General features: G+C 68.7%; 54 protein-coding genes and 2 tRNA genes (2 of these 56 cut by a window edge). 15 read left to right on the plus strand and 41 right to left on the minus strand.

From position 1 onward, the window contains the following. The 4 genes in view from E3O57_RS06280 to E3O57_RS06295 are tightly spaced (at most 52 nt apart) and all read left to right on the plus strand, a layout consistent with a single transcriptional unit that may run on beyond the window. On the plus strand, positions 1–173 hold the 3' portion of the coding sequence (locus tag E3O57_RS06280; RefSeq protein WP_088458066.1) for an exodeoxyribonuclease VII small subunit. 76 nt of this gene lie to the left of the window's left edge; only the last 173 of its 249 coding nucleotides appear in the window; the start codon falls outside the window, past its left edge; the stop codon is at positions 171–173. Beyond that, a complete protein-coding gene (locus E3O57_RS06285; protein WP_103461568.1) occupies positions 170–832 on the plus strand; it encodes a DUF4245 domain-containing protein in 663 nt (220 codons plus the stop codon). The genes E3O57_RS06280 and E3O57_RS06285 overlap by 4 nt, the downstream gene beginning before the upstream one ends. After that, entirely contained in the window at positions 829–1,479 is a 651-nt protein-coding gene (locus E3O57_RS06290) for a carbonic anhydrase (protein WP_103461569.1), read from the plus strand. The genes E3O57_RS06285 and E3O57_RS06290 overlap by 4 nt, the downstream gene beginning before the upstream one ends. 52 nt (positions 1,480–1,531) lie before the next feature. Next, positions 1,532–2,947: an aspartate ammonia-lyase gene (locus E3O57_RS06295; protein ID WP_174776212.1), complete on the plus strand. Its 1,416-nt coding sequence runs from the start codon at positions 1,532–1,534 to the stop codon at positions 2,945–2,947. Between the two features lie 71 nt (positions 2,948–3,018). Here E3O57_RS06295 and E3O57_RS06300 read toward each other — a convergent pair whose 3' ends face one another. From E3O57_RS06300 to E3O57_RS06310, 3 genes are all read right to left on the minus strand, one after another. Continuing rightward, complete coding sequence (locus tag E3O57_RS06300) at positions 3,019–4,368, minus strand: PhoH family protein (RefSeq protein WP_370289865.1); 1,350 nt, start codon at positions 4,366–4,368, stop codon at positions 3,019–3,021. A 199-nt stretch (positions 4,369–4,567) separates the two neighbouring features. Continuing rightward, positions 4,568–5,716: an aminotransferase class V-fold PLP-dependent enzyme gene (locus E3O57_RS06305; protein WP_241990328.1), complete on the minus strand. Its 1,149-nt coding sequence runs from the start codon at positions 5,714–5,716 to the stop codon at positions 4,568–4,570. After that, entirely contained in the window at positions 5,713–6,492 is a 780-nt protein-coding gene (locus E3O57_RS06310; RefSeq protein ID WP_103429803.1) for an isoprenyl transferase, read from the minus strand. Before E3O57_RS06310 ends, E3O57_RS06305 begins: the two co-directional genes overlap by 4 nt. Positions 6,493–6,568: 76 nt before the next feature. On the opposite strand from E3O57_RS06310, the gene E3O57_RS06315 reads away from it, so the two are divergent. Further along, the gene (locus tag E3O57_RS06315) at positions 6,569–7,270 is read left to right on the plus strand and encodes a hemolysin III family protein (protein WP_088456701.1); all 702 of its coding nucleotides are present in this window, start codon (positions 6,569–6,571) and stop codon (positions 7,268–7,270) included. Between the two features lie 16 nt (positions 7,271–7,286). Here the strand turns inward: E3O57_RS06315 and E3O57_RS06320 are convergent, their stop codons facing one another. Then, the gene (locus E3O57_RS06320; protein ID WP_165787941.1) at positions 7,287–7,529 is read right to left on the minus strand and encodes a hypothetical protein; all 243 of its coding nucleotides are present in this window, start codon (positions 7,527–7,529) and stop codon (positions 7,287–7,289) included. Between the two features lie 17 nt (positions 7,530–7,546). Further along, entirely contained in the window at positions 7,547–8,410 is an 864-nt protein-coding gene (gene mca / locus E3O57_RS06325; RefSeq protein WP_174776312.1) for a mycothiol conjugate amidase Mca, read from the minus strand. A gap of 76 nt (positions 8,411–8,486) precedes the next feature. On the opposite strand from mca, the gene E3O57_RS06330 reads away from it, so the two are divergent. After that, a complete protein-coding gene (locus E3O57_RS06330; protein ID WP_165787942.1) occupies positions 8,487–8,882 on the plus strand; it encodes a DUF4307 domain-containing protein in 396 nt (131 codons plus the stop codon). Between the two features lie 184 nt (positions 8,883–9,066). Then, positions 9,067–9,555, plus strand: coding sequence for a transcription elongation factor GreA (gene greA / locus E3O57_RS06335; RefSeq protein WP_088456704.1), 489 nt, complete (start codon positions 9,067–9,069; stop codon positions 9,553–9,555). Positions 9,556–9,616: 61 nt separating this feature from the next. Here greA and ilvA read toward each other — a convergent pair whose 3' ends face one another. From ilvA to E3O57_RS06365, 6 genes are read right to left on the minus strand one after another with little or no spacing between them, the layout of a single operon-like run. Further along, positions 9,617–10,888, minus strand: a complete 1,272-nt coding sequence (gene ilvA / locus E3O57_RS06340; RefSeq protein ID WP_088456705.1) for a threonine ammonia-lyase — start codon at positions 10,886–10,888, stop codon at positions 9,617–9,619. Next, positions 10,885–12,174, minus strand: coding sequence for an AI-2E family transporter (locus E3O57_RS06345; RefSeq protein ID WP_240632225.1), 1,290 nt, complete (start codon positions 12,172–12,174; stop codon positions 10,885–10,887). The genes ilvA and E3O57_RS06345 overlap by 4 nt, the downstream gene beginning before the upstream one ends. Beyond that, on the minus strand, positions 12,171–13,301 hold the full coding sequence (locus E3O57_RS06350; protein WP_103479402.1) for an ABC transporter ATP-binding protein: 1,131 nt from the start codon (positions 13,299–13,301) through the stop codon (positions 12,171–12,173). The genes E3O57_RS06345 and E3O57_RS06350 overlap by 4 nt, the downstream gene beginning before the upstream one ends. Continuing rightward, a complete protein-coding gene (locus tag E3O57_RS06355) occupies positions 13,298–14,173 on the minus strand; it encodes an ABC transporter permease (protein ID WP_103479403.1) in 876 nt (291 codons plus the stop codon). The genes E3O57_RS06350 and E3O57_RS06355 overlap by 4 nt, the downstream gene beginning before the upstream one ends. After that, positions 14,170–15,012 (minus strand): ABC transporter permease subunit, encoded by an 843-nt coding sequence (locus E3O57_RS06360; RefSeq protein ID WP_103479404.1) that lies wholly within the window; start codon positions 15,010–15,012, stop codon positions 14,170–14,172. The genes E3O57_RS06355 and E3O57_RS06360 overlap by 4 nt, the downstream gene beginning before the upstream one ends. A gap of 7 nt (positions 15,013–15,019) precedes the next feature. After that, positions 15,020–16,159, minus strand: coding sequence for an ABC transporter substrate-binding protein (locus tag E3O57_RS06365; RefSeq protein ID WP_088456709.1), 1,140 nt, complete (start codon positions 16,157–16,159; stop codon positions 15,020–15,022). 141 nt (positions 16,160–16,300) lie between these two features. Between E3O57_RS06365 and E3O57_RS06370 the strand changes: the two genes are divergently transcribed. Then, the gene (locus tag E3O57_RS06370; protein ID WP_103479405.1) at positions 16,301–17,503 is read left to right on the plus strand and encodes a winged helix-turn-helix domain-containing protein; all 1,203 of its coding nucleotides are present in this window, start codon (positions 16,301–16,303) and stop codon (positions 17,501–17,503) included. A 31-nt stretch (positions 17,504–17,534) separates the two neighbouring features. Here E3O57_RS06370 and E3O57_RS06375 read toward each other — a convergent pair whose 3' ends face one another. The 6 genes from E3O57_RS06375 to E3O57_RS06400 form a co-directional block, all read right to left on the minus strand. After that, positions 17,535–18,419: a M48 family metalloprotease gene (locus E3O57_RS06375; RefSeq protein WP_103429758.1), complete on the minus strand. Its 885-nt coding sequence runs from the start codon at positions 18,417–18,419 to the stop codon at positions 17,535–17,537. Positions 18,420–18,455: 36 nt separating this feature from the next. Further along, positions 18,456–19,022, minus strand: coding sequence for a LemA family protein (locus tag E3O57_RS06380; RefSeq protein WP_103429759.1), 567 nt, complete (start codon positions 19,020–19,022; stop codon positions 18,456–18,458). A gap of 182 nt (positions 19,023–19,204) precedes the next feature. Next, positions 19,205–20,659 carry a glycoside hydrolase family 1 protein gene (locus tag E3O57_RS06385; protein WP_103461575.1) on the minus strand — a complete coding sequence of 485 codons (1,455 nt, stop codon included), beginning with the start codon at positions 20,657–20,659 and terminating at the stop codon, positions 19,205–19,207. Next, positions 20,656–21,966: a D-arabinono-1,4-lactone oxidase gene (locus E3O57_RS06390; RefSeq protein WP_103479406.1), complete on the minus strand. Its 1,311-nt coding sequence runs from the start codon at positions 21,964–21,966 to the stop codon at positions 20,656–20,658. Before E3O57_RS06390 ends, E3O57_RS06385 begins: the two co-directional genes overlap by 4 nt. Further along, positions 21,963–23,207: an alanine racemase gene (locus E3O57_RS06395; RefSeq protein ID WP_103461577.1), complete on the minus strand. Its 1,245-nt coding sequence runs from the start codon at positions 23,205–23,207 to the stop codon at positions 21,963–21,965. Before E3O57_RS06395 ends, E3O57_RS06390 begins: the two co-directional genes overlap by 4 nt. Continuing rightward, complete coding sequence (locus tag E3O57_RS06400) at positions 23,204–23,824, minus strand: TetR/AcrR family transcriptional regulator (protein WP_165787943.1); 621 nt, start codon at positions 23,822–23,824, stop codon at positions 23,204–23,206. Before E3O57_RS06400 ends, E3O57_RS06395 begins: the two co-directional genes overlap by 4 nt. A 263-nt stretch (positions 23,825–24,087) precedes the next feature. Here E3O57_RS06400 and E3O57_RS06405 point away from each other — a divergent pair, with 263 nt between their 5' ends. Then, positions 24,088–26,235, plus strand: a complete 2,148-nt coding sequence (locus E3O57_RS06405; protein ID WP_133159782.1) for an Ig-like domain-containing protein — start codon at positions 24,088–24,090, stop codon at positions 26,233–26,235. 23 nt (positions 26,236–26,258) lie between these two features. Here E3O57_RS06405 and E3O57_RS06410 read toward each other — a convergent pair. The 9 genes from E3O57_RS06410 to E3O57_RS06450 form a co-directional block, all read right to left on the minus strand. Beyond that, a tRNA-Leu gene (locus E3O57_RS06410) sits at positions 26,259–26,335 on the minus strand. 64 nt (positions 26,336–26,399) lie between these two features. Next, entirely contained in the window at positions 26,400–27,854 is a 1,455-nt protein-coding gene (locus E3O57_RS06415) for an NAD(P)/FAD-dependent oxidoreductase (protein ID WP_103479408.1), read from the minus strand. A 39-nt stretch (positions 27,855–27,893) separates the two neighbouring features. After that, positions 27,894–29,219, minus strand: a complete 1,326-nt coding sequence (locus E3O57_RS06420; protein WP_370289869.1) for a S8 family serine peptidase — start codon at positions 29,217–29,219, stop codon at positions 27,894–27,896. Then, the gene (locus E3O57_RS06425; RefSeq protein WP_103461581.1) at positions 29,168–29,704 is read right to left on the minus strand and encodes a DUF501 domain-containing protein; all 537 of its coding nucleotides are present in this window, start codon (positions 29,702–29,704) and stop codon (positions 29,168–29,170) included. The genes E3O57_RS06420 and E3O57_RS06425 overlap by 52 nt, the downstream gene beginning before the upstream one ends. Then, positions 29,701–30,123: a septum formation initiator family protein gene (locus tag E3O57_RS06430; protein ID WP_165787944.1), complete on the minus strand. Its 423-nt coding sequence runs from the start codon at positions 30,121–30,123 to the stop codon at positions 29,701–29,703. The genes E3O57_RS06425 and E3O57_RS06430 overlap by 4 nt, the downstream gene beginning before the upstream one ends. A gap of 391 nt (positions 30,124–30,514) precedes the next feature. Continuing rightward, positions 30,515–31,795: a phosphopyruvate hydratase gene (gene eno, locus E3O57_RS06435; protein WP_088456721.1), complete on the minus strand. Its 1,281-nt coding sequence runs from the start codon at positions 31,793–31,795 to the stop codon at positions 30,515–30,517. 176 nt (positions 31,796–31,971) lie between these two features. Then, positions 31,972–33,225: a histidine--tRNA ligase gene (hisS, locus tag E3O57_RS06440; protein WP_103461583.1), complete on the minus strand. Its 1,254-nt coding sequence runs from the start codon at positions 33,223–33,225 to the stop codon at positions 31,972–31,974. Between the two features lie 43 nt (positions 33,226–33,268). Further along, positions 33,269–33,802: a ferritin gene (locus tag E3O57_RS06445; RefSeq protein ID WP_103461584.1), complete on the minus strand. Its 534-nt coding sequence runs from the start codon at positions 33,800–33,802 to the stop codon at positions 33,269–33,271. Between the two features lie 32 nt (positions 33,803–33,834). Next, complete coding sequence (locus E3O57_RS06450; protein WP_088456724.1) at positions 33,835–34,572, minus strand: MazG family protein; 738 nt, start codon at positions 34,570–34,572, stop codon at positions 33,835–33,837. Positions 34,573–34,695: 123 nt separating this feature from the next. On the opposite strand from E3O57_RS06450, the gene E3O57_RS06455 reads away from it, so the two are divergent. Further along, complete coding sequence (locus tag E3O57_RS06455; RefSeq protein ID WP_088456725.1) at positions 34,696–35,904, plus strand: Na+/H+ antiporter NhaA; 1,209 nt, start codon at positions 34,696–34,698, stop codon at positions 35,902–35,904. Here E3O57_RS06455 and mfd read toward each other — a convergent pair. Genes mfd through E3O57_RS06470 form a run of 3 tightly spaced genes read right to left on the minus strand, consistent with a single transcriptional unit; the run spans position 35,831 to position 40,741 of the window. Then, positions 35,831–39,466 carry a transcription-repair coupling factor gene (gene mfd, locus E3O57_RS06460; protein ID WP_103461586.1) on the minus strand — a complete coding sequence of 1,212 codons (3,636 nt, stop codon included), beginning with the start codon at positions 39,464–39,466 and terminating at the stop codon, positions 35,831–35,833. The genes E3O57_RS06455 and mfd overlap by 74 nt on opposite strands. Positions 39,467–39,489: 23 nt before the next feature. Next, on the minus strand, positions 39,490–40,077 hold the full coding sequence (gene pth / locus E3O57_RS06465) for an aminoacyl-tRNA hydrolase (RefSeq protein ID WP_088456727.1): 588 nt from the start codon (positions 40,075–40,077) through the stop codon (positions 39,490–39,492). Between the two features lie 46 nt (positions 40,078–40,123). Next, a complete protein-coding gene (locus E3O57_RS06470; protein WP_103429773.1) occupies positions 40,124–40,741 on the minus strand; it encodes a 50S ribosomal protein L25/general stress protein Ctc in 618 nt (205 codons plus the stop codon). A 219-nt stretch (positions 40,742–40,960) separates the two neighbouring features. On the opposite strand from E3O57_RS06470, the gene E3O57_RS06475 reads away from it, so the two are divergent. Both E3O57_RS06475 and gndA read left to right on the plus strand, forming a co-directional pair. Next, positions 40,961–41,674 carry a FadR/GntR family transcriptional regulator gene (locus tag E3O57_RS06475; protein WP_103479458.1) on the plus strand — a complete coding sequence of 238 codons (714 nt, stop codon included), beginning with the start codon at positions 40,961–40,963 and terminating at the stop codon, positions 41,672–41,674. Positions 41,675–41,794: 120 nt separating this feature from the next. Beyond that, positions 41,795–43,198, plus strand: coding sequence for an NADP-dependent phosphogluconate dehydrogenase (gndA, locus tag E3O57_RS06480; RefSeq protein WP_370289884.1), 1,404 nt, complete (start codon positions 41,795–41,797; stop codon positions 43,196–43,198). 143 nt (positions 43,199–43,341) lie between these two features. On the opposite strand, the gene E3O57_RS06485 is transcribed toward gndA, so the two are convergent. Both E3O57_RS06485 and E3O57_RS06490 read right to left on the minus strand, forming a co-directional pair. Beyond that, positions 43,342–44,298, minus strand: coding sequence for a hypothetical protein (locus E3O57_RS06485; RefSeq protein ID WP_103461589.1), 957 nt, complete (start codon positions 44,296–44,298; stop codon positions 43,342–43,344). Positions 44,299–44,481: 183 nt separating this feature from the next. Continuing rightward, the gene (locus E3O57_RS06490) at positions 44,482–45,765 is read right to left on the minus strand and encodes an APC family permease (RefSeq protein WP_103479411.1); all 1,284 of its coding nucleotides are present in this window, start codon (positions 45,763–45,765) and stop codon (positions 44,482–44,484) included. A gap of 89 nt (positions 45,766–45,854) precedes the next feature. On the opposite strand from E3O57_RS06490, the gene E3O57_RS06495 reads away from it, so the two are divergent. Further along, complete coding sequence (locus E3O57_RS06495) at positions 45,855–46,220, plus strand: hypothetical protein (protein WP_103479412.1); 366 nt, start codon at positions 45,855–45,857, stop codon at positions 46,218–46,220. 18 nt (positions 46,221–46,238) lie between these two features. Then, positions 46,239–46,538 carry a DUF1905 domain-containing protein gene (locus E3O57_RS06500; protein WP_103461592.1) on the plus strand — a complete coding sequence of 100 codons (300 nt, stop codon included), beginning with the start codon at positions 46,239–46,241 and terminating at the stop codon, positions 46,536–46,538. A 61-nt stretch (positions 46,539–46,599) separates the two neighbouring features. Here the strand turns inward: E3O57_RS06500 and E3O57_RS18875 are convergent, their stop codons facing one another. The 3 genes from E3O57_RS18875 to E3O57_RS06510 all read right to left on the minus strand — a co-directional run bounded on the left by E3O57_RS18875 (position 46,600) and on the right by E3O57_RS06510 (position 49,110). Continuing rightward, a complete protein-coding gene (locus E3O57_RS18875; RefSeq protein ID WP_134479672.1) occupies positions 46,600–47,577 on the minus strand; it encodes a ribose-phosphate diphosphokinase in 978 nt (325 codons plus the stop codon). Beyond that, a complete protein-coding gene (glmU, locus tag E3O57_RS18880) occupies positions 47,578–49,035 on the minus strand; it encodes a bifunctional UDP-N-acetylglucosamine diphosphorylase/glucosamine-1-phosphate N-acetyltransferase GlmU (RefSeq protein WP_198416806.1) in 1,458 nt (485 codons plus the stop codon). Between the two features lie 3 nt (positions 49,036–49,038). Further along, a tRNA-Gln gene (locus E3O57_RS06510) sits at positions 49,039–49,110 on the minus strand. Positions 49,111–49,214: 104 nt separating this feature from the next. Between E3O57_RS06510 and E3O57_RS06515 the strand changes: the two genes are divergently transcribed. Next, a complete protein-coding gene (locus tag E3O57_RS06515) occupies positions 49,215–49,706 on the plus strand; it encodes a MarR family winged helix-turn-helix transcriptional regulator (RefSeq protein ID WP_103461593.1) in 492 nt (163 codons plus the stop codon). Positions 49,707–49,717: 11 nt separating this feature from the next. Here the strand turns inward: E3O57_RS06515 and E3O57_RS06520 are convergent, their stop codons facing one another. The 7 genes from E3O57_RS06520 to E3O57_RS06550 form a co-directional block, all read right to left on the minus strand. Then, positions 49,718–50,686 carry a phosphate ABC transporter ATP-binding protein gene (locus tag E3O57_RS06520; RefSeq protein ID WP_241980308.1) on the minus strand — a complete coding sequence of 323 codons (969 nt, stop codon included), beginning with the start codon at positions 50,684–50,686 and terminating at the stop codon, positions 49,718–49,720. 18 nt (positions 50,687–50,704) lie between these two features. Continuing rightward, the gene (locus E3O57_RS06525) at positions 50,705–51,580 is read right to left on the minus strand and encodes a sortase (protein ID WP_103479413.1); all 876 of its coding nucleotides are present in this window, start codon (positions 51,578–51,580) and stop codon (positions 50,705–50,707) included. 140 nt (positions 51,581–51,720) lie between these two features. Continuing rightward, entirely contained in the window at positions 51,721–52,467 is a 747-nt protein-coding gene (locus E3O57_RS06530; RefSeq protein WP_133160343.1) for a hypothetical protein, read from the minus strand. A gap of 159 nt (positions 52,468–52,626) precedes the next feature. After that, entirely contained in the window at positions 52,627–53,700 is a 1,074-nt protein-coding gene (locus E3O57_RS06535) for a WxL protein peptidoglycan domain-containing protein (RefSeq protein WP_103479414.1), read from the minus strand. Positions 53,701–53,818: 118 nt separating this feature from the next. Next, positions 53,819–54,889 (minus strand): hypothetical protein, encoded by a 1,071-nt coding sequence (locus E3O57_RS06540; RefSeq protein ID WP_103479415.1) that lies wholly within the window; start codon positions 54,887–54,889, stop codon positions 53,819–53,821. Positions 54,890–54,923: 34 nt separating this feature from the next. Further along, positions 54,924–56,027, minus strand: a complete 1,104-nt coding sequence (locus tag E3O57_RS06545; protein ID WP_103479416.1) for a substrate-binding domain-containing protein — start codon at positions 56,025–56,027, stop codon at positions 54,924–54,926. Between the two features lie 110 nt (positions 56,028–56,137). Next, positions 56,138–56,685, minus strand: partial view of a hypothetical protein gene (locus tag E3O57_RS06550; protein ID WP_133159783.1) — the 3' portion only. Its footprint extends 2,056 nt past the window's final position; only the last 548 of its 2,604 coding nucleotides appear in the window; its start codon lies beyond the right edge, outside the window; the stop codon is at positions 56,138–56,140.

A 56,685-nucleotide genomic window follows, 5' to 3' on the forward strand; every position in this document is an offset into this window, starting at 1 on the left:
CCAGGGACGAACTGATCCGTGTCGTCTCAGTGCTCGAGCAGGGTGCGTCCACGCTCGAGGAATCCCTGGCGCTCTGGGAGCGGGGCGAGGCCCTCGCCACCCGCTGTGAGGAATGGCTGATCGGCGCCAAAGCACGCCTGGATGCCGCCCGCGGCGCGGCCACCGCGGAATGAGCCGCAGTCCCCGCCCACCGCGCGTCGTCGCGGAGCTCGGCCGCCCGGAGACCGCCGAGGAACGCGCTAGGCGGCTGGCAACCAACTCCAAGAACTACCGGTCCCGCAAGACCATCAACAACCTCGTCTACTCGCTGTTGGCGACCCTCGGCGCGGTCATCGTGCTGGTGCTGATCGTGCCCCGCAGCGACACCCCGATCAATCGCGAGGTCGACTACACGAGCGTCGCCGAACAGGCGCAGTCCGGCGTCGAGGAACCGCTCGTCGTGCCCGTGCTCCCACCCGGCTGGAGTGCCAACGCCGCCCAGTGGCGCCAGGGCGGCAACGACGGTGTTTCGAGCTGGTACCTCGGCCTGCTCACCCCCGAGAATGAGTTCATCGGGCTCACCCAGGCCGTCGACGCCAACCCCACCTGGCTGGCCGACCAGCTCGAAGACGTCGAGCCGACCGACACCATCACCATCGCCGGTCTGGACTGGGCTGTCTACCGCAATCCCGCGCCGGCCGCCGACCGGGGCAACTTCGAATCCGCCCTCGTCACCGAGGCCGGCGACAGCAGCTATCTCCTGATCGGCACCGCCACCGACGAAGAGCTGACCGTGCTCGCCGCCGCCGTGGCCGAGCAGATCAGCACCGAACAGAACGGCTCCAGCGAATGACCGACACACCGACTCCGACTCCGACACCGGCCCAGGTCTGGAACGACCTCGCCGCGGGCAACGAACGCTTCGTGGCGGGCACACCGCAACATCCCCGGCAGGACGTCGACCGTCGCGCCGAGACCGCGTTCGTGCAGAACCCCATGGCCGCCCTGTTCGGCTGCAGCGACTCCAGGCTCGCCGCCGAGATCATCTTCGACAAGGGCCTGGGAGACCTGTTCGTCGTGCGGAACGCCGGCCAGGTCATCTCCGATTCGGTGCTCGGCTCACTCGAGTACGCCGTTGCGGTGCTCAAGGTGCCTTTGATCCTGGTGCTCGGCCACGACAGGTGCGGCGCGGTACGAGCCGCCATCGACTCGCAAGCCGAAGACGCCGAGGCCCTGCCGCCGCACATCAACAGCATCATCGAGAAGATCGTGCCGGCGGTGCGCCGCGTCAATGGACCCGAAACCGGTCCGCTCGACCCCGACGATGTGGACGCATCCGCCGTGGGCCGGGAACACCTGCGCGACACCGTGGCGGAGCTCGTGCAGCGCTCCGAGATGATCAGCGCCGCGATCGCAGAAGGTACATTGGCTATCGTCGGTGCGAACTACAGGCTCCTCGAGGGCCGCGCAGATCCTGACCTCGTCGTCGGCGTCGTCTAGGAACTCTCGACACCGACCGGCAACCCGCATGAATCGAAAGGTATGACACACCGTGGTGGACATTTCAGCTGAAACAGAATTCCGGATCGAACACGACACGATGGGCGAGGTCCGGGTTCCCGCCGACGCGCTCTACGGTGCGCAGACGCAGCGGGCGGTCGAGAACTTCCCGATCTCCGGATCCGTGCTCGAGTCCGCCCAGATCGCGGCCCTGGCCCGCATCAAGAAGTCGGCGGCCCTCGCCAATGCCCGTCTCGGCGTGCTCGACTCGAACATCGCCGACGCCATCGCGGCAGCCGCCGACGAGGTCATCACCGGTCGATACGACGCCCAGTTCCCCATCGACGTGTACCAGACCGGCAGCGGAACCTCGTCGAACATGAACATGAACGAGGTGCTCGCCACCCTCGCCACCCGCCGCCTGGGCAGCCCGGTGCACCCCAACGACCACGTGAACGCGTCGCAGTCCTCCAACGACGTCTTCCCCACCTCGGTGCACATCGCCGTGACCAGCGCCCTCATCGACGACCTCATCCCGGCCCTGGATCACCTCGCGGTCGCGTTCGAGGCCAAGGCCGAACTGTGGGCGACCGCGGTCAAGGCCGGCCGCACCCACCTGATGGACGCCACCCCGGTCACCCTCGGCCAGGAATTCGGCGGCTACGCCCGCCAGATGCGCCTGGGCATCGAACGGGTGCGCACCGCGCTCCCCCGCGTCGCCGAGGTGCCGCTGGGCGGCACCGCCGTCGGCACCGGCATCAACACGCCGGCCGGTTTCCCGCAGCTCGTCATCGAGCTGCTCTGCGACGAGACCGAGCTGCCGATCACCGAGGCCATCGACCACTTCGAGGCCCAGGCCAACCGTGACGGCCTGGTCGACGCCTCCGGTGCTCTGCGCACCATCGCGGTTGGCCTCACCAAGATCTGCAACGACCTGCGCTGGATGGGCTCCGGCCCCAACACCGGCATCGGTGAGCTGAGCATCCCCGACCTGCAGCCGGGCTCGTCGATCATGCCCGGCAAGGTCAACCCGGTCATCCCGGAGGCCGTGCTCATGGTCTGCTCCCGCGTGATCGGCAACGACGCCACCATCGCCTGGTCCGGCGCCTCCGGCGCGTTCGAACTCAACGTGGCCATCCCGGTGATGGGCACCGCGCTGCTCGAGTCGATTCGGCTGCTCACCAACGGCGCCCGGGTGCTCGCCGACAAGACCGTCGACGGCCTCGAGGCCAACCTCGACCGTGCCCGCGCTCTGGCCGAATCATCGCCGTCGATCGTCACCCCGCTCAACCGGGTGATCGGCTACGAAGCCGCCGCCAAGGTGGCCAAGCACTCCGTGGCGCAGGGCCTCACGGTGCGCGAGTCGGTCATCGACCTGGGCTTCGTGGAACGCGGCGAGGTCACCCTCGAGCAGCTCGACACGGCCCTGGACGTCCTGAGCATGACCCGGCCGCCCCAGGCGCGCTAACCCGTACCGCGAAAGCGGCGAACCGGTTGCTTCAGCTTCGCTGAGGCAACCGGTTCGCCGCTTTCGTGGCCCTATGCCAGCTCGTTTCCCTCCAGCATCTCGGTGACCAGGGCGGCGATGGCGCTGCGCTCGGACCGGGTGAGGGTCATGTGGGCGAACAAGGGGTGGCCCTTCAGCGTTTCGATCACACTCGCGACACCGTCGAAGCGACCCACGCGCAGGTTGTCGCGCTGGGCCACATCGTGGGTGAGCACCACCCTGGAGTTCTGTCCGATCCGGCTGAGCACCGTCAGGAGCACGTTCCGCTCCAGCGACTGCGCCTCGTCGACGATCACGAAGGCGTCGTGCAGGCTCCGACCACGGATGTGGGTCAGCGGCAGCACCTCAAGGATGCCGCGCTCGACGACCTCCTCCAGTACGTTCTCGCTCACCAGTGCCCCGAGGGTGTCGAACACCGCCTGGCCCCAGGGACCCATCTTCTCCTGCGCGTCACCGGGCAGGTAGCCGAGCTCCTGGCCGCCCACCGCGTACAGCGGCCGGAACACCATGATCTTGCGGTGCTGCTGCCGTTCCAGCACGGCTTCCAGGCCGGCGCAGAGGGCGAGCGCCGACTTCCCCGTCCCCGCTCGACCTCCCAACGACAGGATGCCGATCTCCGGGTCCAGCAACAGGTCGATCGCCAGGCGTTGCTCGGCCGAACGGCCGTGCAGGCCGAACAGGTCGCGGTCCCCGCGCACCAGGCGCAGCTCGCCCCGCCCGGTGACCCGGCCGAGGGCCGAGCCGCGGTCGGAGTGGATCACCAGGCCCGTGTTGACCGGCATGTCCTGCACCAGGCGGGTCTGCAGGGACTCCTTGTCGTAGAGGTCGTTGACCTGCTCGGCGCTCAGGGTGATCTCGTCCATGCCCGTCCAGCCGGAGTCCACAGCCAGCTCGTGCCGGTACTCGTCTGCGGTCAGTCCGATCGAGGCGGCCTTCACCCGCAACGGCAGGTCCTTGGACACCACGGTGACGGCGAGTCCGTCGTTGGCCAGGTTCATGGCCACCGCGAGGATGCGCGAGTCGTTGTCGCCCAGCTGCAACCCGGAGGGCAGCACCGACATGTTCGAGTGGTTCAGCTCGACCCGCAGGCTGCCGCCCTCCCCCACCGGGATGGCGAAGTCGAGTCGTTCGTGCTTGACCCGCAGTTCGTCGAGGTAACGCAGCGCCTGCCGGGCGAAGTAACCGATCTCCGGGTCGTTGCGCTTGGACTCCAGTTCGGTGATCACCACCACCGGCAGTACGACGGAGTGTTCGGCGAACCGGAAGATCGCCTTCGGATCGGACAGGAGAACCGAGGTGTCCAGCACGAAGGTGCGCTCGGTTTGGTCGACCCCTGACGATGTGTGTTCTGCGTTCAGGTAGTCGGTTCGATTAGCGGTCACAACCACTCCCACCCCGCACCCGGGGGTGCGGATTTGTTGGCGAGCGGCCACAAGCTTTTTCTCGAGCCGTACTTATGTGGCCGTCTCGATCAGGTGCCATACCTGATGAGATGAACGTACGTCGAGTGGCTGGGAATTGGAAAAGCGACACGCCCAACGTCACGAGACGTTAACGTTCGTCGGACGGGTGCCGGCTAGGTCAGTATCCGGCGGCGGCGGCGTACGCCGTGAAGGCGCCGCGCAGCATGTCGACGGTCTCGTCGGCGAGGTGCGCGTGCACGCTGAGCCGCACCGTGCCGCCCCGGGTCGTGACCGTCACGCCATGGTTGTGCAGCGCGGCACCGAGCGCGGTGAGACGTTCCGCGGGCGGTACGAGTACCACCAGGCCGGCCCGTTCCCTGGCGTCCCTGGCGGAGAGCACCGGAATGCCGAACTGGTCGGCCAGGTCGATCAGTCGCTCGACGTTGGCGCACACCAGGGCCTCGATGGCGGGCAGGCCCGCGGCCTGGATCTCCTCCAGCGCCGTCGCGAACCGGGCCTGGGCGATGCCGTCCCCGTTAGTCACCCCGAACGCCGACGCCGCGTGTGCCGGCGGCGGCACCTGGTCCCACGGCTCGGTGACCTCGGTGCCGGTGAATCCGGAGACAACCGGGGTGAGCCGTTCCACGGCGCGGTCGCTCAGGGCGAGGAAGCCGGTGCCCCAGCCGGCCCTGACCCACTTCTGGCCGCCGGAGGCGACGACATCGGCCGCCTCGTAGGCGGCATCCACGACCCCGAAGCCCTGGATGGCGTCGACGATGAGCAGCCTGTCACCGATGACCTGCCGGATGCCTTCCAGGTCGGCCCTGAAGCCCGTGCGGGAATCGACGAGGCTGACGGCGACCGCGACGGTGGTCGGTGTCAGCTGGTCCCGCACCTGCCCGGGAGTGACCGCTCCGGCGCTGTTCTCGCCGCCGTCGGTCGTGAGCCACTGCGGCGTCGCCACGTGCAGGGCCTCCGCGGCACGGCTGGCCGCGAACGGCAGGCTCGGAAAGTCCGCCGGTGACAGCAGCACGTCACCGGTCAGGCCGAACATGGCGTGCATGAGGCCCATGCTGGTGTTGGGTTGGGACACGATCTGGTCGGCCCTGAACCCCAAGCCCGCGGCCACGGCGGTGCGCATCCGTTGATCTTGCTCGCCGAAGTGGCCGAGGCTGCCGTGTCGGGCCCTGGCCAGGATCTCGGTCTGGCCGCGCGTTTCGGCGACGACGGCGCTGGACATGGGGCCGATACGGCCGTAGTCCAGGTAGCCGGGGTCTTCGGTGAAGCCGTTCAGGTAGGCGGCGAGGGGCGTCTCGACCGCGCTCACCCGCCGAACCTGCGGTGCCGTTTGGCGAAGTCGCGCAGGGCCCGCAGGAAGTCGACCTGGCGGAGGTCGGGGCCGAGGGCCTCGACGAAATAGAACTCGCTGTGCGCGCTCTGCCAGAGCATGAAGTCGCTGAGTCGCTGCTCGCCCGAGGTGCGGATGACGAGGTCGGGGTCGGGCTGGCCGCCCGTGTACAGGTGCTGGCCGATGAGTTCGGGGGTGAGGGTCTCGGCGAGGTCCTCGAGAGTGCCGCCGTGGGCATGGTGGGTGGCGACAATGCTGCGCATCGCGTCGGTGATCTCGGTGCGGCCGCCGTAGCCGACGGCGAGGTTCACGTGCAGGCCCGTGTTGGCGTGCGTGCGGGCCTCCGCAGCGGACAGGGCGCCCTCCAGGGGCCCGGGCAGGCACTTCTTCGACCCGACCTGCTGCACCTTCCAGTCGCGGTAGTGCGACAGGTCCTCGGCGAGGTCGGCGATGATCTCGAAAAGGGCGTCGAGTTCCTCGGTCGGACGCTGGGTGAGATTGTCGGCCGAGAGCAGGTACAGCGTGACGACGGAGATGCCGAGATCGTCGCACCACTCCAGGAATTCGCGCATCTTCGCGGCCCCGGCCCTGTGGCCGTGGGCGGCGGAGTCGTAGCCGAGCTGTTTGGCCCACCGGCGGTTGCCGTCGATGATCATGGCCACGTGCCGCGGCAGGACCGCCGCGGTCAGCCCGCGACGCAGCCGACGCTGGTAGACCCTGTAGAGGAGTCCGCGTCCGAGGGAGAATTGCCGCATCTGCACACAGTTACGCTAGCTCAATCCGGCCCGCGTTCGCGCCGCGGCGCCGCCGAGGCTGCCGTATCCTGACAGCATGGCCGCTACGGATGACATCCCGAATCTCCCCCTCCTCGAAGACGAGATCGAGCATCCGGTTCCCGAAAAGCCCACCTGGCGGGGCTGGATCCACGCCGGCACGTTCCCGGTCACCATCGTCGCCGGCATCATCCTGCTGCTCGCGGCGGACGGCCCGGCTGCTAAATGGAGTTCGGCGGTCTTCGTGGCCAGTTCGATGCTCCTGTTCGGCAACTCGGCGCTCTACCACCGCTTCAACTGGCAACCGCGCACCCGCATGGTGCTCAAGCGCATCGACCACGCCAACATCTTCCTGCTGATCGCCGGATCGTACACGCCCATCACGGTGCTGGCGCTGCCGCCGGACAAGGCAGTGCTGCTGCTGACCCTGGTCTGGGGCGGCGCGATCCTCGGCATCGCGTTCAGGGTGTTCTGGATCAACGCCCCGCGCTGGCTGTACGTGCCGCTCTACCTCGCGCTGGGCTGGGGCGCGCTGATGTTCATCGTCGACTTCTTCCAGGCCGATGCCCTGATGATGACCCTGATCATGGTCGGCGGACTCTGCTACTCGGTCGGCGCCGTCGTCTACGGTCTCAAGAAGCCCAACCCGATTCCCGGGGTGTTCGGCTTCCACGAGATCTTCCACTCGCTGACCGTGGTGGCGTTCCTCTGCCACTGGTTCGCGATCCTGATCATCGCCACGCATCCGCTGTACCCGTAGGCGGGTACCCACGAACTCAGGCTTCCGGCGTGTCCTTCTTCTGGGCGGCCAGCGCGTCGCGTTCGGCGACCTCGGCCTGCAGCCGTTCCTGCATCTCCGCACGGTACGTGGTGCGGCGGATGCGGCGGGCCAGGTCCATGCCCAGCAGCAGGGTCACGGCCGCGACGAAGAAGATCGCGAAGAAGCCCCACGGACCCGGCGTGACGGTGTCGGGGTTGAACTCGGGCGCCGGGGTGTTGGACAGGATGAAGCTGACCACGGGAGAGTACATCCCGCTCACGCGTCGTCCCTCACACCACTGAAAAGATCGGATTCGGGCATGTTCGTGTCAACTTTCGATTCGACGAGTTGGAAGTCCTCGTAGGGCCAGGCCTTGCGCACCATGTCGTTGGGCCAGAAAAAGAAACTGCTCGTCGGCGACACCTGGCTGGCGTGTGACCGCAAGGCATCATCGCGCACCTCCAGGAAGTCCCCGATCGGCACGTGCGTCGTGGCCAGGTTCGGGTACTCGCTCATCCGTTCCCTGGCGCTGGCCAGCGGTTCGAGCAGATCGGAGTCCGGTTCGGTGATGCTGAGCTCGAGGTACATGGCGTCCATGCGCTCGAGGTTGAAGATGCGGTCGTAGTACAGCTTGTCGATCTGCCACGGCGCGCCGGCATCGGGATACCGGTCGGCGTCGGCCGCGGCGCGGAACGCCTCGACAGAGACCTGGTGGCAGCGAATGTGATCGGGGTGCGGGTAGCCGCCGTTCTCGTCGTAGGTGATGAGCACCTGGGGACGGAAATCGCGGATGATGCGCACCAGTGGTTCGGCCGAGTACTCCAGCGGCACGTCGGCGAAGGAGTTCTTGGGCACCCCGCCGTCGTCGGCCATGCCGGAGTCCTGGTAGCCCAGCCACAGGTGTTGGATGCCCATCGTCTGCTGGGCCGCCGCCATCTCCAGGCGGCGGAGGCCGGCGAGGTCGCGCTCGGCCATGGCCACGTCGGCCAGGTCCTCGTTGAGGATGCTGCCGCGTTCACCGCCCGTGCAGCTCACGATGAGAACCTCGGCGCCGAGGCTTCGGTAGTACGCGTACGTCGCGGCGCCCTTGCTCGACTCGTCGTCGGGATGGGCGTGCACTGCCAAGAGCCGCAGGGTCATGAAACTCCTCAGAAATGCCAGCTAACCTAAGGTACAAGCCTAATCGTTGAACCGTGAGTGTGGAGTCTGAGTGGCCGTGAGCAGCAACCTCGACGAACGCTATGGGCGAACCCCCGGAAGCACCCGCCGCGACCGCCGGGTGCTGTGGGTCGTTGCCGGCCTCTTCGCCCTGATCCTCACCGGATGGGTCGTCTGGGCCGGCCTGGACGGCGCGGGCCCGGAGATCGAAGCCAGGGACACCAGGCACCAGATCATCGACGAGAACAGCATCAGCGTGACCTTCGAGGTGTCGCTGCCCCCGGAGAACGCCGCCAGCTGCGCTGTGCAAGCGCTCAACGAGTCGTTCACCGTGGTGGGCTGGAAGGTCATCGATCTGGCGCCGTCCGCCGACTACACCCGCTCGTTCACCGAGATCGTGAAGACGACCGAGTTGAGCAACACCGGATTGATTTACCGCTGCTGGTTGACCTAGACTGATGTATTCGCCCTGACAGAAGTCGGGGCGTCCGCTGTATGTCGTGACGTACTAGGCCGCGATGTTCTAGGACGTGACGTGTCAGGCCGTGACCTGCCCAGCGACGAACGGCCGCTTCCTGCGGCACCATCGGCGCACTATCTGCCGGCGCACCACCGATCAGCACGAGAAGGAGAGAACCATGACTACCGAAACCTCGGTCACCTGGCTAACCCAGGAGGCCTATGACCGCCTCGCTGCGGAGCTGGACACTCTCAGCACTGTTGCTCGGGTGGACATCGCCAACAAGATCGAGTCCGCGCGGTCGGAGGGCGACCTCAAGGAGAACGCCGGCTACCACGCGGCCAAGGAGGAGCAGGGCAAGATGGAGGCGCGCATCCGCACCCTCACCCTGCTGCTGCGCACCGCAGAGGTGGGCCACGCCCCCGAGAGCAAGGGCGTCGTCGAGCCCGGAACCGTCATCACCGCCACCATCGCCGGTGACGAGAGCCGGTTCCTCATCGGCAGCCGGGAGATCGCCGGCGACAGCGACCTGGACGTGTACAGCGAGAAGAGCCCCCTGGGCGAAGCCATCATCGGGCTCAAGGTCGGCGCGAAGACGAGCTACGAGACCCCCAACGGCAAGCAGATCGCCGTGGAGATCCACCTCGTGGAGACTTTCACCGGCTAACTGCCCCTGTTGACACGAACGGCCGGCTGCTCACGCAGCCGGCCGTTTTTGTGTGCCCGGTCTAGTCGGTGCGGGGATCGTACCCGGCGGCGCGCAGGGTGTCGACGACGTGCTGGCGGTGTTCGGGGCCGCGGGTCTCGACGCTGATGTCCAGCTCGACCTCGCTGATCTGCAGGCCGGCGCCGTGGCGGGTGTGCAGGACCTCGATGACGTTGGCGTGCGCCTCCGCGAGCAGCTCGGAGATCCGGGCGAGCTGGCCGGGACGGTCGGGCAGCATGATCCGCAGCTTGAGGTACCGGCCGGATGCAGCCAGGCCGTGGCTGATCACGCGCTGCATGAGCAACGGGTCGATGTTGCCGCCCGAGAGCACCGCAACGGTGCGGCCGGTGTTCGTGATCTTGCCGGCCAGGATGGCGGCGACCGAGACGGCTCCGGCCGGCTCGACGACGAGCTTGGCCCGCTCGAGGAGCACCAGGATCGCCCTGGCCATGTCGTCCTCGCTGACGGTGACGATCTCGTCGACGGCGTCGCGGATGATGGCGAAGTTCAGCAGGCCCGGCTTGGCCACGGCGATGCCGTCGGCCATGGTCGGGGTGATGTCGATGGCGAGGGCCTCCCCCGCGGCGATGGACGGCGGATACGCCGCCGCGTTCTCTGACTGCACCCCGATGACCCGGATCCGACGGTTGTGCCGTGCCGAGTACTGCTTGAGCACACTGGCCATGCCGGAGGTGAGCCCGCCGCCGCCGATCGGCACGATCACGGTCTCGAGGTCGGGCATCTGGTCGAGGACCTCGAGGCCGAGGGTGCCGGCGCCGGCCACCACATCCGGGTGGTCGAACGGGGGAATCAGGACCGCGCCGGTCTCGCGGGCGTACTCGGCAGCGGCCAGGAGCGGCTCCGCGACCGTGTGCCCGCGCAGGATCACCTGGGCGCCGTAGTCGCGAGTGGCCTGCAGCTTGGGCAGCGCGACGCCGACGGGCATGAAGATGGTCGCCTCGATGCCGAGCTCTCTGGCGGCGAACGCCACCCCCTGGGCGTGGTTGCCGGCGGAGGCGGCGACGACGCCGCGAGCCTTCTCCTCGTCGGTGAGCTTGGACAGCCGGTGGTACGCGCCGCGGATCTTGTACGATCCGGTGCGCTGCAGGTTCTCGCACTTGAGGAAGACCGGTGCACCGAGGATCGCCGAGAGGTAGCGGGAGCTTTCCATCGGCGTGACATCGGCCACCCGCGACACCACGGTGCGGGCGGTCTCGAAGTCGTCGAGGGTGGGGCCGGCCAAGGTTGTGTCGGCACGGGCTGCGCCGGCGAGAACTGCGGGGGTGTCTGTCATGGACGGGTCTCTCTTACTCTGCTCTCGGTGACGGCGACTGTGCGCTGCGGCCGGAAGCCCGGCCGCTGCGGAATCGTCTGCCACAGAATGGAGCCGGGTGCAGCGCCGGCCGGCGGCACTCCCCCGCGCCAGGCACCGCTATGGATGTAGCTGATCATAACGTTCAGCACGGCAGCGACGGGAACCGCGAACAGGGCGCCGGGGATGCCGGCCAGCAGCGCACCGGCCGCCACGACCAGCACCACGCCGAGCGGATGCACCTTGACGGCGGTGCCCATGATCAACGGCTGCAGCACATGGCCTTCGATCTGCTGCACGAGCAGCACCACCCCGAGCATCAGCAGGGCCACGAACCAGTCGTTGAAGATCAGCGCTATCAGCACGGCCACGGCGCCCGTGGCCACGGCGCCGACGATCGGGACGAACGAGCCCAGGAACACCAGCACGCCGATCGGGATGGCCATCGGCACGCCCAGGATCGCGGCTCCGGCGCCGATGCCGATCGCGTCGATCGTGGCGACCAGGATCTGCACCCTGGCGAAGTTGCCCAGGGTCGTCCAGCCGGCCGCGCCGGCTCCGGCGACGGCAGGTCGCGCCCGGCGGGGGAAGATCCGGACGATCCAGTTCCAGATGCCCTTACCGTCGATGAGGATGAACAGCAGACTGAACAGGGTGAGGAGCGCACCCGTGGCCAGGTGCCCCAGCGACGACCCCAGCGACAGGGCGCCGCTGATGAAGATCTGGCTGTCGGCCTGGAGGGCGTCGACGGCCTGGCTGAGATAGCCATTGATCTCTGCGTTGCTCAGCTGCAACGGCGACGCCGCCAGGACCTCCTTGAGGTTCGCGTACGACGCCGCGAACCGGGCGCTCAGCCCCACCGAACCGGCGGCGATCTGCGTGACGGCCAGCGTCACGAGACCGGCGATCACCGCGAGGGTGCCGACCAGAGCCGCCGCGACGGCGAGCCCCTTGGGCCAGTGATGCCGGGTGAGGAAGCCAACCAGCGGTACGAGCAGGGCGGACACCAGCACCGCCACGAGCAGCGGGATCACGATGAAGCGCAGCTGCACGATGAGGTACAGCAGCACGGCGATCACGGCGGCGATCACGAGAAGACGCCACGCCCACGCGCCGGCCAGGCGGATGCCCGCCGGGATGTTCTCGTCCACGCCGTTGGTCTCCGGCTGCACCGGCGTGAGGACCGCCGTGATAGGCGCGGTCGAGGGGGTCGTTCGGAGTTTACGCCGGCGGCCGAACCAGCCGGGACTTCCCGTGGGTGTGCTCACCGAACCAGTCTAGGACGGCGTGGGAGCGCGGCGGCGAGGTCCTGCACAGCTTCCACCGGGACGGGTGCGCCGGCAAAGCGCACCAGCACGCTCTCGCCCACCTGATGGCGGTCGCGGACGTCGTGTTGCACCACGACGGTGCCGCCCTGCTCGAGTTGCACGCTGGTGCGGCGCAACGAGCCGAGGAAGCTGGAGACCAGCACGGTGCCGGCCAGGCTCATGCCTGCCAGAGCATCGCCTGGCGTCCCGGCCGTGACCAGCGTCAGGTCCTCTGGACGCACGAAGACCCGCACCGGCCCATCCGCGTGGGACGGGTCCAGCAGCGGCAGGACCACCCCGTGCACCTCGGCGAAGCCGTGCCGCACCGCTCCGGGCAGCCGGTTGCTCAGCCCCACGAAATCCGCGATGAACGGCGTCGCCGGCCTGGTGTAGAGCTCCTCCGGCGTGCCCACCTGCTCGATCCGGCCGTCCCGCATCACCGCGACCCTGTCGGCGACGGCGAGGGCCTCGTCCTGGTCGTGCGTCACGAAGAGGGTGGTGATGCCCAGTTCGGTCTGGATGCGCCGGATCTCATCGCGCAGCTGCACCCGCACCTTGGCGTCCAGCGCCGAGAGCGGTTCGTCGAGCAGCAGCACCCGGGGCCGGGTGACCAGCGCCCTGGCCAGGGCCACCCGCTGCTGCTGGCCGCCGGAGAGTTCGTGCGCGAACCGGCCGTAGTGGGCGTCCAGGCCGACCAGGGCCAGGGCCGCCGCCGCCCGTTCGCGGCGCTCGGCGGCCGGCACCCGGCGCATTCGCAGTCCGAATTCGACGTTCTCGCCGGCGCTCAGGTGCGGGAACAGCGAGTAGGACTGGAACACCATGCCCATGTCGCGGCGGCTGGTCGGCAGCCCGGAGACGTCGTCGCCGTTGATCAGGATGCGTCCGTCGTCGCAGCTCTCCAGGCCAGCCAGCACCCGCAGCGCCGTGGTCTTGCCGCTGCCGCTGGGGCCGAGCAGGGCCACGAGTTCGCCGGGCTGCAGGGTGAGGTCGAACTCGGTCAGCGCCAGGTGGCTGCCGTAGCGCTTGGCCACGCCGGCGAACTCGACGACGGTCTTCTGCTGAACTGGGGGCGTTTGGATGTGACTCATGACTGGTCTCCGCCGGAGGTCGGGGTGGTCGGGGTGAGGGTGGTCGGGGTGCGGGCCGGCCGGCGACGTTCGGTGCCGAGCCGGCCGATGGCCAGCAACAGCAGGAACGCCGCGAACAGTGCAAGCAGCGAGAGGATCACGGCGCTGTACGGGTCGTTCTTACTGACCACGACGAGCGCGGTCTGCAGGTTGACCCGGCTCAGTAGCGACGCGATGGTGAACTCGCCCAGCACCACGGCCACGGCGATGAACGCGCCGGCCAGGATGCCGCGGCGGAGGTTCGGCACGAGCACCCGCACCAGCACACTGGCCCAGCCGGCACCGAGGGTGCGCGCCGCCTCGCTGAGCGTGCGCACGTCCACACCATCGAGGTTGGCCTGGATCGCCCGGTAGGCGAACGGCAGCACGGTGATACCGTACGCGAATGCCAGCGTCCAGACGCCGCTGCCCGCGAACCGGGCCAGCACGCTGAACACCGGGGCCAGGCCCACCACGAGCACGATCGCGGGGATGGAGATGGGCAGGATGCACACGATCTCCAGCGTGCGGCGCAGCCGGGGGAACCGGATGTGCACGAGCAGCATCGTCGGCACCAGCAGCACCAGCACGATCACGACGGTGCCGACGGCCAGACCCACCGAGTTGCCGAGGGCGACCAGAACCGGGGCGTACTCGCCGGTCAGCCCGTTCTGGAACAGCTCGATCCAGCGCTGGAAGTCGTAGCCGCCGACCAGGCCGCGTCGCAGGGTGAACTCGATCATCGCGAGGATCGGCACCGCGAAGACCAGGCCGACCCCGCCGAGGATCAGCAGCCGGGTGAGCCGACCGGGCGCGTGCGCGACGCCGCGCACCGACCGGAGACCCGCCGTCATCGCTGCCACCTCGCGGCGCGGGACGCCAGCTTGGAGTAGCCGAACATCACGACGGTCATCACCAGGATCATGCCCAGCGCCAGCGCACCGGCGAGGTTCTCCCGGCCGAGCATGGTCTCGCTGGTCAGCGCCGACCGGATCTGCAGCGGCACGATCTGCGCGCCCTGGCTGGTGAGGGTGGCGGCGGTGGCGTACGAGGAGAACGCGTTGGCGAACAGGAGCAGCAGGCCGCCCAGGAATGACGGCGCCAGCACCGGCAGGCCGATGCGCAGCCAGTAGGTGCGCGTGCTGCCGCCGAGGGTGGCGTTGGCTTCCGCCCAGGTCGGCTTGAGCGACGCGAGCGCCGGCATGAAGGTGATGATCATCAGGGGCACTTGAAAGTAGATGTACGGCAGCACAAGGCCGGGCAGTTCGTAGAGCCAGACCCCGTCGGCGAAGATGTCGATGCCCAGACGCTCCTGCAGCAGCAGGGTGACCATGCCCTGGATGCCGATGGTCGCGGTGAACGCGAAGGCGAGCATGGCGCCGCCGAACTGGGCGATGACGCTGCTGAGGGAATCGACGGTGGAGCGCAACGCCCCGTCCGGGCGGGCGCCGAGCAGGGCGTAACAGACCAGGGCGCCCACGACGGCGCCGATGATCGCGGTCAGCGCCGACAACCAGATCGAGCTGCCGAAGGCGGCCAGCACCACGGGGTCGCCGAGCGCGGCGACGGTGTCGAGGGTGAAACCGCCGTCGTTGCCGATGAAGCCGGTGCCGACGGCGATCAGGGTCGGCAGGGCCAGGAAGAGCAGCACATAAACCGCGAACGGCAGCAGCCCGAAGGCTGCTGCCGGCACACGGAACCTACTGGACAGCCGCGGCCCACTTTTCGCCGAGCAGCGTTGCCGCGGCTTCGCTCTGCGCGGCGGTCGGGACCACTGTGGTGTCCGGCACGGCGGGCAGGGCGTCGAACAGATCGGCGTCGATGGTGCCTTCCGCGGCCATGGCGTCGGCGCGCGCCGGGCGGGCGCCTCCTTCGAGCCAGAGGTTCTGCGCTTCGTCGCTGTAGAGGAATTCCTGCCAGAGGCGCGCGGCGGCCGGGTGCGGCGCATCCACGTTGATCGCCTGGTTGTAGTAGCCGGCGTAGCCGGTGCCGGGGAAGACCACGACCTCCCAGTTGCGCTCACCCTCCAGCTGGGCGCCGTAGCCGACGTTGAGGTAGTCCCAGTCGAAGACGACGGGGGTCTCGCCCGAGGCGATGGTGGCGGGGGTCGGGTCGACCTTCACGAAGTTGCCGGCGGCGTTGAGGTCACTGAAGAAGTCGATGCCGGCCTGGAAGTCGTCCACCGAGCCGTCGTTCTGGACGGCGGCCATGCCGACGGCGGCGAAAGCCGCTCCGGCCTGGGTCGGGTCGCCGTTGATGGCGACCTTGCCCTTGTAGTCGGCGCCGAGCAGGTCGGCCAACGACTCGGGTGCGGGAACGGCGTCGGGGTCGTAGCCCACAGCCATGTATCCGCCGTAGTCACCCACGTACAGGCCGCTCTCTTCCTTCAGCGCGTCGGGGATGTCGGACCAGGTGGCCACCTGGTAGGGGGCGAACTGGTCGGTGTTGGCCAGGGCAACGGCCAGGCCCAGGTCGAAGACGTCGGGGGCGGTGTCCTGGCCGGCCAGGTTCTCGGCGGCCTGGATTTCCTCGGCGCTGGAGCCGTCAGGGGCGGCCTCGGTGATGGTGATCTCGGGGTACTTCTCGGCGAAGAGGTCCAGAACAGCGCCGTAGTTGGCCCAGTCCCGCGGGAGGGCGATGACGTTCAGGGCGCCCTCCTCGATGGCGGCGGCCTCGAGGCCGGCCAGGTCGCCGAAGGCGGAGATGCTGGTGGCGGTGGCCGCGTCGACGGAACCGTCGGTGCCGGTCGCCTCGGCGGTGCCGCTCGCGCAGCCCGTGAGGGTGAGAGCGACGATGGCTGTCGCGGCGAGGGAAGCGGCCAGGGTGCGGGTGGTAAGCAAGGGTCCTCCGTATGAGAGAGCAGGGTGATGACCGGCTGTACCGGTCGCTGCGAGACTAGAAGCGGCGGGTTGCGCAGGCACACCGCAGGGTTGAACGCGGCGTGAACGTCGGATGTCGCCGGCCGCCGGTAGGGTCGAGGCGTGCTCCAGACGATCTCGCCCGCCCTCGCCCGCCGTGTCGCCCTCGCCGCGCAGGGCTTCGGCCGCCCGGCCGCGCCCACTCCAGGCATCCGCCAGCTCGGCGCCCTCGTGGAGCGGCTCGGATTGCTGCAAATCGACTCGGTGAACGTCTTCGAACGCAGCCACTACGTGCCGGCGTTCAGCCGTCTCGGCCCCTACGACAAGGCCCAGCTCGACAGGTTGAGCACCGGCGCCAAGCCGCGGCTCACCGAGTACTGGGTGCACGAGGCGTCGCTGATCCCGGTGGATGACTGGCCGCTGTTCCGCTGGCGGATGCAGGCGTACAGGGACAAGGCCGCCGCCGACGACACCCACTGGTCGCAGGAGAACGCCCCCATGCTGGCCTGGCTGCGGGCCGAGCTGGCCGCCAACGGCCCCATGCGCGCCAGCGCGATCGAGCACGACGCCAACAAACGCAGCGGCCCCTGGTGGGGCTGGTCGGATGTGAAGATCGGCCTGGAGACGCTGTTCCGCTGGGGCGACGTGGTCAGCGGCGGCCGCCAACGGTTCGAGAGGGTCTACGCGTTGCCCGAGCAGGTCTTCCCGACCGCGCTGCTCGACCGCGAGGTGCCGGCCGCCGACGCGCACCGTGCGCTCATCGCGCAGGCGGCCCGGGCCCACGGCATCGGCACTGTGAAAGACCTGGCCGACTACTTCCGGTTGCGCACCGAACCCGCCCGCGCCGCCATCGCCGAGCTCGAGGATGCGGGTGAGCTGATTCCGGTCGAGGTTCCCGGTTGGGGCCGGGGCGGGGCCGCCGGCACCGCCTGGTTGCACCGGGACGCCCGGCTGCCCCGCCGGCTGGACGCCGCGGCGGTACTCAGCCCGTTCGACCCTGTGGTCTGGGAACGGGCGCGGGCGCTACGACTGTTCGGCTTCCGCTACCGCATCGAGATCTACACCCCCCAGGAGAAACGGCAATTCGGCTACTACGTGCTGCCGGTGCTGCTCGGCGACACCATCGTGGGCCGTGTCGACCTCAAGAACGACAGGCAGGCCGGGGTGCTGCGGGTGCAGGCCAGCTGGGCCGAGCCCACCGCGCCCGCCGACACCGCCGCACGCCTGGCCGAGGTGCTGCGGAGCACCGCGGCCTGGCAGGGTCTGTCCGACATCGAGGTGGTCCCCCGCGGCAACCTCGCGGCCGCTCTCGCCGCGGAGATCTAGCGCCTGGGATCTAGCGCCTGAGATCTAGGCCTTAGAAGGTGCTGCCCATCGCGTGCAGTCGCTCGATGCGCTCGGTCAGTGGCGGGTGGGTGGCGAAGAGCTTGTCCATCACGCCGGGTTTGAGCGGGTCGGCGATCCACAGGTGCGCCATCGAGGTGTTCTGCTTGCGCATCGGGCGGCCGTACTCGCCCAGCTTGGCCAGGGCGCTGGCCAGGGCATCCGGCTGACGGGTGGTCAGGGCGCCGGTGGCATCCGCCAGGTACTCGCGCTGCCGCGACACGGCCAGTTGCACGACCGAGGCAATCAGCGGGGCCACGATCATGGCGACCAGGCCGAACACCAGCACGATCGGGTTGCCGTTGTTGTTGTTGCCGCGGCCGAAGAACGCCATTCGCAGGAAGATGTCGGAGATGAAACCGACGGCCACGACCAGGCCGAACACGATCATCGAGACGCGGATGTCGTAGTTGCGCACGTGCCCGATCTCGTGGGCCATGACGCCCTCCAGTTCGGCGTCGTCCATGATGTCGAGCAGACCGGTGGTGGCGGCCACGATGGCGTGTTTGGGGTCCCGGCCGGTGGCGAAGGCGTTGGGCGCCGGGTCGTTGATGATGTACACCTCGGGCATCGGCGTGCCCGTGGTGATCGACAGGTTCTCCACGATGCGCCAGAGCCGGGGGTGATCGGTGACGCTGTTCACCCGGATGCCCCCGCTCATGGCGATCGACTGCCGACCGGCCGCGAAGTACTGGATCAGCGCGTAACCGCCGGCGATCACCAGGGTGAGGATGAGCACGCCGGGACCCTGTACGCCGTAGGCAAGACCGGCAAGCCAGCCGAGCCCGGAGATGATCACCACGAACAGCACAATGATGAAGACGGTGTTGCGCTTGTTACGCGCGATCGCGCTGTACATGGGTCCTCTTCGGGGCTGCGGTTACAGGTGTGGCGGCTAGAACTGCACGCGAGGCGGTTCGGCGATGGCCGCGGAGTCGCTGACCTCGAAGAACTCGCGCTGGCTGAAGCCGAGGTTTTTCGCGAACAGGTGGTTCGGGAAGACCTGGATCTTGGTGTTCAGCTCGCGCACGCCACCGTTGTAGAACCGGCGGGAGGCCTGGATCTTGTCTTCGGTGTCGACCAGCTCGCCCTGCAACTGCAGGTAGTTCTGGCTGGCCTGCAGCTGCGGGTACGCCTCGGCGACCGCGAAGATGCTCTTCAGGGCCGTCTGCATGTGGTTCTCGGCCGCGGCGGCGTCCACCGGGCCCTGCGCGGAGAGAGTCTCGGCGCGCGCCTTGGTCACGTTCTCGAAAACCGACTTCTCGTGAGCCGCGTAGCCCTTGACGGTTTCGATCAGATTGGGGATGAGGTCGGCACGACGCTTGAGCTGCACAGTGATGTCGCTCCACGCTTCATCCACCCGCACCTTGAGGGTGATGAGCGAGTTGTAGGTCGCCCACAGGTAGATACCCGCGATCGCAACGAGTGCGACGACGATGAGGACCGGGATGAGCCATTCCATGGCAGCGTCTCCTTGCGATTTGACCTGGGCGATACGTGTTCGAGCCCCATCATAACGAAGCCCGCTGGGGCTCCCATGTGCTTCCCATCACACTCCAAGGAATCATCCCGCCCGGGTCCGCGAAGTGTGAGAAAAGCACCCATCCGGGCCGGTTTTCGGGGCTTGTCTCACACCTCGCGAACCTATCTTGCGCTGAGGACTTCCTGGAGCCAGCGGTAGGAGAGTTTGGGGGTGCGCTTCCGGGCGGGGTCGGTGAAGTCCACGTGGACCAGGCCGAAGCGTTGGGTGTAGCCGGCCGCCCATTCGAAGCCGTCCAGCAGCGACCAGATCAGGTAGCCGCGAAGGTCAACCCCCTCGGCCGGTCCGCCGGGCGCGACGGCGTCCACGGCCGCCACGAGGTGCTCGGCCAGGTAGTCGATGCGGGCCAGGTCGGTCACCGCGCCACGGACATCCGCTGTGTCGGGATAGCTCGCGCCACCCGCGGTGAGGTAGACCGGCGGCAGGGCCTCGCCGTAGCGGTCCTGCAATTCGGCCAGCAGCACCGGCAGGTACTCGGGTGCGTTCGGCCAGCCGAACCCGGTGACCGGATGCTCGCGGAACTCGGTCAGGTGGAACGGCAACCGGCTGCTCATCGGGCGTTCCTCAGCGGGACGGTCCTCGGGCGCGCGTACCGGTTTGGCCGCTCCGGCCGCCACCCGGCTGGGCTGGAAGTACTCCACGCCGTAGAAGTCCAGCGGCTGGTGGATCGTGCGCAGGTCGTCGGGTTCGATCTCGTGCAGGTAGCGCAGCTCGTTCTCGAACACCCCGACGGGGTCTGGGTAGCGGCCGAGCAGCACCGGATCGGCGAAGAGCCGGTTGCGCAGCAGGTCGTAGAGGGCCGCGGCGTCGCGGTCGGCCTCCCGGTCGGTGGCGCTCTGCACCGGCGAGTGCACATTGGCGAGGCCGATCCCGCCGCGCACGTCGGCGGCGCGCAGCCCCTGCACGGCGAGGCCGTGACCGAGCAGCTGGTGGTGGCCGGCCGGTAACGCGTCGAACAAGAGGGCCTGGCCCGGGGCGTGCACGCCGATCATGTAGCCGTTGAACATCACCGTCGCCGGGTCGGCGATGGTGACCCACCGGTCGATGCGGTCGCCGAAGACCGCACCCATCTCGTGGGCGTAATCGCCGAATCTCATCGCGGTGTCACGGTTCAGCCAGCCGCCACGGAGCGCAGCGGGGGTGTCCCAGTGCGACAGGGTTGCCATCGGGCTGATGCCGTTGCCGAGCAGCTGATCGAGCAGCCTGTCGTAGAACGCCAGACCCGACCGGTTCAGCGTCCCACGACCGTCGGGTTGCAGGCGCGGCCAGGCGAAGGAGAACCGATAGCTGTCTGCGCCCAACTCCCGCAGCAGGGTGACGTCCTCGGTCAGCTTGCCGATGTGGTCGGCGGCGACCGACGCGTTCTGGCCGTCCAGGATGCGGCCGGGCTCGCGGGTGAAGGCATCCCAATGGGATTCGCCGCGGCCGCCGTCACGCGCGCCGCCTTCGATCTGGAAGGCCGAGGTGGCCGTGCCTATCTGAAAACCGGTGGGGAGCCGATCGCCCAGTTCGGCGGCCCGGTGCTGCCAGGCGCGGGACGCCGGGGTGTTGCTGCTCATGGCCCAAGAACTCTTTCCAGGTAACGGTTGGTGAATCGACGCTCCGGGTCGAGCCGGTCCCGCACGGCGAGGAAGTCGTCGAAGCGCGGGTAGACCTGGCGGAGCGTGTCCGCGTCCAGGTTGTGCATCTTCCCCCAGTGTGGGCGACCGTCGTGCGCGCGCATAATCGCCTCGACGTCGGCGAAGTACTTCTGCGGGTTCTCGCGGAAGTACCTGTGCACGGCGATGTAGCCGGTGTCTCGTCCGTAGCCGGTGGAGAGCCAGATATCGTCGGCCGCGCTCGAGCGCACTTCGAGGGGGAAGGAGATGCGCCAGCCGCGCTTCTGGATGAGGGCGCGCACCTCGCGGAGCGCGTCCGGCACCGCCTGGCGCGGCAGCGCGTACTCCATCTCGTGGAATCGCACGGTGCGGTTCGTGACGTAAACCCGATGCGAGTGGTCGGTGACGTCGCGGCGGCCGGTGAGCCGTTCCACGAGGCGGTTGACCCTGGGCACCAGCGGCGGCAGGACCACTCCCGCCGCGCAGGTGGCGCGGAACACCGCGTTGCCGAGCAGTTCGTCGTCGACCCAGCGGTTCAGCCGGCCCAGCGGGTCCCGGCCGGTGCGCGGCGGCAGCCGGGTGTTGGTCTTGGTGAGGGCGGTCTCGGTGTGCGGGAACCAGTAGAACTCGAAGTGGTCGGCCGAGGTGCTGCGCTCGAGGTAGCCGTCCAGAACGGCCTCGAACGGCTCCGGTGCGTCGACGGCGTGCAGGAGAAAGGCCGGCACGCACTGGATGGTGAGGTCCACGAGGATGCCCAGGGCGCCGAGCCCCAGTCGCACCGCGGGTAGCAGCTCGGGATTCTCGGTCTCGGTGACGCGCAGCACCGAACCGTCGCCGGTGACCAGCGTCACGGCGACGATCTGGGCGGCGAGGCCGGCGAAGGCGCCGCCGGTGCCGTGCGTGCCGGTCGAGGTGGCTCCGGCGATGGTCTGCCTGTCGATGTCGCCCATATTCTCCAGGGCGAGCCCGTAGGGGGCCAGCAGCGCGGGCAGTTGGTGCAGGCGGGTGCCGGCGGCGATGGTCACCCTGGCCGTGGCCTCGTCGACGTCGATCAACCCGCCCCAGGCCAGGTCCAGTTGCACGCCGGGCGAGACCGCGATGCCCGAGAAACTGTGTCCGGAACCGACGGCCTTGATCCTGACGCCCGATTTCACGGCGGCGAGCACGGCGCGCTGCGTGGCGGCCGCGCTGGTCGGCCGCTCCACCCTGACCGACACGACGGACTCGCTGCGCGCCCAGTTCTGCCAGCGGGCGCCGCTGGCCGTCACAGGAAGGCCTTGCCTTCGCCTCGGTAGGTCGGCAGCATGTCGACCACGATACCGTCCTCGACCAGCGCGAATTCGTTGAGATGTTCGCTGAGTTCGCCGGACTTGGTGTGCCGCAGCCAGACACGCTCGCCGACCCGCAGGGCGGCGGCGGCAGAACCGGTGACCGGTGACTGCACCTCCCCCGCCATCTCGCGCGGCACCAGGCTCAGACCCTCCGGCCAGACCAGGCGCGGTGAGCGATCCGCCCCCGGCGGACCGGAGGCGATCCAGCCGCCGCCGAGCAAGGCCGCCGTCTGCGCGGTGGGCTTCCGCACAACCGACAGGGCGAAGGCGGCGGCCGGTGCCGGCCGGAAGCCCGAGTAGCTGTCGAACAGGTGGCCGCCGAAAAAGCCGCTCCCGGCCGCGATGTCGGTCACCGAAGTGTCGGCGTGGGTGCTCTCCAGCGAGCCGGTGCCGCCGCCGTTGACGAATTCCAGGTCGGCGACCTGCCGCACCGCGGCGACCGCCGCGGCGCGCCGGGCCGTGATGTCGACGATCGACCTGTTGCGCACCCACCGGTTCAGCCCGCCCTGCACGGGGTGGCCAGGGGGCCTGTCGCCGAGACCGGCGATCTGCGCCTCATACGCCATCAGCCCGACCAGCTCGAAGCCGGGCCTGGAGACGATGGCCAGGGCCAGGGCCCTGGCGTCCTCCGGCGTGTGCACGGGCGAGCGCCACACCCCCAGGTGGCCGAGCACCGGCGCGTTCCAGGACGCGTCCAGTTCGAGGCAGACCCGGATGCGTTCACGCTGCGACGGCGCGAGCACGGCGTCGACGATGTCGAGGTGGTCGATCGAGTCCACCATCAGGGTCACTCGGGCGGCCAGGTCGGCCGAGCGGGCCAGCGTGTGAAGCGCCGCCCTGTCGACGCTGGGGTAGCCGACCACGATGTCGTCGTGGGTCTGGGCGAGCCAGAGGGCCTCGGCCAGGGTGAAGGCGAGAATGCCGCGGTAGCCGGGCAGGGCGAGCACGGCGTCGAGCACGCCGCGTACCCGCAGCGACTTGCTGGCCACCCGGATCGGGGTGCCCTGGGCGCGGCCGAGCATGTCGTGGGTGTTGTGCCGCAGGGCCCCGAGGTGCAGCGCCCCCACGGGGGTGTCCAGGCCCCGGGTGGCCTCGGTCAGGTCCGGCCAGTACTGCTGCGGGTCGAGCCAGGGCGTGGCAGCCGGACCGGTCGGCCGCGGTGAGAGGTCGAGGCTCATGCGGGCCGGCCCAGCGCGGCGACGGAGTCCGCGGCGAAATCGAGCAGGGTGGCGGTGGCGGTGTCATTCCGATCCACCAGCCAGGCGATGGTGAGGCCGTCGGTGAGGGAGACGAGAAGGCGGGCCACCTCGCCGACGGGATGCAGCCAGACCGAGCCGCTCCGCCGGGCCGCGGTGTCCAGCGCCTCGGCCGCGAGGGCGTGGTAGCGCTCGTACTGGGCCACGGCGAGGTGGCGCAACTCCGGGGACCTGAGGGCGTACTGGGTGAGTTCGAGCATGGCCTTCTCTCTCAGGGGGTCGCGGCTCATGTGATCGGCGTAGCGTTGCAGTCCGTCGCGCAGGATCTGCCGCAGCGACTGGATGTCGTCCTGACCCTGCGATTCCGTGCTGGACGGCTCAGGTAGCACGGCGGTGGCTTCCTCAGCCACGACGTACCTGATGAGTTCGACCATCAGCTCGTCGCGGCTCTGGAAGGCGTAGTGGAAGCTTGCCAGCGACATACCGGCCTCGGCGACGATGGCTCGAGTGGTGGCCTGGGCCACGCCCCGGTCGGCGACGACCCGTAACGCGGCACGCACCAGGGCGCTGCGCCGGTCCGCGGCGGGGATGCGTGTCACCTGATCACCTTGTCCTGCGTCGTTAACGTCGAATAGTGGGGCAGTTGACCCAGTGCACATTATGGCGCAGGATCTCCTCGGTCGGGCGCGCCACATTGACATTCCTGGCCATGGCCCATGGAATGGTCTGAGGGAGTCCATTGCAGAGGTCACGCCGTTTCAGCGCGCACGGGTCGAACACACGAACCGGTCGGGGTCTTCGGCGACCCACACGCACGCGGGCGGCCTCGTTCGGGATCCTGCTCGCGGCTCTGGTCGGCACCGTGCTGATCGGCCCGCTCGCCGGTGCGGTCCCACCGGCCATGGCCGTCACGATCGAGACGGCGCCTGCCACCGCGACCGAACCGGCACCCGCCGAAACCACGACTCCCGACGCCTCGCTGGCGCCGTCGGAGTCAGACTCGCCGTCAGAGCCACCAGCGGAGACGCCGTCCGAGTCGCCGGCTCCGCCCGCCCCCGCCGCGCCCACCATCGACAGCCCCGGCGCCAACGCCTTCGTGGCCGGGAGCGTCACCGTCTCCGGTACCCGTGACCCCACACACGACATTCAGCTGCTCTCCCCCACCGGCGGCGCTCCGCTGTGCACCGTCGCCACCGACGGGTCGTCCACCTGGCAGTGCCCCGGAGTGGTCCTGCCCAGCGGACCCGCCGTCGACCTGCGGGCGGAGGTGCCCGGGGACTCCGCCCTCGCGGCGGTCCACACCGTACGGGTGCTGCAGGCCCCGACGGTCACGGGCGGCTCGACCGGCCATTCCTCCTCGAGCGGGATGGTGCGCGGCACCGGCTATCCCGGCGCCACCGTCACCGCCACTCTCGCCGCGGGAGCGAGCTGCTCGTTCACCGTCGACACCTCCGGGGTGTGGGCCTGCCTGCTGGAGGGCGCAGTGTCGAGCGGGGCGCAGCAGATCACTGCCTCACAGCAGACCTCGTTCAGCGCCCCGGAGTCGTCGCCGGCAAGCGATCCGATCAGCCTGACCTTCGACGTCGACGCCCCGGCCGCGCCCGTCGTGACGAGTCCCGCCGCCGACGCCACGCTGACCTCCGCCGCCGGGCCGTTCACCGGGCGGGGCGAGAACGGGGCCACCGTCACGGTCTTCGCCGGCGCCTACTCGGTCTGCAGCGCCGTCGTGTCCGGTGGCACCTGGTCGTGCACAGGGTCCGGCATAGCGAACGGCTCGTACGACCTGCGCGCAGTGCAGCAAGATGCCGCCGGCAATGTGAGCCCCGGCAGCTCGGCGATCCGGGTGACCTTCGGTGCCGTGACCGCGGCGCCCGCACCGGCCCCGACACCGACCGCCGCCCCGCCCGTCGTGCCTGCCCCGACGGCGACCGCACTGGCGACCCCCACGGCCACACCGGGCAGCGGTTCGCCCAGCCCGCTACCCGCCGCCCCCGACGACGGCGACGCCGCCGCACCGCCCGAGCTGACCGTGCCAGGAGGCGGCTGGAACGACCCCACCCAGTTCAGCACCGCGGTGATCCCGCCCTGGACCGTGGCGCAATTCCCTTGGCTGCAGGCGGCGATGCTCACGCTGGGAGCCCTGCTGCTGCTCGTGATTCCGGCCCGGCTGCTGGCCGGCACCATCACCCGGGCGCGAGACGGCCGGCCGCTCTTTCGCGGCCACCAGCTCGCCGGCCGCAACCGCGCCGGTGAGGAATTCGAGGTCGCCCCGACCCTGCAGGTCAACCGCTGGGTGGCCTACGGCGGCACCGTCGTCGCCGCCGCCGTGTTCGTCCTGTTGTCTGGCCCGGTGTCCGCCACGCCGGCCTATCTCCGGCTGCTGCTGGCCGTGGTTCTCGCCCTCGTGGTGGTGAACGCCGTAGCCGCCCTGGTGCCGCAGTGGTGGGGGTCCAGGGCGCTGCACATCGAGGTGACCACGACGATCCTGCCGCGGTACCTCGCGGTCGTCGCCGTCACCGCGCTCGCCTCCAGGCTGTTCGAGCTACAGCCCGCCCTGCTCTTCGGCCTGCTGGGCAGCGTCGTCGTTGGCGCGGGGCCCGGCCTGGCCCAACGGGGCCAGCTGGCCGCCATCCGGGCCGGCAGTTTGTTCGCCCTGGGACTGGCCTCGCTGCTGGTCGTCGGCACCCTACCGGCGGCCGACGGTTTCCTCAGCACCCTGGCCGCTGAGGTCGCGAACACCGTCGTGCTGGCCTCGATCGGCTCGGCCGTGCTCGTGCTCATTCCGATCGGGAATACGAGTGGACGCAGCATCCTGGCCTGGTCGCCGCCGATCTGGGCCGCCCTGACGGTGCCGGCCTTCCTCACTCTGTTCACGCTGCTCTCGCCCATGCTTCCGCGTTGGACGGGCACCGGCGCCGCGATGCTGCTCTGGGTGGTGGCGACGGGCTTCGCCGTGGTCAGCGTGGCCGCCTGGGCGTGGCAGCGCTTCGTACTGCCAGGCCGACGCTGAGACGCGCCGCGCCGGGTGATTCCTGGTGCCCCCGCTGGGATTCGAACCCAGACTGTGACGATTTTAAGTCGCCTGCCTCTGCCGGTTGGGCTACGGGGGCACGCCCGGTCTAGCCGGGCATCACGAGCGGATGCCGCACCGGGGTGCGGCATCCACCGGTGACTTTACGGTGCTGCGATGGTCTCCGTGCCTGATTCGGCAGCGGCGACCTCGACGACGGGCTTCTTCACCGGGGCCTTGCGCGGTGCTCGCGGGGCCTTCACCGCGGCCGGGGCGACGACCGCGGGTGCGGCTGCCGGCGGCTTCGGGCGGGACGCGAACTCCTGGAACACGGCGCGAGGCGTCTGCACGGCCTCGAGCGACACGATGTCGCGGCCCAGGAAGAAGTTCAGGACCCAACCTCCGACGACGCGGATCTTGCGCTCCCAGCTCGGCATGGCCAGGCCGTGGTAGCCGCGGTGGGCGATCCAGGCCGGGAAACCCTTGAGGGCGAATTTGCCGGACTGGAATGCGCCGACGCCGACGCCGAGGCCGGCCACGGCTCCGAGGTTCTTGTGGTTGTAGTCCGCGGGGCCCTCACCGCGGAGGACCGCGACGATGTTCTTGGCCATGAGCTTGCCCTGGCGCACGGCGTGCTGGGCGTTCGGCACGCAGAAGCCGCCGACGCCGCCGCCGGAGAGGTCGGGAACCGCGGTGATGTCACCGGCGGCCCAGGCGTCGACGACGATCTCGTCCTCGGTGCCGACACGCAGGTCGGCGCGCACGCGCAACCGGCCGCGCTCTTCGACCGGGAGGTCGGTGTTGCGCACGATGCCGGGGTTCGCCATGACGCCGGCGGTCCAGACGATCAGGTCGGTCTCGAAGGACTCCCCGGTGGAGAGCTCGATCTTGCCGTCGACGGCAGAGGTGAGCTGGGTGTTCAGGTGCACCTCTGCACCACGCTCGGCGAGGTTCCTGATGACCCACAGCGCGGTGGTTTCGCTCACCTCCGGCATGATGCGACCCATTGCCTCGATGAGGTGGAAGTGCGTGTCCTCGAAGGCGATCTGCGGGTACTTGGTGAGCAGCGAGCTGGCGAAGGAGCGCAGCTCGGCGAACACCTCGATGCCGGCAAAGCCGCCACCGATGACCACGAAGGTCAGCAAGCGGTCGCGCTCGGGGCCGGCGGGCAGCTGGGCTGCCTTGTCGAAGTTGGTGAGGACGGTGTCGCGGATCGCGACGGCTTCCTCGATGGTCTTCAGGCCGATGGCCTGGTCCGCGACCCCGGGAATCGGGAAGGTGCGCGACACGGCGCCGGCGGTGACCACGATGATGTCGTAGTCGAAGACCCACGGTTCGCCGACCGGCGGCGTGATCGTGGCCTTCTTTTCCGCGTGGTTCACGTTGGTGACCTTGGCGGTGAGCACATTGGTCTTCTTGAGGTGGCGACGGTGGGCCACGACCGAGTGACGCGGATCGATGGATCCGGCGGCCACCTCGGGGAGGAACGGCTGGTAGGTCATGTACGGCAGCGGATCGACCATGGTGACCTCGGCCTCGCCGGGACGCAACCACTTCTCAAGCTTCCAGGCGGTATAAAAACCCGCGTAGCCGCCACCGACGATGAGAATTTTGGGCACGATTAGAAGGCCTCCTACAGGGATTGGATACGCGAAAGTTTAGAGATGAGAACGAATTCGCTTGAAATGCCGCGTGGCCCCAATGCCGAACAGCGTTACTAGGATAGCAAAACCCACCAGGACGGCGAGCGGCACGCTGACATAGGTGAGGGTGAGTGGGCTGGGCAGCCAGCCGGCGGCGCTGTTCTGCTCCGGCAGGGGCGGGTCGGCATCCGGGACAACGGGCACCGGAGTTCCCGGTGTGGCGGGCGTCATCGGCGCGGCGTCGGCGCGGCGGTGCAGGGTGATCCACTCCTGCAGGAGCTCGGCGGGCGTGGCGGAGGTGGACTTCGGCACGTACGCGGAGACCGCGGCGGCGGCGTCGATCAGGCCGTTGCCGTAGATCGGGCTCGGTACCGTGTGCCCGTTCGGGTTCGCGGTCTCGATGATCCGGTTCATCACCTCGGTGGCATCCAGCTTCGGGTAGGCCGAGCGCACCAGGGCCACCAGCCCGGAGACTATCGGCGCGGCCGCGCTGGTGCCGTTCCACTCCATGTAGCCGCCGCCGGGCGCGACACCGACGAGCTTCTCGCTGGGCGCGGCAACGGCGATGGTGATGCCCTGCGAGGAGGCGTCGAAGCTGGCCTCCTTGGACTGGTCGACACCGGCGACGGTGAGTACGCCGGGAATGGTGGCGGGGGCGCCGACCTCGGTCGTTCCGCTGCCCCTGTTGCCGGCCGCAGCGACAACCACGACGTCGTTTTCGAACGCGTACATGAACGCGTCATCCCAACTGGTCGGCCAGTCGAGAGTGTTGCGGGTGAGTGACATGTTGATCACGTCGGCGCCGTTGTCGACGGCCCACCGGATGCCCGCGGCGATCTGGTCGTCATTGCTGAGCACGGCGTCACTGGTGCCGAACGCCACCGAGACGGCGAGGATGGACGCCTCTGGCGCCACGCCGATCAGGCCGCCGCCGGTTGGCGTGCCACGGCCGGCGAGGAGGGATGCCACCAGTGTGCCGTGTTCGTTCTCGGCGCCGACCGGGGTCTGGCCGTTCGACGAGCCGACGCCGGAGACGTCGGTGCCGCCGACGACGGCGCCGTTGAGCTCGGTGATGCTGCCGTCGACACCGGTGTCGATGACGGCGACGGTGACGCCGGCTCCCTTGGTGGTGGTCCAGGCTTGGCTGAAGCCGTAATCATTCAGCCAGTATTCGAGGTCGCGTACCTGGTCGGCGCGGGCGACGGAGGTGTCGCCGACGACGCCCACGACCGCGACGGCTGCCGCGAGGGTGATCGCGACGCCGGTGAGGATGCGGCGCGCGGCGCCGGTCACGCGTCGGCCGGCGGGACCGCCGGCGGAGCGTAGTCCAGGCACTCGCACACCTGGGGCGACCAGGCGGCCCGCAGCAGGGCCAGGTCGCCGATCGGGTTGACGCCGGGACCGGCCGCCAGGGCGTGCGCGGCCAGGGCGTGCAGGCACTTGACCCGCACCGGCATCCCGCCGGAGGAGACGCCGGCGAGCTCGGGGACCACGCCGATCATCTCGCGATCGGCCAGGAAGCTTTCGTGCGCGGCCCGGTAGTGGGCGCGCAGGTCCTCGTCGTCGGCGAGCATCTGGTTGTACTCGTTCATCACCTGGGTGGCTTCCAGGAACGACAGCGCGGCCGTGGCGGCAGGGTGCGATAGGTAGTACAGGGTGGGGAACGGGGTGCCGTCCTCCAGCCGCGGCGCCGTGGCCACGACGGTGGGCGCGCCGCAGGCGCAGCGGGCGGCGATGCCGATCACGTTGCGGGCGGGGCGACCGAGCTGCGCGGAGACCGTGGCAATGTCGGCCTCGGAGGCGGGGTCGAAGGGCGGTCGGGTCATTGTGCTGCCTCCTGGGGGGCCAGTGCGGATGTCATCACCGATCGGAAGACGGAGTCGACCCAGTCGACTTCGGTGTCCTGGATGGCGGTACTGATGGGTGCGGTGTCGGCGGCGTCGTCGACGCTGGCTCCGCTGTCGTTGATCACGAGAAAACTGATGTCACCGGGCAGCACGTAGGAGAGCCGGTCCCGCGCCTGGGTGGTCACGAAGGTGCGGTCGTTCCACCGTTCCCGCTCCGCCTTGAGGTCGTCGACCGAATCCTGTTGCGCTGCGACGGTGTCGCTCAGCTGGTCGATCTGTTTGCGCTGTTCGGCATAGGTGCGCACACTGGGCGCGAGCACGACGACAGCGAGCACCAGAAGACCCATCATCACGAAGGAGAATCCGCTCAGCCGCAGGCCACGGAGCCAGCTGCGCACCGCTGTCTCGTCTGTGGCGAGTTTGACCGCCCTCTGCTTCGTCCTGCGGGGCTCGGTCCGGCGGGGCTCGGTTCCGCGAGGCTCGGTTCCGCGGGACTCGGTACTGTGCGGCTTCGCCCGGCGCGGTTTGGGCAGGCGCGGTGGGGTCATGCCAGAACCGGTGAAGGTCACGGTGACTCCCGTCGGGTGCTCGGTGGGTGATGCTCGCCGGGGCACACAGAAATGCCCCGGTTCTAGAGTGCCAGATCTTTCGGCCCGCACCGTTCGCCACGGCCCGCGAACCCGGATCCTGTGCAAACCCGCAGCCTGGCGGTGGCGCACGCCCCAAAAAAAAGGCTCCCCGCCCCGGACGATGTCCGATGAGCGGGGAGCCCTGGTGGTTCAGAGGGGATTAGCCCTTGAAACGCGGGAACGCGGAACGGCCGGCGTAGACCGCGGCCTCGCCGAGTTCTTCTTCGATGCGCAGGAGCTGGTTGTACTTGGCAACGCGCTCGCTGCGGGCCGGGGCGCCGGTCTTGATCTGGCCGGCATCCGTGGCGACCGCGAGGTCGGCGATGAAGGTGTCTTCGGTCTCACCGGAGCGGTGCGAGATGACGGTCGTGTAGCCGGCGCGCTGGGCGAGGGCGACGGCGTCCATCGTCTCGGTCAGGGTGCCGATCTGGTTGACCTTGATGAGGATGGAGTTCGCTGCCTTGATCTCGAGGCCCTTGGCCAGGCGGATCGGGTTGGTGACGAACAGGTCGTCTCCGACGATCTGAACCTTGTCGCCGAGCTGAGCGGTGAGGTGGACGTAGCCTTCCCAGTCCTCTTCCTCGAGCGGGTCTTCGATGGAGACGAGCGGGTACGCCTCGAGGAGTTCGGCGTAGTAAGCGACGATCTCGGTGGAGGTCAGTTCCTTGCCCTCGAAGTGGTAGACGCCGTCCTTGAAGAACTCGGTGGCTGCGCAGTCGAGCGCCAGGCCGATGTCGGTCCCGGGCGTGTAGCCGGCCAGCGTGATGGCTTCGACGATGAGGTCGAGCGCCGCACGGTTGCTGGGCAGGTTGGGGGCGAAGCCACCCTCGTCGCCGAGGCCGGTCGCGAGGCCCTTGCTCTTCAGCAGGCCCTTGAGGGCGTGGTAGACCTCAACGCCCCAGCGCAGGCCCTCGCTGAAGGTGGGGGCGCCGAGCGGGACAACCATGAATTCCTGGATGTCGACGTCGTTGTCGGCGTGCGAGCCACCGTTGATGATGTTCATCATGGGAACGGGCAGGGTGTGCGCGTTCGGGCCGCCGAGGTAGCGGAAGAGGGGCAGGTCGGCCGAGCTGGCGGCGGCCTTGGCGACGGCCAGGCTCACGCCGAGGATGGCGTTGGCGCCGACGCGCTCCTTGTTGACGGTGCCATCGGTCTCGTTGAGGACCATGTCGATGATGCGCTGGTCGGCGGCGTCGAGGTCCTCGACGGCCGGGCCGAGCTCGTCGGTGACGGAGCCGACGGCCTTGAGCACGCCCTTGCCCAGGTAACGCTTCTTGTCACCGTCGTGCAGCTCGTAGGCCTCGAAGGCGCCGGTCGAGGCGCCTGAGGGTACGGCGGCACGGCTCAGCGTGCCGTCCTCGAGCAGAACCTCGACCTCGACGGTCGGGTTGCCCCGAGAGTCGAGGATTTCGCGTGCAACAACTGCGTCAATAAGAGCCACAACTATCTCCTGTGTCTGTCTGTGTATCGATTTTTGGATTCTAAGTCCGTGTGGATTTTGAGGAAGACGCCGCTGTGTTCCAGTCCGTAGAACAGTCTAGTGACCGGTTCGCCGGCCCGCTCAGGACTGAAGTCCCGTTCACCGCCGGAACATCAACCGTTCAGCGGGTGCTCGGTTCAGCCGGCCAGCGGCTTGAAGACCAGGTCGTCGGGCTCGACGGAGTCATCGGTCACGAACGCGAACCGGCCGTAACCCGCGGCACCGGCCCGTTCGAGTAGAGCCTTGAGGTTCTTGGTGCGCTTGTCCAGCCGCACCCGGAGGCCCTCTGCCACGAGGGCGGTCTTGAGCGCGACGAGGGCGGCCGGGTCGGCATCCTTCTCGTGAACGAGCAGGACGGCGGACTCGGTGTCGTCGTCGGAGCCGGCGAGCAGGTCGACGATGCGTTCGAACCCGATCGAGAAGCCGCAGGCGGGCACATCGGTGCCGAGGAACCGGCCGATCATGCCGTCGTAACGGCCGCCGCCGCCCAGCGAGTAGCCCAGGTCGGGGTGCTTGATCTCGAAGATGGTTCCGGTGTAGTAGCCCATCCCGCGCACCAGGGTGGGGTCGAACTCGAGCGCAACTCCGGGCAGCGCGGCCCGCAGCGCGGAAAGGTCGGCGTACGCGGCGGCGTCCAGCCAGGCCGGCGCATCCTGCGGGTCGGGCCAGCCGGCGTCGCTGAACCCGGCGAGGGTGTCGGCCAGGCCGGTGGTGTCGATTCCGAGGCCGCCGAGCTCGGTGACGACGCCGTCCACACCGATCTTGTCGAGCTTGTCGAGGGTGATCAGGGCGCGTTCGGTGAGGTTGCCGGCCACGCCCCAGGTGCTGAGCATGGCGGTGAGGATGCGGCGATCGTTGATGCGGATCGAGCAGCCGGTCAGGCCCAGGTTGTCCAGGGCTGCGACGGTGGCGGTGATCAGTTCGATCTCGGCAAGCGGGCCGGCCTCGCCGATGATGTCGATGTCGCACTGCACGAACTGGCGGTAGCGGCCCTTCTGCGGGCGTTCGGCGCGCCAGACCGGGGCGATCTGGATGGAGCGGAACACCGTGGGAAGCTCGGCGCGGTGGCTGGCGTAGAACCGGGCCAGCGGCACCGTGAGGTCGAAGCGCAGGCCCAGGTCGGCCAGGGAGAGCAGGTCGTCGGCCTCGGCGGCCGTCACAAGGTCGGCCGGGCCGATTCCGCGCTTGAGGACGGCGAAGCCGAGCTTCTCGTTGTCGCCGCCGAGGCCGGAGTGAAGCCTGATGGTGTCCTCCATCACGGGCGTTTCGATCTCGTCGAAACCGTGCGCGGCGAAGCTGGAGCGGATGATGCCCAGAGCCCGTTCGCGGGTGGCCTTGTCGGCCGGGAGGAAGTCGCGCATGCCGCGGGGAGGGGTCACTGCTGTTGCCATGCCCCAATTCTGTCAGGTCGCCCGGCCCGACCCCGCCGCGGCGCTAGATCGCGCCGCCGGCGGCTCCGGGCGCGCCGGCGTCGCCGCCGGCGTCACCGACCTGCTCGCGGGCGATGAAGTTCTCGATGTCGAACAGGTTGTCCTTGGCGCGCTTGGCGATGGTCAACAGGGTCGACATGGAGGCGACCTCCTCGACCTGCTCCTTGAGGAACCAGAGCATGGCCTGCTCGCCGAGGGCGTCGCCGTCGGTGCGGGCGGCCTTGAAGAGCGCCTCGATCTGAGCGGTGACCTGCTGTTCCTGCGCGAGGGCCAGCGCGATCGGTTCGACGATGTCAGCGAAACCGTTGATCACGGCGGGGATCCCGGGGATCACGACCTCCAGGCCCCGGTCGAGCCGGTACTGCACGAGCATCATCGCGTGGTTGCGCTCTTCTACGGACTGCCGGTAGAAGTGCGCGGCCAGCTGGGGCAGGTCCTGGCTGTCGAACCAGGTGGCGATGGCGATGTACTGCTGGGACGCGGCGAACTCGTTGCCGATTTGCTGGGTGAGAAGCGCGTTGAAGGTCGTTTCGGTCATGCTGCGACGTTAGCGGGCCGCACCGCCTGGCGCTATGCGGTGGGGAACGCGATAACGCCGGCGTCGGCCGGGTCGCCGTCGGCCACGCCGAAGGACCCGTCGCCTATCTCCTGCTCCGCCGCGCGGATCTCGTCCTGCAGGTCGCGGAGCGCGGTGCGCAGCGCCCGCTCGGAGTCCAGCCCCTGGGCCTTGGCCGCGGACACGATGGCAAGCAGGATCGGGCCCAGCTCGGCCTCGCTGTCGATGGGCAGCAGGGCGGGCGCATCCGTCTCGAGCAGGCCGATCTTCTGGGCCCGGCCGAGCACCTTGTCGGCCAGCGCCAGCGCCGGCATGCCCTGCGGTATGCCGTCGAGCACGCTGGTGCGGTGCGGCTTCTCGGCGGCCTTCACGTCGTCCCAGCCGGCGATGACCTCGTCGGTGGTCTTCTGAGCGCCGCTCTCGGCGAAGACGTGCGGGTGCCGGCCGACCATCTTGCGAGTCATCCGGGCGGCCACCTCCTGGATGTCGAAGTCCTCCCCCGGTGTCTCGGCGGCGATGCTCGCGTGGAAGACCACCTGGTAGAGCACGTCACCGAGCTCTTCCAGCAGGTCGTCGCGGCTGCCGCTCTCGATCGCCTCGATCAGCTCGTGAGTCTCCTCGGTGAGGTACTGCACGAGCGACGCGTGGGTCTGCTCGGCGTCCCACGGGCAACCGCCCGGCGCACGCAGGCGGGCGACCGTGGCGACGAGCTCGTCGAAAGCGGATGGCGTGGGCTGGGCGTATTCGGTCACACTCCATCGTAGGCGGCGGGACTAAACTGAACGCTGGTGTGCCGGGAAGTCTGGTCGGCGGGCGAAGTGTTTCGCTCACGACGTACGACCGACCCGCTTTGACCGTGGGTGGACAGGATCTCCATGACTTTCATCCGTTCCGAACGCTACGCCGCCGGGTTCCTGCTTCTCGCCGGTGTGCTCGGCCTGATCATGGCCAACCTCGCCTTCGGTCCGGCGCTGATCGACGCAGCCAACGAACATCTTCACACCGGCCTGTTCGGGCTGGACCTGTCGGCCAAGCACTGGATCAGCGACGGACTGCTGTCGATCTTCTTCTTCCTCATCGCCATCGAGCTCAAACGCGAACTGGTGATCGGCGACCTGAACAGCTTCGGCAAGGCGGCGCTGCCCGCCCTCGCCGCGCTCGGCGGGGTCGCGGTTCCCGCCGGCATCTACCTGCTGCTCACCCAGGGCTCGGGGCTGGCCGCGGGCTGGCCGGTGCCCACGGCCACTGACATCGCGTTCGCGCTGGGGGTGCTGGCGGTGTTCGGCCGCGGGATCCCGACCCGGGTGCGGGTGTTCCTGCTGGCCCTGGCGGTGCTCGACGACCTCGTGGCGATCCTGATCATTGCGTTTTTCTTCACCCAGGACCCCGAGCTGCAGTACATCGGCTTCGCGGCGATCACGGCCACCCTCTTCGGGGTCACCAGCCGGCTGCTCAAGCCGCGTTCGCCGTGGGTGCTGGGCCGGAAGCCGGTCTGGCCGATCATCGTCCTGCTGATCGTCCTCGGCGTGGCCACCTGGTACTTCACCTATCTCTCCGGCGTGCACGCCACCATCGCCGGCGTGATCCTCGGCCTGGTGATGGCCCGGGTGCCCGGTGGCCGCACCCACCACGTGCTCGAGCCGTACTCCAACGCGGTGATCCTGCCGCTGTTCGCGTTCTCGGCGGCCCTCGTGGCCATCCCGCAGGTGAGCCTGGCCGAGCTCAGCCCGGCGTTCTGGGGCATTCTGGTGGCCTTGCCGGTGGGCAAGCTGATCGGCATCACCCTGGCCGGGAGCCTGGGTAGCCTGATCTCCCGGCGCCCCAACGGGTCCAGGTCCGGGCTCAAGTTCATCGACATCGTGATGGTCGCCTGCCTGGGCGGCATCGGCTTCACGGTGTCACTGCTGATGGGCGCGCTCGCCTTCGCCGGCAGCGTCGAGGTGGTCGACGAGGCCACCCTCGCCGTGCTGCTGGGCTCGGGCTTCGCGATCCTGGTCTCGGCCGTCGTGGTCAGTGCGCGGGCACGGCAGTATCGACGGGCCGCGGAAACACCGCGTCCAGCAGCGAGCCCGTCCACGCTATAAGGGCGGCGTCGGCCAGCGGCTCGCCGTTCAGGCGCGGCAGCGGCACGATCATCGACCCGGCCGCGGCCGAATACTTAGCACCCGGGTACATCCGCTGCACCCGAACCTGCATGGAGTCGGCCAGGTCGACCGGCGCCACCCGCAGGTTGGAGCCCATCGCGACGACCTCACCGAGGCCGGCCTGTTGCGCGTGCCTGCGCAGCCTGGACACGGCGATGAGGTTGGTGACGGCTTCGGGCGGTTCGCCGTAGCGGTCGGTGAGCTCCTCGAGCACGAGCCCGATCTGGTCGTCGGCGGCCGCGAGCCCGCTGGCGCCGGAGAGCTTCTGATACGCCTCCAGGCGCAGCCGCTCGCTGTCCACGTACTCCTCGGGGATGTGCGCGTCCACGGGCAGCTCCAGCCGCAGCTCCGTCTGGCCCTCGGCCACGTCACCGCGGAAGGTCGACACGGCCTCGCCGATCATGCGCAGGTAGAGGTCGAAGCCGACCCCGGCGATGTGACCGGCCTGCTCCCCGCCGAGCAGGTTGCCCGCACCGCGGATCTCGAGGTCCTTCAGCGCCACCTGCATGCCGGCGCCGAGTTCGTTGTTGGCCGCGATGGTTGCCAGCCTGTCGTGCGCGATCTCGGAGAGCGGCTTGTTCTCGTCGTAGAGGAAGTAGGCGTATGCACGCTCCCGGGCACGGCCGACCCGGCCGCGCAGCTGGTGCAGCTGGCTGAGTCCGTACTTGTCGGCCCTGTCGATGATGATGGTGTTCGCGTTGGCGATGTCCAGGCCGGTCTCGATGATGGTCGTGGAGACCAGGATGTCGAACTTGTTCTCCCAGAAGTCCACCACCACCTGTTCCAGCTGCGCCTCCGGCAGCTGCCCGTGCGCCACGGCGACGCGGGCTTCCGGCACCAGTTCGGCCAGCTGCGCGGCCACCCGGTTGATGCTGGAGACGCGGTTATGCACGAAGAAGATCTGGCCCTCGCGAAGCAGTTCGCGGCGGATGGCGGCGGCCACTTGGCGGTCGGAGTACGGCCCGACGAAGGTGAGGATCGGGTGCCGGTCCTCCGGCGGGGTGGCCAGGGTGGACATCTCCCGGATGCCCGTGACGGCCATCTCCAGGGTGCGCGGGATGGGCGTGGCGCTCATGGCGAGGATGTCGACGTTGGTCTTGAGCTTCTTGAGAGCGTCCTTGTGCTCGACACCGAAACGCTGTTCCTCGTCGATGATGACCAGGCCGAGGTCCTTGAAGATCGTGTTCTCCGACAACAGCCGGTGGGTGCCGATGACCATGTCGACGGTGCCGTCGAGCATGCCGGCCACGGTCTCGCGGGATTCCTTGTCGGTCTGGAACCGGCTGAGCGCCCGCAGGTGGATGGGGAACCCGGCGAAGCGCTCCTGGAAGGTCTCCATGTGCTGGCGCACGAGCAGGGTGGTCGGCACGAGCATGGCCACCTGCTTGCCGTCCTGGATGGCCTTGAACGCTGCGCGCACGGCGACCTCGGTCTTGCCGAAGCCCACGTCACCGGACAGCAACCGGTCCATCGGGATGGGCCGCTCCATGTCGGCCTTGACCTCCTCGATGGTGGTGAGCTGGTCGGGCGTCTCCGCGAACGGGAACGCCTCCTCGAGCTCACGCTGCCAGGGGGTGTCAGGGCCGAAGGCGTGACCCTTGCTGGCCATCCGTGCCGAGTAGAGCTTGACGAGTTCGACGGCGATGTCGCGCACCGCCCGCCGGGCCTTTGTCTTGGCGGCCGACCAGTCGCTGCCGCCCATCTTGGACAGCGCGGGTGCCTCGCCGCCGACGTAGCGAGAGACCAGGTCGAGCTGGTCGGTGGGCACGTAGAGCTTGTCGCCGCCGTGACCGCGCTTGGACGGCGCGTACTCGAGCACCAGGTATTCGCGGGTGGTCTTGACCGGGTTGCGGCCGCCGCTGGAGACCTCACGCTGGGTGAGTTCGAGGAACTTGCCGATGCCGTGGGTCTGGTGCACGACGTGGTCGCCGGTCTTGAGCTGCAACGGATCGACGACGTTCTTGCGCCGACTGGCGAGCTTCTTGATCTGGCGGGCGTCGTAACCGACGGTGCGGCCGTAGAACTCACTCTCGCTGACCAGGGTGAGCTTGGTCTCCGGGATCTCGAACCCGTGAGTGATAGAGGCCTTGATCAGGTAGGCGATGCCCGGTTCCGGGTTCGCCGGGAACTCCTCCACGATGCGGGCGGGCAGTTCGGCGCCGGAGAGGACGTCGGCGGCGCGGTCGACGAGGCCGGCGCCCTGCGCGACCACGGCGACGGTCCAACCGTCCTTGAGGCGCGTGGAGAGGTGCCCGACGGCGCCCTCGACGCTGCCGGCGAAGCTCGGCACGGCGTCGCCCTCGATGCGGATGGTGAGCAGTTCGTCGATCTCGCGGTGTTCGGGCAGCACCGGGATGTCGGTGGGCGCGGCCTGGAAGGAGCTCAACGTCCACCAGACCCGTTCGCTGGCCCCGGCGCCGGGGGCCGAGTACCGCACGGCGTCGCGCAGGGTGCCCAGGGTGAGGAAGTCACCGCTGGCGAGGTCGATGGGGGCCTCGGCGCCGGCGGTGGCGGCGTTCCAGGCGGCGGAGAGGAACTCCCGGTTGGTCTCGGCGAGGCTGATGGCGCGGGAGGCGACCCGTTCCGGCGAGATCACGGCGACGGCGGCCTGGCGGGGCAGGTAGTGCGTGACGGGCACCAGCCTGTCGACGAGGGCGGGCGCGAGGCTCTCCATGCCCTCGACGGGGATGCCCTCGGCCACCTTGGCGAGCAGACCCGCCAGGCTGGGGAACTCGTGTTGCATCTCCCGGGCGCGCTGGCGCACGGCGGGGCTGAGCAGCAGTTCGCGGCTGGGCGGCAGGGTCACCGACTCGATGGGTTCGGGCATCGAGCGCTGGTCGGCGACCGCGAAGGCGCGGATCTGCTCTACCTCGTCACCGAAGAACTCGATGCGGTACGGGTGCGCGGCCATCGGCGGGAACACGTCGAGGATGCCGCCGCGCACGGCGAACTCGCCGCGCCGGGTGACCATGTCCACTCGGGCGTACGCCACGTTGACGAGGTCGACGGCGATGGCGGCGAGGTCGTGGCCGCGGCCGCCGGCGGTGAGCTCGAGCGGGTCGTAGTCGGTGAGGTTGTCGGCCACAGGCTGCAGGGCGGCGCGCACCGAGGCCACCACGATGAGGGGACGCCGGGTGGCGGCGTCCGTGGCCTCCCAGTCGCGCATCCGCCTCAGGGCGTAGAGGCGGCGGCCCACGATCTCGGCGCTGGGGCTGAGCCTCTCGTGCGGCAGGGTCTCCCAGGCGGGGAACTCGACGATCTCGGCGTCGTCGGAGAAGCAGCCCAGGTTCTCCCGCAGCGCCTCGGACTCACGGCCGGTGGCGGTGATGATCAACAGCGCCCGGCCCTTGTCCAACCTGTCGCGCTGCTCGAGCAGCGCGGCCAGCAGCGGGGCGCGGAGGCCCTCGGTGAGCGAGAAGTCGGCGTCACGGGCCGCAAAGGCGAGGGCGGCATCGAACGTGGAGGCACGCGAAAGCGCCGGAATCAAGCCCTGAAGAATCACCGCACAAGTCTACGGGTAGTTTTCTACGCGGGTGGGGCGTGGAACTTCTGCTGGGCGGCGGTGACACCCTCTGCGGCGATCATCTCGATCGCATCCGCAGCGTCCTCGAGCATGATCCCCAGGGTGGTGCGTTCGGTGCTGGAGAAGTCGTGCAGCACGAAGTCGGCGGCGTTCTGCCGGCCGGGCGGGCGGCCGATGCCCATCCGGATGCGGGTGAACTCGTTGCTGCCGGTGGCCGCGATGATGTCGCGCAGCCCGTTGTGACCGCCGTGGCCGCCGCCCACCTTGATCTTGAGGGTGTCGAAGGGCAGGTCCAGCTCGTCGTGCACGACGATGAGGCGGGAGACGTCCAGGGAGTAGAACCGGAGCAAGGCCGCGACGGGTCCGCCGGAAAGATTCATGAAGCTGTTCGGCTTGGCCAGGATCAGCTTGGGACCGCCGGGGAAACTGCGCCCCTCGGCGACGGCGGAATTCGCCTTGTGGTTCTTGAAATTCGCGCGCATCCGGTCGGCGAGCACGGCCGTGACCATGTGGCCGACGTTGTGGCGGTTACCGGCGTAGCCGGGCCCGGGGTTACCGAGCCCGACTACGAGCCAGAGATTCTCGTCCAGGGGGTTCCTTTACAAAAAGTTTCTGTCCGGCGTTGGAGGGGGAAGACTACTCGGCGGCAGCTTCCTCGGCGGGAGCTTCTTCGCCCTCGACGGTCTCCTCTTCCTCTTCTTCCTCGGCCGGCAGGTGCACGCCGACGACGACCATCTCGGGGTCGGAGATGAGCGACGCGCCGTCGGGCAGGGTGATCTCGCTGGCGTGGATGAGGGTGCCGTCTTCGAGGCCCTCGACGTCGACGCTCACGCTCTGCGGGATGTTGGTGGCTTCGACCTCGAGCAGCAGGGTCTTGGCGTCGAGGTCGGCCGTGGTGCCGGGGGCGGTCTCACCGATGACGTGCACGGCGACCTCAACCTGGACCTTCTCACCCTTGCGGATGACGATGAGGTCGAGGTGCTCGATGATCTGGCGAACCGGGTCCTTCTGCACGTCCTTGACCAGGGTCAGGTGGGTGGTTCCTTCGACGTCGAGCTCGAGCACGGCGTTCGCGCGACGCAGCAGCAGGCCGATCTCGTGAGCCGGCAGGGCCACGTGCACGGGCTCGGTGCCGTGGCCGTAGATGACGGCGGGGATCTTGCCCAGCACGCGCAGCTTGCGGGCCGCGCCCTTGCCGAAGCTGTTGCGTGCGTCTGCGGAAATCTTGTTGTTGCTGTTCTTGGCCTCGGCCATGATGTGTCTCCTTGCGGGCCTCGTGTGCCCGTATTGGTGTTGCGGGCACGGGGCCCGCAGTACGGATGCTGGTTCAACTCGAACGCATGTCAGCGTGAGGAAAGGCCTGAGAGGACTTTTCGCCGCGTCGATTACGGATTTCGCAGGCACCGGTTTCCCGGCTGGCGCGAATCCCTCGCCGAAGTTCAACTCAACAGTCTAGGCGATAAAGTGACGACCATGCCGCCCAGCTTGCACACCCGAGTGACCGAAGACGTCGGACGGTCCATCGTCGATGGGACGGTTCCAGCGGGAACCGTCCTGCTCTCCGACGAGATCGAGCGCCGGCAGGGGGTGAGCCGGTCGGTCATCCGGGAGGCCATCCGGGTGCTGGGGTCGATGGGCCTCGTCGAGTCCGTCAAACGGGTCGGCATCAGGGTTCTGCCACCGTCCAGCTGGAACGCCTACGACCCGACCATCATCCGTTGGCGCCTGCTCGGCCCCGGCAAGGGCGAACAGCTGCGCTCACTCACCGAATTGCGCTCCGCGGTCGAACCGATGGCTGCGGAACTGGCCGCTCGGCACGCGGCGGCCTCGGTCGCGGCCGAGCTGATGGACGTGGCCGACCTGATGCGGGCCGCGGGTGACTCGGGTGACCTGTCCTCGTTCCTGGAGCTCGACATCCGGTTTCACCGGCTGGTGCTGCGGGGCTCGGGCAATGAGATGTTCGCCAAACTCGACGGAGCCGTCGCCGCGGTCCTGTCCGGCCGCACCGACCTGGGCCTGCAGCCAGACCGCCCGCACGAGAACACCCTGCAGTTGCATGCCGAGGTCGCCGAGGCGATTTCGGGCGCGCAACCGCAGAAGGCTCGGGAGGCGATGGAGCGGATCATGCGCCGCACCTACGCCGAGGTGCAGCCCACCTGGGCCGCCGATCCGACCTCCGCGCTATAAATATGATTACATGGGCTATGTAAGCCACTAATCTTGAACATGATCACAACTCACAGATCTAAGGGAGAACACGTGTCAGAAACCGGTTCAGCAAATATCGGCGTTGTCGGACTGGCGGTGATGGGCTCCAACCTCGCCCGTAACCTCGCCAGCCGCGAAGGCAACACCGTGGCCGTGTACAACCGTTCGCCCGAACGCACCCGGCTGCTCACGGATGAGCACCCCGAGGCCGGTTTTGTCGCCTCCGAGACCATCGAGGCATTCGTCGCCTCGCTCAAGACCCCCCGCACCGCGATCATCATGGTGCAGGCCGGTAAGGGCACCGACGCCGTCATCAGCCAGCTGACCGAGCTGTTCGAGCCCGGCGACATCATCGTCGACGGCGGCAACGCCCTGTTCACCGACACCCTCCGCCGCGAGAAGGCCGTGCGCGAGACCGGTATCAACTTCGTCGGCGCCGGCATCTCCGGTGGTGAGGAAGGCGCCCTCAAGGGTCCCAGCATCATGCCCGGCGGCTCCGCTGAGGCGTACGTCACCCTCGGCCCGATCCTCGAGTCCATCGCCGCTGTCGTCGACGGTGAGCCCTGCGTCACCCACGTCGGCACCGACGGCGCCGGCCACTTCGTCAAGATGATCCACAACGGCATCGAGTACGCCGACATGCAGCTCATCGGCGAGGCGTACGACCTCATCCGTCGCGGAACCGGCAAGACCCCGGCCGAGATCTCCGAGATCTTCACCGAGTGGAACAAGGGCGACCTCGAGAGCTACCTCATCGAGATCACCGCGGAGGTCCTCAAGCAGGTCGACGCGGAGACCGGCAAGCCGCTCGTCGACGTCATCCTCGACCAGGCCGGCAGCAAGGGCACCGGCGTGTGGACCGTGCAGACCGCGCTCGACCTGGGCATCCCCGTGTCCGGTATCGCCGAGGCCGTATTCGCCCGCTCCGTCTCCTCCAAGCCCGCGCAGCGTGCCGCTGCCGCAGCTCTCCCCGGTCCGAGCATCAACCCCGTCGAAGACGTGGATGGCTTCATCGAGGGTGTCCGTCAGGCGCTCTACGCGTCCAAGGTCATCGCCTACTCGCAGGGCTTCGACGCCATCGTCGCCGGTGCAGAGCAGTACAACTGGGACATCAAGAAGGGCGACATCGCGAAGATCTGGCGCGGTGGCTGCATCATCCGCGCCCGCTTCCTCAACCGCATCACCGAGGCGTACACCGAGAACCCGGGACTCGTCTCGCTCGTGACCGCCCCGTTCTTCACCGATGTCGTTGCCACGGCCCAGGACTCCTGGCGCAACGTTGTCGCCGACGCCGCCCACGCCGGCATCCCCGCGCCGGTTTTCGCGTCGTCGCTGGCGTACTACGACAGCCTGCGTGCTGACCGCCTTCCCGCTGCCCTCACCCAGGGCCAGCGCGACTTCTTCGGGGCGCACACCTACAAGCGCGTCGACAAGGAAGGCACCTTCCACACCCTGTGGTCCGGCGACCGTACCGAGATCGTCACCGAGGGCTCCTCGCACTAGAGGCTCCTCCCCCGGAGTTCCTCGCTCCCGCAGCACCCGCCCGGCAACTGTTGCCCGTGCGGACATTTGCGCCCGGCACGCCGGGTCCAGTTGTCCGTACGGGCAACAGTTGTTTGGTCGTTGGGCTGCCTGGCGAGCGGCACTCATCGGGTCCCGGACAACCCGGCAGCGACCAGAAGGCGACTCAGCGAACCCCGGTCGGCGAGCTCGCCAGGGCCCCACCGCACCACCCGGAATCCGTCGGCGCGCAGGTGGTCCTCGCGCACCTTCTCGGCGTAGACGACATCACCCGGTGCGCGCCCACGTAGGTACTCGTCCTTGAGGTACTTGCCCCGTCCGTCGAACTCCCCGATCAGCCGAAAACGCGGCCACTCGAAGTCGGTGTAGTACCACCCGCCTCGCGGATTCGGGTGCCGGCACTGCAACTCGGGATCGGGGAAGCCCAGCGAGAAAATCGCGACGCGGCTTATCGACTCCCCCGGATTGTCAGCGTTTGGACGCGCGAAGGCTATGGCCCGCTGCGCTTTGGTACTGCCACGCAATGACCCACACCGGGCGAGCATTTCGGACAGGTCGTCCGAATAGACGAGCACCTCCGGGGTGGCCCGCCGAGGATTGATGCCGTGGTCGAGTGCGACAACGGCATCTTCGAAGCTTGCCGTTCTGGCCAAGTCGAGCAGGGTGCGAGCCGGGCTGGTCACGAGCACGCCGTCGAGTTCGACGACCTCGGCCCAGTCGAACGCGGTGCGATGCACGAATACGCCGTTCTTGCTGCGCACCCGTGCCGCCGGCACCGCCAGGACATGCACGGCTTCTGGCCAAGCGCCACCCAGCGGGATACCCCACAGCGCCGCGGCGGACTGGTGGCTGACGACGGGGTCGTGCCGCCTGGTCGCCACAACGGCACGGATGTGGTCGACGTATCGGTCCCGTGACGCCAAGCCGCCCCAGCGGTCCATCGTCGTGAAGACCCCGCGGCGCAAGCGGGTGCCCTGCCCCCGATCGACAGATCGTCGAAACTGCCGGGCATCCGTGTCGGTCACACCGATGTTCTTGACAAGGAACAGGCCCGTTCGTGGGTCCAGCCGGTCATCAGTCATGTGGCGAGACTCTCAACCACCGTGTCAGCGATACCCGGCACCCACCCACCTGTGCACTCCTGACCCGGTGCCCCGACTGGGGAGGGACGGTGCCGCCAACTCGCTTCTGTTACCCCTGCGGACATGTGCACCCCGCGTGCCGGGGCCATATGTCCGCACCGGGACCATTTGGGGCGGGGCGGGTCAGGGGCGGGGGCGGCGGGCGGAGCGGGACAGGCGCAGGGCGCGGCCGACGAGGCCCAGCGCCAGCCAGCCGAACGCGGCGACGACCCCCGGCCAGGGCAGGGTCAGGGCCAGGAGCAGGCAGCCGGCCACGCCCAGGTACTGCACCCAGCGCGGCAGCCAGCGCTGCTCGCCCGGCTGCCGCAGCGCGGCCAGATGCGCGATTGCGTAGTAGACCAGCACCGCGGAGGCCGAGAAGCCCACCAGCCGGGCGGCATCCAGCAGCAGCACGCCAAGCACCGCGACCAGGCCCATGGCCACCTCCGCCGACACCGGGGAGTTCAGGGTCGGCGACACGCGGCTGAGTGCGCCCGGCAGGTCGCCTTCCCTCGCCATCGCCAGCCCGGTGCGGCTGAGTCCGGCCAGGATGCCCGCCAACGAGCCCAGGCAGGCGATGGCCGCCAGCACCCGGACGATGACGGTCCACGGCTCCGCACCGCCGACGAGGTCGGCCAGCGGCGAGACTGAGTCCGCCAGGCCCGCCGGTCCGAGCACGAGCACGCAGAGCACTCCGATCACCGCGTAGACCACCAGGGTGACGCCGAGGGCGGCCACGATCGCGCGGGGCAGGGTGCGGCGGGGGTCCCGCACCTCCTCCCCCAGCGTGGCCATGCGGGCGTAGCCGGCGAACGCGAAGAAAAGCAGGCCGGCCGACTGCAGGATGCCCGCCCCGCCGCCGGCCAGCAGCGACCCGGTGTCGAACGAGGCCGTGAGCGACCCGCCGGCAAGCCCGGCAGCCACCACGACCACCAGCACGAGCAGCCCGCCGAGCACCAGGAACACCACCGCGGCGCTGAGCCTGGCGGTGCTGCGCACACCCGCCAGGTTGACGGCTCCGAGCACCAGGATCGCCAACACGGCCACCGGCCGGGCCTGCTCCGGCCACAGGTAGCCGCCCAGGATCGAGGCGATGGCCGCGGCCGAAGCGGTCTTGCCGGCCAGGAACAACCAGCCGGCGGAGAACCCCCACCACGGGCCGAGGGTCGCCCGCCCGAACACATAGACTCCCCCGGACACCGGATGGCTCATCGACAGCTGCGCCGAGCTCAGGGCATTGAGCGAGGCGACCAGCCCCGCCAGAACCAGCCCGATCAGCAGACCGGAGCCGGCCGCGGCGGCCGCGGGCACCCACACGTAGAACACCCCGGCGCCGATCATCGCGGCCAGGCCCAGCACCATCGCCCCGACGGTACCGAGGTGCCGCTGGAGGGCACCCTGGCCCTCCCGCCGATCCGTAGCGTGCATGCGGCAAGGATACGGCCGCAAGGTGAACCGCAGGCATCCGCGATCGGGCGCCCTCAAGCCGGCGCGATCTGATTTACTGGAGGGCACTCATGAGCGATTTTCACCCCGAACTCTCCGGTTACGAACCGACGGACTCCTCCCGGCCCCTCCGCGGCCGGCGGATGGTGCTGCTCATGCGCATCACCGTGATCCTCGGCCTCGTGGCCCTGCTCGTGCCCGGCGTGCTCACCACCATGAGCATCGCCTCGGCCACCGCCGCCAGGGCCTGCGCCGCGGCCGTGACGCGCTACTACCCGCTCTCCGAGGGCATCGACGCCAGGTTCGAGCTGGTCGGGGCGGGCGGCTTCGGCTGGCAGTGTTACGCAATCGACCAGAACGAACGCCAGACCTTCGTCATACCGCTGGGCATCATCCCGGGCCCGTTCCGCCCGCCGGCCGCCGGCGTCACGACCTAGTCCGACGAAAGGCGCCCGATGGGACCCACCTTCACCTTCACGACGGCACTGTGGAACGCCGAGAGCATGAACGCGTGGGTGTTCGTCTCGCTGCCCGCCGACCAGTCCGACGAGATTCGGGAGCTCACCGACGGACTGCGGGTCGGCTTCGGCTCACAGCGAGTGCGGGTGGCTATCAACGGCTCCAGGTGGGCCACCTCGATCTTCCCCGAGAGCGCCACGGGCCGGTTCGTTCTGCCGGTGAAGAAGGCCATCCGCGAGGCCGAGAAGATCGGCGTGGGCGACACAGCGACGGTCACCGTCGAACTCGTGCTCTGAAACGCGAAAAGGCCGGCCCCGAAACGGGACCGGCCAACCGCGAAAGTGCTGAGTGCGAGCCTTACGCGGCGCCCTCGAACATCGATGTGACGGATCCCTCGTCGAAGACCTCGTGGATGGCGCGCGCCAGCAGGGGCGCGATCGGCAGCACGGTCAGCGTCGGGAAACGCTTGTCCTCGGGGATCGGCAGGGTGTCGGTGACGACGACTTCCTGGATGGCGTCGTTCTGCAGCAGCTCGAGCGCGGGCGGGCTGAAGACGGCGTGCGTGGCGGCGACGACGACACCGATGGCGCCGGCGGCCATGAGCGCCTCCGCGGCCTGCACGATGGTGCGGCCGGTGTCGATCAGGTCGTCGACGATCAGGCAGACCCGACCCTTGACCTCTCCGACGATCTCGTGAACGGTGATCTGGTTGGGCACCAGGGGGTCGCGGCGCTTGTGGATGATGGCCAGCGGGGCGCCGAGCTTGTCGCTCCAGATGTCGGCGACGCGCACACGGCCCATGTCCGGCGACACGATCGTGAGGGTGGACGGGTCCAGCTTGGCCCGGAAGTGCTCGAGCAGCACCGGCATGGCGAAGAGGTGGTCGACGGGGCCGTCGAAGAAGCCCTGGATCTGGGCGGCGTGCAGGTCGACCGACATGATGCGGTCGGCGCCGGCCACCTTGAACAGGTCGGCGACGAGGCGGGCTGAGATCGGCTCGCGGCCGCGACCCTTCTTGTCCTGACGGGCGTACGGGTAGAACGGCGCGACCACGGTGATCCGCTTGGCCGACGCACGCTTGAGCGCATCCACCATGATCAGCTGTTCCATCAACCACTCGTTGATGGGGTTGGTGTGCGACTGGATGACGAACGCGTCGGCACCGCGCACACTCTCGTCGAACCTGGCGTAGATCTCGCCGTTGGCGAAGGTACGCGCGTCGGTGGGGATCAGCTCCGAACCAAGTTCTGCGGCGATGTCGATCGCGAGTTGTGGGTGTGCTCGCCCCGAGATGAGCACCAATTTCTTCTCGCCGCTGCTCTTGATTCCAGGCACCTAGTCTCCGCTCTGTGACGCGGCTGTCGCCGCATCTGTTCCCGGCCGGTTGGTCTCTACCCAACCGACCATATTGCGTTGCGGAGCCACGTTGATCGCGAGCGCCCCGGCCTGCACGTCCTTACGGACCACAGTTCCGGCGCCCGTGTAGGCTCCGTCACCGATTCTAATCGGCGCGACGAACACGTTGTGCGACCCGGTGCGCACATGGGACCCGATCACCGACGGGTTCTTGGTCACGCCGTCGTAGTTCGCAAAGATCGTGCCGGCACCGATGTTGGAGTGCACCCCGACCGTGGCGTCGCCCACGTAGCTGAGGTGCGGCACCTTGCTGCCCTCGCCGATGACGGCGTTCTTGGTCTCCACGAAGGTGCCGATCTTGCCGTCGGCGCCGAGCCAGGTGCCCGGCCGCAGGTAGGCGAACGGGCCGACGGTGGCGCCGGCGCCGATCACCGCGAGAGTGCCGTCGGTGCGCTTGACCGTGGCCCCTTCGCCGATCTCGCAGTCGAGCAGGGTGGTGTCCGGGCCGACGATCGCTCCGGTGGCCACCGTGGTGGAACCGAGGATCTGGGTGCCCGGCAGCAGGGTCACGTCGTTCGCGAGCGTGGCCTTGAGGTCAATCCAGGTGGTGGCCGGGTCCTGCACGGTCACACCGGCCAGCTGCCATCCCCGCACGATGACGGCGTTGAGCTTGGCGGCGGTGTCGCTGAGCTGGGCCCTGTCGTTGATGCCTGCAACGAGCCAGGCATCCGCCACCGGCACGGCGCGCACCTCTGACCCGGCGGCGCGCAGCAGACCGATCACGTCGGTGAGGTACTTCTCGCCCTGCACGTTGTCGGTGGTGAGTCTGGCCAGCTGGTCGCGCAGTTCGGACAGGCCGAAGATGTACACGCCGGCGTTGATCTCGTCGACGGCGCGTTCGTCGTCGTTGGCGTCCTTGTGTTCCACGATCCGGTCGAAGCCGCCGTCGTCGCTGCGGATGATGCGGCCGTAGCCGGTGACGTCGGTCGGGAACGCCGACAGCACGGTGGCGGACACCTCCGCGCGTTCGCGGTGCGCCTCGATGAAGTTCGCCAGGGTCGCGGCGTTCAGCAGCGGCACGTCACCGCTGATCACGAGCACGTCACCGTCGAAGTCGGCGGGCAGCGCTGCGACGGCCTGCTCCACGGCGCGACCGGTTCCGGGGATCTCGTCCTGGTCGACGAGCAGGCTCTCCGGTAGGTCGAGGGCGACGAGCTCGGCCAGGCGCTCACGCTCGTGCCGGAGCACCGTGATCACGTGCGCGGCATCGAGGGCACGGGCCGTGGCCAGCACATGGCTGATGATCGGCAGTCCGGCGAGCGGATGCATGAGCTTGGGCAGGCTGGACTTCATGCGGGTGCCCTGGCCGGCGGCCAGCACGATGATAGCGAGGCGGGAATCGGTCACTGTGGTCCTCTCAACTGTGCTCTCACACATGAGCTCCGCCGCCAGGACTCGAACCTAGACCTAACAGCTCCAAAGGCTGTCGTGCTGCCATTACACCACGGCGGATTGCATCGGCTCGGGGCCGGGCAACGGAGTCAAGTCTGCCAGATGCGCGGACGCCCCGCGTCATCCGCGGTTTCCGGGGTCGATGAAAACCGGATAATGGACGGATGCCTGCTCATGACGAAGTCGACCGGATCGTTGATGCCTGGTTGCGGGAGCGCCCCGACCTGGATTTCGCGCCCCTTCAGGTGTTCTCCCGCGTCGCCCGGCTGAGCAAGCATCTGGACCGTGCCCGCCGCACCGCGTTCTCGCGGTCGGAGCTGGACTCCTGGGAATTCGACGTGCTGTCGGCGCTCCGCCGGGCCGGCGCCCCGTTCGAGCTGAGCCCGAAGCTGCTGCTGCAGCAGACCCTGGTGTCCAGCGGAACCATGACCAACCGTATCGACAGGCTGGTCGAACGGGGCCTGGTCACCCGCCGCACCGACCCCAACGATGGCCGCGGCATCTTTGTAAGCATGACCGCCGGCGGATTGACCCGGGTGGATGCCGCGATCACCCGTCTGGTAGACGCCGAGGCCGCCCTTCTGGCCAGCCTGCCCTCAGCCGACCAGGAGCGCCTCGCCGCCCTCCTGCGCAAGCTCAGCCTCGACTTCGACTGAGCCCACGCCGGCTATCCGAACCGGCCGTTGACGTAGTCCGCCGTGCGGCTGTCGATCGGGTCGCCGAACATCAGGTCGGTCGGCCCGTGCTCGACGATCCCGCCGGGGGTGCCCTGGGCGGCGAGGAAGAACGCACAGTTCTGGGAGACCCGCTGGGCCTGCTGCATGTTGTGGGTGACGATGACGATCGTGACCTCGTGGGCCAGCTCGAGCATGGTCTCCTCGATCACCCGGGTCGACGTGGGGTCCAGGGCCGAGCACGGTTCGTCCATCAGCAGGATCCGAGGCGTCACCGCGAGGGACCTGGCAATACACAGGCGCTGCTGCTGCCCGCCGGACAGCCCGCCGCCGGGGGCACGCAACCGGTCCCGAACCTCGGTCCACAGCCCGGCCTTGGTCAGGCAGCTCTCGACCAGATAGTCCTTCTCGTCGTTCGAGGCACGGACGCCGGTGAGGGTGAGCCCGGCAATGACGTTGTCGTAGATCGACATGGCCGGGAACGGGTTGGGCTTCTGGAAAACCATGCCGATGTGCTTGCGGGCGTCGACGAGTTTGCGTTCCGGATCGTAAATGTCCTCTCCGTCGAGCAGTACCTCGCCGGCCAGGCTGGCTGACGGCACGAGCTCGTGCATCCGGTTCAGGATGCGCAGGAATGTCGACTTTCCGCAGCCGGATGGGCCGATCAGGGAGGTGATGACGCCCGCCGGCATGGTCAGGTTCACCCTGTCGAGCACCTGCCGCTCGCCGAACCAGGCCGACACGTTGCGCCCCTCCAGGGTGGCCAGCGGTCGCGGCTCCACCGCGATGGGCAGCCCGACGGTCGGGGTTCGTGTGCCCATGCGGGCCGGAAAGGCGAAACCGCGGGACCGCCGCGCCCGACGGTCTGGCTGAGCCCGGTCGGCCGGGTGAGCGGGGCGAGGGGCCGTCGTCACGGCCGGCAGCACCTGCGTCAGCTCGGCATCCTGGGTGGACTGGGTCATGAGGACTCGTTTCGTTCGCTAGAGCAGGTTGGGGAGGAGTCGAACGGCCTGGTCGGCGACGAAAAGCCCACCGACTGCCACGACCGGGATAAAAACCGTCCAGGCCTTCTGCAGGCCGACGCGGCGGAAGGACCAGATCATCGCCAGTTCAATCAGGAGGAAGAATTGGAGAGCGAAGGCCAGCGCCCACACCGTCGTGGTGTCGGTTGCCAGTTCCTTGTGCGATGCCGGCAGGGTGACATAGCTGGTCTGGCGGATGCCCGCCGGCTGTGTCTCGCTCGTCAGAACGGCATCCACCCTGGCCACGCCGCCCGGCACGAAGGCCGCCCCTCGCGCGGTCTCGAGGATCAGACGGCTCTCCCCCGCGGCCAGCGGGGTCGGTGCCGGATCTCCGGCGTAGCGCACCCCGATCACTTCGAAGGTCTGCTCGCCCTGGCCGGTGAGCACGGTGAACACCTGGCCGGGCGCCAGTTCCTGGATTCGCGCGAACGGCCCGCCGTACGCGGCGGCCCGGCCCATGACCACGCTGATGCCGGCCTGGCCGGGCAGCACAGTGTCGCGGCGGTGCCCGGGACCCAGGCGGGTGGTCCCGGAATCGGAGCCCTCGACAATAACCTCGTGCAAGCCGAGCGAGGGGATGTCGATGATCGCGAGCGGGGCGCCGTCGGCCAGGAGCACCTTGTCAACGGTTCCCTCGCTCACCGGCGCCGTTCCCTGGGCCAGTTCCACCCGCAGCGTGTCGGTGAGCTGCTGCTGGGAGACGAGGTGCTGCAGGTTTCCCAACACCGTGAGGTTGGCGAGGAAGCCGAAGATCAACGCGGCGACGATCGCCAGGATGGTGCGCAGCAGCAGGTCGGCCGGGGTGAGGACAAGCACGGTCGGCGGTGCCGGCATGCGGCGCGGCGGTTTCGGCGGCTGGCGCGGGCGCCATCCCCTGGGCGGCTGTGATCCGACGGGCGTTGGAGCGTCAGGCTGTTCGTATGACGGCTCAGAAGCCCGGCCTGGCTTCCAGCCGCGCGGCGGCCTGGTCAGGGTCACGATGCGGTTTCCGCGACGCTGACGGGAAAGAGCCTCTTGGTGAGGAGCGCATAGCGAGCGGCAACGGACAGGCCGACGACCAGAGCGGCTACCAGCAGTACGAAGTACGGCGGAACCAGAAGCAGTGCGTCCCGGGTGACCGGAGTCAGCGCGGTGCCGTCGACACTGTCCGGCGGGGTCAGGGTCACGTGGCTGTTGAAGACGCTCCACTGGCTCACATCGGTGAAGGTCGTGGTGACGGTGCGGGTTTCACCACCGGGCAGGTCGGTGAGCGAGGCGTCATCCGCGGCACGGATTTCTAGGCCGACGGCGTTGTCCACCCAGAACCGGAGGGACGAGCTGATCGGATTGTCGGTGAGGTTTTTCACCGTGAACGTGAGCACGATGTCCCCGCCGTCGGGACCCGCGGTCGGGTGTGCGGTCGCGGTGAGCCCGCTCACGGCGAGGACGCCGGCCAGCACGACGGGATCCGCTCCGAGGGCTGCCGTGGCCGCAGCGCCCACCGTGGTCACCTGGGTTGTTGCCGGGATGACCGGTGTGGTGGAAGCGCTGCTCGCCCGGTTGGTCGCTGCCGGGCTGGGCGATGCCGTGGAGCCGAGGACGCTGACAGTGAGGCCCACTCCGTCCGGATCTTCGTTCGCCGAGGCGCTCCCGGAGAGCCCCATCAAGCCGAGCGCGGGAACCAGTGCGCAGAACACGACGATCAGGAGGCGCCGCGTGGGGCGGGAGGTGAGCACAGTCAAGTTAGTCTGTTCCGGTTTTCTCTGGGCCAAAGCACAGGCAAACGACAGGCGAACGCGCCGGAAAGAACTGGCGTTGCCCGCGCGGATGACCGACCTCGGGAGGACTTTATCGGGATGAATGGATGGGGAGTGGTATCCAGTGGGGCGGAGCGTCCGCGCTCAGGCGGTCGCTTCGTCGCGGGCTTGGCGCCGGGCTTCCGCCTCGGTGTAAGCGATCCAGGCCGTGGCTCGCGCCGAGTCCCTGGACCGGCCGAGCCGCACAACAAGCAGGGTGAAGCCGATGAGGACAAGAAGGATCACGAATGCCCAGGGCACCACGAACATGTCACTGCTGCGCTCCGCGGTGGGCAGGACCCCCGCCTCCAGGGCATCCGGGTCGACCGTGGCGGCGAGGGAGACCTGCGGGTTGAGGTACACCCAAGGCCCCACCCCGGGTACAACGAGCGTCACGGTGCGGGAGCTGCCGGGAAGCATCTCGGGGATCTTGATCTTCGTCAGGCCGGAGAGGGGGATGCCGAAGATGCCGCGCACCTGGGCGACGGTATTGGCGCCCAAGGACACGTTGCCGGTGTTCTGCAGGCTGATGGTGAGGGAGGTTTCGCCGGCGAATGGATTGAGCTCGCCACGGTAGGACGAGACGATGCTGCTGATGGTGAGGCCGGGTTGCAGCTCTCCCTTCACCCGCGCGTAAAGCCGGATGGCCACCCGGCGGTCCACCGATACCTGGCCGGCCGGCGAGAGCGCGGAGACGATGATGCCGCCCGCGTGGTCGCCGGGAACGGCGTCGGCGGGAACGGTGACGGTGAAAGGGATGATTTGGGAGGCACCGGGCGCCAGGTCAACCTGTACGGTGTCAACCCCGCCGTCGAATGCCACCCAGTTGCCGGCGTCGACGGGTTCCGCGTCGCCTTCCAGCAGCGAATAGCTGCCGTCTTCTGCGTTGAAGGCATCGGTGGCGTATACGGTGACGGACTGCGCCGTCGTCCCGGAGTTGCGCACCAGGTATTCGTCCGAGATCTGCTGGCCGGGCTCCACCTGGTAGCTGAACCGGGACCGGGACTGGTCAACACTGCCGTTGGCTGCGGGCGCGGCGGCGATACCGTCCGAATCATCCGCCCAGGCGCCAGCGGCACCCAGGCCCAGGGTCATGCCCAGGGTGACGAGCACACCTGTAATAGCGAGGGCGGAGCGGCGGGAGGTGGTGCGACGGATGATCACGATCGGCGATCTCATTTCTCAGGTGGTGAGGGGCGGGTAGTACCGAGACGCGGCGGGAATCACGCAAGGGTGGGTCGGGGCGGGAGGGAAGGGACGACGCTGAACGCCGCCCCTTCCCCGGTTTGGGCGACTGCTACTTCGAGACGACCGTGAGGGTCAGCGTCGAGTTGTAGGTGCCGGCAGCCTTCGCCTGCGGGGCGACGAAGGTCAGGTCGGCGTTCAGTACGCTCAGGCCCGTGGTGTTGGCCGCGGCACCCGAGGCGAACGCCGCCGGGTAGGTGGCGGAACCGGCAACCTGGGGTGCGGCAGCGGTGACGCCCGTCGCCACGGTTCCGGCCGCCGTGACGGACGGTGCGATGCCCAGCTGGGACTTGCCGATGGTGCTGGTCGGGTCGGCGCTGTTGGTGAAGTCAACAACGTTCGCCGTCAGGTCCCAGCCTTCCTTGGTGAGGAAACGACCGTCGTTCACCGTGACGGCACCCAGGGTGCCGGTGGTGGTGGAGACGTTGTTCACCAGCGTCGGAGTGGCGAAGGTCGCCGCGGCGCCCGTCGGAACCTCGAGGCTGAGTACACCGTTTTCCGGGGCGAGGATGGTCGGGGCCAGCGCGATGTTCTGAACCGTCTCGGATTCCTCGGCCGGGACCTCGGGCACACCCGCGGCCTCGATGGGACTGAAGACGTAGTCGCCGGTACCGGCGGTCACGGTGACCGTGCGGTAGAAGGCGCCAACGACGGTCACACCGTTGTTGATCGTGCAGGCCACCCCGAGGCTGTAGGTTCCGCCTGCAGCCTTGATGCCGGACTGGCCGGGCAGGCCCAGGATCAACTGAATCGGGTTCAGGGTGGCAGCGACGATCTCGACGGTGCCGGGGTTGAATCCGTTGACCCTGAATGCCTGCCAGGCGGCGGCGGTGCGCTCATCGCCGGGAGCAGACATGAACGTCCAGCCCTCGGTGGACTCTGCCGGGCAATACGTCGGGTTCGTGTAGCCGAGCTCGTCTGAGGCGCCGTAGGCGTCTGTCTCCCAGCCGAAGACCGTGGAGCCGTCGGTCACGAACTCACCGTTGGTGTCGTAGATGTACAGCCCGCCATCGGAGCCGTTCTTCTGCGGTTGGACTGCGGCGGACGCGCTCGTGGCACCGGCCATCAGGGCCAGGGACACCACGCCTACGGCAGCGATGCGTAATTTACTGTTGAGTTTCACTTCATATCCTTTTCGAGTTGAAGGTACGGGTGGGCTAGGCGGTCTTGGCGACGCGGTACGCGACGACGCCGGACGTGGGCGCAAGGAAGCCGAACTTCTTCTTGACCGCGCCGGCCTTCGTGATCAGCGTCTGCGAGTTCGTCAGGCTGTTACCCTGCGCGGCGTCAAGGAGCTTGGCGAGGTTGACGTCGTACTTGGCGGAGGCCGAGTTGACGCGGGCGTATTCGACCACGAGGTAGGTGTCGCGGCCCCAGGTGGTGTCCGAGTAATAGGTGGCGTTGGGAACCATCGCGGTTCCGGTGCCGGTGACCGGGGAGGTGCCGGCGACCATCGAGCCGAGGGTGCCGGTACCACGCTTGTCGTAGCTGGCACCGGTGTTCATTGCGATCCAGCGGGACACGGCCATGGGCATGACCGAGTTGGTCGTGAGGGTCGTGGCGTCGTGCTCCTGGCCCTCAACGACGCAGCCGCCTTCAGCGACCGTGCGCATTGCGGTCTCAGAGGAGCCGATCTTTCCGAGCCAGTCCTTGCGGGTGCCCGAACCGTTCTGGGGAATAATCGGGGTGACCGTGACCCCATTCACGGTGGTGACCGAGCACTCGTAGAGGCTCTTCATCTCCGAGCCGGAGAGTGAGGAGATGTCCGTCGCCGTGCCGTTGTAGGCGTAGGCGATGGCGTCACGGCCGAACGGAACGTACATGAGTTCGCCGTTGGCGTTGGCGGTGCCTGCGCTGGACGAACGCGCGATGTCGACCTGGCCTGTGATGACGACGTTGACCGGGCTGCCTGCGGTACCGGAAGTGTACGCTGCGCCGTCGATGGAACGGCTGAGCGCCTTGACGCCGTCGCCCGAGCCGTTGGGACGGCCAAAGCGCACGCCGCTGGACTTGGTGGTGATGTAGGGGGATCCGGTCGCGTCGAACGACCCGATGGAAGCACCGTTGACCGTGGAACGGATGGCGGAGCTCGTGATGCTCGTGCCGTTGGCGAGGGCGCTGACGACATCTTCGAGGGTGTCAGAGCCCACGATGGAGTAGCTGTTCGAGACGGGATCGGCGTGAGCCGGAGCAGCGAGGGCAATGCCAGAGAGGGTGACGCCGACAGTCGCGCAGAACGCAATAGCCTTCTTCGAAATCACTGTGATGCCTTTCGGGTGTGGTGCAAGGAACGGAATCCGGACGGACCCGCTTGTCCCGACGTGCTCTCCCGTGGTCAATGCCTTGGGCGGAACCGTCAAGCTATGGCGCATCAGAGCTGTTTTCTTCTGATGCGCGAGATCATCGGGACCGCCCCGGCGGCCGCGAGGCCCGAGAGCAGCCCGGCCGGTACGGCGAGGGCCACCGGTCCAACCATGGGGTCGTCAGGTGTCGCCGCTCCGAGGAGTGGACCGGCCGCAGCGCCGGTCGCCGTGGGTGCGGTGGCTGCAGCGACAGTTACTGCTGCCGCGGCGACGGCGCCGGATCCGCTTGCCGTCACCGCCGCGCGGGTGGGGGTCACCGGAACTGTCGCCGCAACGGGTGCGGAGGTGGCAGGCGGTTTCGCAGTGGGGCTGATGCCCTGCTCGATGGCCGTGGCCGCGACCAGCGCCTGGTCGATCCAGCTCTGCGGCATGGGGGCGTACCCGGCCGGCAGCTGGCCGAGTTCGGTGCCGGGCTCCTGGCCCGTCGTGGCCGCGTAGCGGATCAGGTTTGCGAACTTGGCGCGCTGCGTGGCGTCGGTCTGCAGGGGATTGAGCGCGGCATAGACCGGCATCGTCAGCGGATACGCCGTGAGGGCGGCCCGGGTCGCGCTGGAGG

This window comes from Cryobacterium sp. TMN-39-2, from assembly GCF_004402745.1.
Taxonomy (GTDB): Bacteria; Actinomycetota; Actinomycetes; order Actinomycetales; family Microbacteriaceae; genus Cryobacterium; species Cryobacterium zongtaii.

Excerpts from the sequence above, each read along its gene's own strand:
- E3O57_RS06285 (WP_103461568.1), top strand. The coding sequence starts at position 170 with ATGAGCCGCAGTCCCCGCCCACCGCGCGTCGTCGCGGAGCTCGGCCGC.
- E3O57_RS06290 (WP_103461569.1), top strand. The coding sequence starts at position 829 with ATGACCGACACACCGACTCCGACTCCGACACCGGCCCAGGTCTGGAAC.
- E3O57_RS06310 (WP_103429803.1), bottom strand. The coding sequence starts at position 6,492 with ATGCGGCAATTCTCCCTCGGACGCGGACTCCTCTACAGGGTCTACCAG.
- E3O57_RS06315 (WP_088456701.1), top strand. The coding sequence starts at position 6,569 with ATGGCCGCTACGGATGACATCCCGAATCTCCCCCTCCTCGAAGACGAG.
- mca (WP_174776312.1), bottom strand. The coding sequence starts at position 8,410 with ATGACCCTGCGGCTCTTGGCAGTGCACGCCCATCCCGACGACGAGTCG.
- greA (WP_088456704.1), top strand. The coding sequence starts at position 9,067 with ATGACTACCGAAACCTCGGTCACCTGGCTAACCCAGGAGGCCTATGAC.
- ilvA (WP_088456705.1), bottom strand. The coding sequence starts at position 10,888 with ATGACAGACACCCCCGCAGTTCTCGCCGGCGCAGCCCGTGCCGACACA.
- E3O57_RS06350 (WP_103479402.1), bottom strand. The coding sequence starts at position 13,301 with ATGAGTCACATCCAAACGCCCCCAGTTCAGCAGAAGACCGTCGTCGAG.
- E3O57_RS06355 (WP_103479403.1), bottom strand. The coding sequence starts at position 14,173 with ATGACGGCGGGTCTCCGGTCGGTGCGCGGCGTCGCGCACGCGCCCGGT.
- E3O57_RS06375 (WP_103429758.1), bottom strand. The coding sequence starts at position 18,419 with ATGTACAGCGCGATCGCGCGTAACAAGCGCAACACCGTCTTCATCATT.
- E3O57_RS06380 (WP_103429759.1), bottom strand. The coding sequence starts at position 19,022 with ATGGAATGGCTCATCCCGGTCCTCATCGTCGTCGCACTCGTTGCGATC.
- E3O57_RS06385 (WP_103461575.1), bottom strand. The coding sequence starts at position 20,659 with ATGAGCAGCAACACCCCGGCGTCCCGCGCCTGGCAGCACCGGGCCGCC.
- E3O57_RS06395 (WP_103461577.1), bottom strand. The coding sequence starts at position 23,207 with ATGAGCCTCGACCTCTCACCGCGGCCGACCGGTCCGGCTGCCACGCCC.
- E3O57_RS06425 (WP_103461581.1), bottom strand. The coding sequence starts at position 29,704 with ATGACCCGACCGCCCTTCGACCCCGCCTCCGAGGCCGACATTGCCACG.
- hisS (WP_103461583.1), bottom strand. The coding sequence starts at position 33,225 with ATGGCAACAGCAGTGACCCCTCCCCGCGGCATGCGCGACTTCCTCCCG.
- E3O57_RS06445 (WP_103461584.1), bottom strand. The coding sequence starts at position 33,802 with ATGACCGAAACGACCTTCAACGCGCTTCTCACCCAGCAAATCGGCAAC.
- E3O57_RS06455 (WP_088456725.1), top strand. The coding sequence starts at position 34,696 with ATGACTTTCATCCGTTCCGAACGCTACGCCGCCGGGTTCCTGCTTCTC.
- E3O57_RS06470 (WP_103429773.1), bottom strand. The coding sequence starts at position 40,741 with ATGGCCGAGGCCAAGAACAGCAACAACAAGATTTCCGCAGACGCACGC.
- E3O57_RS06475 (WP_103479458.1), top strand. The coding sequence starts at position 40,961 with ATGCCGCCCAGCTTGCACACCCGAGTGACCGAAGACGTCGGACGGTCC.
- gndA (WP_370289884.1), top strand. The coding sequence starts at position 41,795 with ATGGGCTCCAACCTCGCCCGTAACCTCGCCAGCCGCGAAGGCAACACC.
- E3O57_RS06485 (WP_103461589.1), bottom strand. The coding sequence starts at position 44,298 with ATGACTGATGACCGGCTGGACCCACGAACGGGCCTGTTCCTTGTCAAG.
- E3O57_RS06490 (WP_103479411.1), bottom strand. The coding sequence starts at position 45,765 with ATGCACGCTACGGATCGGCGGGAGGGCCAGGGTGCCCTCCAGCGGCAC.
- E3O57_RS06495 (WP_103479412.1), top strand. The coding sequence starts at position 45,855 with ATGAGCGATTTTCACCCCGAACTCTCCGGTTACGAACCGACGGACTCC.
- E3O57_RS06500 (WP_103461592.1), top strand. The coding sequence starts at position 46,239 with ATGGGACCCACCTTCACCTTCACGACGGCACTGTGGAACGCCGAGAGC.
- glmU (WP_198416806.1), bottom strand. The coding sequence starts at position 49,035 with ATGTGTGAGAGCACAGTTGAGAGGACCACAGTGACCGATTCCCGCCTC.
- E3O57_RS06515 (WP_103461593.1), top strand. The coding sequence starts at position 49,215 with ATGCCTGCTCATGACGAAGTCGACCGGATCGTTGATGCCTGGTTGCGG.
- E3O57_RS06520 (WP_241980308.1), bottom strand. The coding sequence starts at position 50,686 with ATGACCCAGTCCACCCAGGATGCCGAGCTGACGCAGGTGCTGCCGGCC.
- E3O57_RS06525 (WP_103479413.1), bottom strand. The coding sequence starts at position 51,580 with ATGCCGGCACCGCCGACCGTGCTTGTCCTCACCCCGGCCGACCTGCTG.
- E3O57_RS06535 (WP_103479414.1), bottom strand. The coding sequence starts at position 53,700 with ATGAGATCGCCGATCGTGATCATCCGTCGCACCACCTCCCGCCGCTCC.